Source organism: Trichormus sp. NMC-1 (assembly GCF_001858025.1).
Lineage (GTDB): Bacteria > Cyanobacteriota > Cyanobacteriia > Cyanobacteriales > Nostocaceae > Anabaena.
In genome coordinates this window covers 1-43,485 of the sequence record NZ_LZQD01000010.1, presented here as the reverse complement: position 1 = coordinate 43,485, position 43,485 = coordinate 1, and the positions used below count along the sequence as shown (strand labels likewise).

38 protein-coding genes and 3 pseudogenes are annotated in these 43,485 nt (G+C 39.3%); 19 read left to right on the top strand and 22 right to left on the bottom strand.

Translation table 11 applies throughout. The features are described 5' to 3' along the window. Both A9Y75_RS27940 and A9Y75_RS23105 read left to right on the top strand, forming a co-directional pair. Nucleotides 1–649, top strand: a 649-nt coding sequence (locus A9Y75_RS27940; protein ID WP_177176279.1) for a M10 family metallopeptidase C-terminal domain-containing protein, incomplete at its 5' end; no start/stop codon positions are given. 8 nt (nucleotides 650–657) lie between these two features. Further along, nucleotides 658–3,708, top strand: coding sequence for a Calx-beta domain-containing protein (locus tag A9Y75_RS23105; protein WP_236721502.1), 3,051 nt, complete (start codon nucleotides 658–660; stop codon nucleotides 3,706–3,708). Between the two features lie 45 nt (nucleotides 3,709–3,753). Here the strand turns inward: A9Y75_RS23105 and A9Y75_RS23100 are convergent, their stop codons facing one another. Then, nucleotides 3,754–4,299, bottom strand: a complete 546-nt coding sequence (locus tag A9Y75_RS23100) for a PadR family transcriptional regulator (RefSeq protein ID WP_071191882.1) — start codon at nucleotides 4,297–4,299, stop codon at nucleotides 3,754–3,756. Nucleotides 4,300–4,444: 145 nt separating this feature from the next. Here A9Y75_RS23100 and A9Y75_RS23095 point away from each other — a divergent pair, with 145 nt between their 5' ends. The 7 genes and pseudogenes from A9Y75_RS23095 to argJ all read left to right on the top strand — a co-directional run bounded on the left by A9Y75_RS23095 (nucleotide 4,445) and on the right by argJ (nucleotide 12,848). Beyond that, nucleotides 4,445–5,635, top strand: a complete 1,191-nt coding sequence (locus A9Y75_RS23095) for an ABC exporter membrane fusion protein (protein ID WP_071191881.1) — start codon at nucleotides 4,445–4,447, stop codon at nucleotides 5,633–5,635. A 325-nt stretch (nucleotides 5,636–5,960) separates the two neighbouring features. Then, nucleotides 5,961–6,176: pseudogene (locus A9Y75_RS27935) on the top strand (ABC transporter); the annotation flags it as partial. 267 nt (nucleotides 6,177–6,443) lie between these two features. Beyond that, complete coding sequence (devC, locus tag A9Y75_RS23090; RefSeq protein WP_071191880.1) at nucleotides 6,444–7,607, top strand: ABC transporter permease DevC; 1,164 nt, start codon at nucleotides 6,444–6,446, stop codon at nucleotides 7,605–7,607. A 73-nt stretch (nucleotides 7,608–7,680) separates the two neighbouring features. Further along, the gene (locus tag A9Y75_RS23085; RefSeq protein ID WP_071191879.1) at nucleotides 7,681–8,361 is read left to right on the top strand and encodes a DevA family ABC transporter ATP-binding protein; all 681 of its coding nucleotides are present in this window, start codon (nucleotides 7,681–7,683) and stop codon (nucleotides 8,359–8,361) included. Between the two features lie 86 nt (nucleotides 8,362–8,447). Beyond that, entirely contained in the window at nucleotides 8,448–8,915 is a 468-nt protein-coding gene (locus tag A9Y75_RS23080) for a DUF29 domain-containing protein (protein WP_071191878.1), read from the top strand. Between the two features lie 110 nt (nucleotides 8,916–9,025). Then, on the top strand, nucleotides 9,026–10,501 hold the full coding sequence (gatB, locus tag A9Y75_RS23075) for an Asp-tRNA(Asn)/Glu-tRNA(Gln) amidotransferase subunit GatB (protein ID WP_071191877.1): 1,476 nt from the start codon (nucleotides 9,026–9,028) through the stop codon (nucleotides 10,499–10,501). A 1,084-nt stretch (nucleotides 10,502–11,585) separates the two neighbouring features. After that, the gene (gene argJ / locus A9Y75_RS23070) at nucleotides 11,586–12,848 is read left to right on the top strand and encodes a bifunctional ornithine acetyltransferase/N-acetylglutamate synthase (RefSeq protein WP_071191876.1); all 1,263 of its coding nucleotides are present in this window, start codon (nucleotides 11,586–11,588) and stop codon (nucleotides 12,846–12,848) included. A 120-nt stretch (nucleotides 12,849–12,968) separates the two neighbouring features. On the opposite strand, the gene A9Y75_RS23065 is transcribed toward argJ, so the two are convergent. Continuing rightward, nucleotides 12,969–13,592 (bottom strand): class I SAM-dependent methyltransferase, encoded by a 624-nt coding sequence (locus A9Y75_RS23065; protein WP_071191875.1) that lies wholly within the window; start codon nucleotides 13,590–13,592, stop codon nucleotides 12,969–12,971. 93 nt (nucleotides 13,593–13,685) lie between these two features. Here A9Y75_RS23065 and hemH point away from each other — a divergent pair, with 93 nt between their 5' ends. Then, entirely contained in the window at nucleotides 13,686–14,849 is a 1,164-nt protein-coding gene (hemH, locus tag A9Y75_RS23060; RefSeq protein ID WP_071191874.1) for a ferrochelatase, read from the top strand. Between the two features lie 130 nt (nucleotides 14,850–14,979). Here the strand turns inward: hemH and A9Y75_RS23055 are convergent, their stop codons facing one another. From A9Y75_RS23055 to A9Y75_RS23040, 4 genes are all read right to left on the bottom strand, one after another. Further along, nucleotides 14,980–15,525, bottom strand: coding sequence for a DUF4126 domain-containing protein (locus tag A9Y75_RS23055; protein WP_071191873.1), 546 nt, complete (start codon nucleotides 15,523–15,525; stop codon nucleotides 14,980–14,982). Nucleotides 15,526–15,643: 118 nt separating this feature from the next. Further along, nucleotides 15,644–17,287, bottom strand: coding sequence for an acetolactate synthase large subunit (locus tag A9Y75_RS23050; protein ID WP_071191872.1), 1,644 nt, complete (start codon nucleotides 17,285–17,287; stop codon nucleotides 15,644–15,646). A 109-nt stretch (nucleotides 17,288–17,396) separates the two neighbouring features. Beyond that, nucleotides 17,397–18,764, bottom strand: a complete 1,368-nt coding sequence (locus tag A9Y75_RS23045) for an NAD-dependent succinate-semialdehyde dehydrogenase (RefSeq protein WP_071191871.1) — start codon at nucleotides 18,762–18,764, stop codon at nucleotides 17,397–17,399. Between the two features lie 360 nt (nucleotides 18,765–19,124). Continuing rightward, a complete protein-coding gene (locus A9Y75_RS23040; protein WP_071191870.1) occupies nucleotides 19,125–20,741 on the bottom strand; it encodes an adenylate/guanylate cyclase domain-containing protein in 1,617 nt (538 codons plus the stop codon). 588 nt (nucleotides 20,742–21,329) lie between these two features. On the opposite strand from A9Y75_RS23040, the gene A9Y75_RS23035 reads away from it, so the two are divergent. Then, nucleotides 21,330–22,838 carry a VanZ family protein gene (locus A9Y75_RS23035; RefSeq protein ID WP_071191869.1) on the top strand — a complete coding sequence of 503 codons (1,509 nt, stop codon included), beginning with the start codon at nucleotides 21,330–21,332 and terminating at the stop codon, nucleotides 22,836–22,838. Here the strand turns inward: A9Y75_RS23035 and ylqF are convergent. The 6 genes from ylqF to A9Y75_RS29890 all read right to left on the bottom strand — a co-directional run bounded on the left by ylqF (nucleotide 22,835) and on the right by A9Y75_RS29890 (nucleotide 27,143). Continuing rightward, nucleotides 22,835–23,719, bottom strand: coding sequence for a ribosome biogenesis GTPase YlqF (ylqF, locus tag A9Y75_RS23030; RefSeq protein WP_071191868.1), 885 nt, complete (start codon nucleotides 23,717–23,719; stop codon nucleotides 22,835–22,837). The two genes, A9Y75_RS23035 and ylqF, sit on opposite strands and share 4 nt — an antisense overlap. Nucleotides 23,720–23,778: 59 nt before the next feature. Next, nucleotides 23,779–24,144: a VOC family protein gene (locus A9Y75_RS23025; protein WP_071191867.1), complete on the bottom strand. Its 366-nt coding sequence runs from the start codon at nucleotides 24,142–24,144 to the stop codon at nucleotides 23,779–23,781. Nucleotides 24,145–24,198: 54 nt separating this feature from the next. Further along, the gene (locus A9Y75_RS28815; protein ID WP_071191866.1) at nucleotides 24,199–24,993 is read right to left on the bottom strand and encodes a hypothetical protein; all 795 of its coding nucleotides are present in this window, start codon (nucleotides 24,991–24,993) and stop codon (nucleotides 24,199–24,201) included. 10 nt (nucleotides 24,994–25,003) lie between these two features. Next, nucleotides 25,004–25,738, bottom strand: coding sequence for a Uma2 family endonuclease (locus A9Y75_RS23015; RefSeq protein WP_083389719.1), 735 nt, complete (start codon nucleotides 25,736–25,738; stop codon nucleotides 25,004–25,006). Between the two features lie 80 nt (nucleotides 25,739–25,818). Further along, nucleotides 25,819–26,625: an ADP-ribosylglycohydrolase family protein gene (locus A9Y75_RS23010; RefSeq protein WP_071191865.1), complete on the bottom strand. Its 807-nt coding sequence runs from the start codon at nucleotides 26,623–26,625 to the stop codon at nucleotides 25,819–25,821. A gap of 128 nt (nucleotides 26,626–26,753) precedes the next feature. Further along, nucleotides 26,754–27,143, bottom strand: coding sequence for an AMP-binding protein (locus A9Y75_RS29890; protein WP_071191864.1), 390 nt, complete (start codon nucleotides 27,141–27,143; stop codon nucleotides 26,754–26,756). A 294-nt stretch (nucleotides 27,144–27,437) separates the two neighbouring features. On the opposite strand from A9Y75_RS29890, the gene A9Y75_RS23000 reads away from it, so the two are divergent. From A9Y75_RS23000 to A9Y75_RS22990, 4 genes are all read left to right on the top strand, one after another. Then, on the top strand, nucleotides 27,438–27,788 hold the full coding sequence (locus A9Y75_RS23000; protein ID WP_071191863.1) for a hypothetical protein: 351 nt from the start codon (nucleotides 27,438–27,440) through the stop codon (nucleotides 27,786–27,788). Then, nucleotides 27,789–27,917: a hypothetical protein gene (locus A9Y75_RS30295; protein ID WP_269086330.1), complete on the top strand. Its 129-nt coding sequence runs from the start codon at nucleotides 27,789–27,791 to the stop codon at nucleotides 27,915–27,917. A gap of 243 nt (nucleotides 27,918–28,160) precedes the next feature. Further along, complete coding sequence (locus A9Y75_RS22995; RefSeq protein ID WP_071191862.1) at nucleotides 28,161–28,397, top strand: hypothetical protein; 237 nt, start codon at nucleotides 28,161–28,163, stop codon at nucleotides 28,395–28,397. Nucleotides 28,398–28,457: 60 nt separating this feature from the next. Next, a complete protein-coding gene (locus A9Y75_RS22990) occupies nucleotides 28,458–28,721 on the top strand; it encodes a hypothetical protein (protein WP_177176278.1) in 264 nt (87 codons plus the stop codon). Between the two features lie 198 nt (nucleotides 28,722–28,919). On the opposite strand, the pseudogene A9Y75_RS22985 reads toward A9Y75_RS22990, so the two are convergent. After that, a pseudogene (locus A9Y75_RS22985) lies at nucleotides 28,920–29,147 on the bottom strand (PUA domain-containing protein); the annotation flags it as partial. Between the two features lie 288 nt (nucleotides 29,148–29,435). On the opposite strand from A9Y75_RS22985, the gene A9Y75_RS22980 reads away from it, so the two are divergent. Both A9Y75_RS22980 and lysS read left to right on the top strand, forming a co-directional pair. Continuing rightward, entirely contained in the window at nucleotides 29,436–30,308 is an 873-nt protein-coding gene (locus A9Y75_RS22980) for an MBL fold metallo-hydrolase (protein WP_071191860.1), read from the top strand. Nucleotides 30,309–30,348: 40 nt separating this feature from the next. Beyond that, nucleotides 30,349–31,917: a lysine--tRNA ligase gene (gene lysS / locus A9Y75_RS22975; RefSeq protein WP_071191859.1), complete on the top strand. Its 1,569-nt coding sequence runs from the start codon at nucleotides 30,349–30,351 to the stop codon at nucleotides 31,915–31,917. 208 nt (nucleotides 31,918–32,125) lie between these two features. Here the strand turns inward: lysS and proB are convergent, their stop codons facing one another. From proB to A9Y75_RS22935, 8 genes and pseudogenes are all read right to left on the bottom strand, one after another. Further along, the gene (gene proB, locus A9Y75_RS22970; RefSeq protein WP_071191858.1) at nucleotides 32,126–33,235 is read right to left on the bottom strand and encodes a glutamate 5-kinase; all 1,110 of its coding nucleotides are present in this window, start codon (nucleotides 33,233–33,235) and stop codon (nucleotides 32,126–32,128) included. Between the two features lie 257 nt (nucleotides 33,236–33,492). Continuing rightward, nucleotides 33,493–34,032, bottom strand: a complete 540-nt coding sequence (locus A9Y75_RS22965; protein WP_071191857.1) for a YqeG family HAD IIIA-type phosphatase — start codon at nucleotides 34,030–34,032, stop codon at nucleotides 33,493–33,495. A gap of 341 nt (nucleotides 34,033–34,373) precedes the next feature. Further along, nucleotides 34,374–34,916 (bottom strand): annotated as a pseudogene (locus tag A9Y75_RS22960) (M48 family metalloprotease); the annotation flags it as partial. Nucleotides 34,917–35,154: 238 nt separating this feature from the next. Then, nucleotides 35,155–35,727: a DUF3727 domain-containing protein gene (locus tag A9Y75_RS22955; RefSeq protein ID WP_071191855.1), complete on the bottom strand. Its 573-nt coding sequence runs from the start codon at nucleotides 35,725–35,727 to the stop codon at nucleotides 35,155–35,157. 130 nt (nucleotides 35,728–35,857) lie between these two features. Further along, nucleotides 35,858–36,358, bottom strand: coding sequence for a Holliday junction resolvase RuvX (ruvX, locus tag A9Y75_RS22950; RefSeq protein ID WP_071191854.1), 501 nt, complete (start codon nucleotides 36,356–36,358; stop codon nucleotides 35,858–35,860). After that, nucleotides 36,336–37,568 carry a GNAT family N-acetyltransferase gene (locus A9Y75_RS22945; protein WP_071191853.1) on the bottom strand — a complete coding sequence of 411 codons (1,233 nt, stop codon included), beginning with the start codon at nucleotides 37,566–37,568 and terminating at the stop codon, nucleotides 36,336–36,338. The genes ruvX and A9Y75_RS22945 overlap by 23 nt, the downstream gene beginning before the upstream one ends. 234 nt (nucleotides 37,569–37,802) lie before the next feature. Then, nucleotides 37,803–38,003, bottom strand: coding sequence for a hypothetical protein (locus A9Y75_RS22940; protein WP_071191852.1), 201 nt, complete (start codon nucleotides 38,001–38,003; stop codon nucleotides 37,803–37,805). Between the two features lie 330 nt (nucleotides 38,004–38,333). Then, nucleotides 38,334–38,912: a hypothetical protein gene (locus tag A9Y75_RS22935; RefSeq protein WP_071191851.1), complete on the bottom strand. Its 579-nt coding sequence runs from the start codon at nucleotides 38,910–38,912 to the stop codon at nucleotides 38,334–38,336. A gap of 412 nt (nucleotides 38,913–39,324) precedes the next feature. On the opposite strand from A9Y75_RS22935, the gene phnD reads away from it, so the two are divergent. Together phnD and A9Y75_RS22925 are read left to right on the top strand one after the other, a co-directional pair. Next, nucleotides 39,325–40,206 carry a phosphate/phosphite/phosphonate ABC transporter substrate-binding protein gene (gene phnD, locus A9Y75_RS22930; RefSeq protein ID WP_071191850.1) on the top strand — a complete coding sequence of 294 codons (882 nt, stop codon included), beginning with the start codon at nucleotides 39,325–39,327 and terminating at the stop codon, nucleotides 40,204–40,206. An 11-nt stretch (nucleotides 40,207–40,217) separates the two neighbouring features. Then, nucleotides 40,218–42,068 (top strand): ATP-binding protein, encoded by a 1,851-nt coding sequence (locus A9Y75_RS22925; RefSeq protein WP_071191849.1) that lies wholly within the window; start codon nucleotides 40,218–40,220, stop codon nucleotides 42,066–42,068. Nucleotides 42,069–42,092: 24 nt separating this feature from the next. On the opposite strand, the gene A9Y75_RS22920 is transcribed toward A9Y75_RS22925, so the two are convergent. Further along, entirely contained in the window at nucleotides 42,093–42,974 is an 882-nt protein-coding gene (locus tag A9Y75_RS22920) for a 4-hydroxybenzoate solanesyltransferase (RefSeq protein ID WP_071191848.1), read from the bottom strand. Between the last annotated feature and the right edge of the window lie 511 nt (nucleotides 42,975–43,485).

Here is a 43,485-nt window from a genome sequence, read left to right as displayed (position 1 = left end):
AGATAGGGTTGTAGAAACAGCAACAGGTGGTATTGATACTCTTGACTTTACTGATACTACTGCTGCTGTCAAAGTAAATCTTGGTACAACTACTACACAGACTGTCAGTAGTAATCTTAAACTCGTTCTTTCTGCGAATAATGTCATCGAAAACGCCACAGGTGGTAATGGTAATGACCGTCTGACAGGTAATTCATTAAATAACCTGCTTGTTGGTGGTGCTGGAAATGACCTACTGCAAGGTTTAGCAGGAAACGATACTCTCTGGGGAGGTAATGGTGATGATATTCTCACAGGAGGAGTTGGTAATGATCAATACCTGTTCCAAAGTAATGGAGTTTTTAATGCTAATTTAGGTGTTGATTACATTACCGATTTTACAGTGGGACAAGACAAGATTGCTTTGAGTAAAGCTACATTCAATGCTATTACTAATGCGGTCGGACAAGCGTTAACCAATTTTGCGGTGGTTGCAAATGATGGGTTAGTAGATGCTAGTGCTGCCCGTATTGTTTATAGTCAAGAAACTGGCAGTATTTTCTATAACCAAAATGCTAATGTTTTGAATGCAGCGGCAGTGTTTGAGTTTGCTTATTTAAGTAATCCTGATATCACTCTCAGTAGCAGTGATTTTGTTTTGATTGCTTAGTGCTTTCTTTGCATAATATAAAACTACAAGGTGGTGGAGATAACGACCGTTTATTTGGTGAACAGGGAGATGATAGATTCCTGGGAGGATCAGGTTCTGATACCTTTTATGGTGGAACAGGACTAGATACATTTGTCTTTGAATATTTTAATGGTTCTCTTTCTGCCCAAGACCTAGATGTAGTCACTGATTTTGTCCAAGGACAAGACAAAATTGACCTCAGATCTGTTGGTATTGCTGACTATCAGACACTCTCGTATCTCATCAGTGATGATTCTTTAAGTAATGCCGTCATTGCTGCCCGCTATAGAAACTTTTCTAATTCCATTGGTTATAGATTGAGAATCAATGGCTTGAGTAGCAGTCAACTAGCAGCCACAGATTTTATTTTCAGCACATCTGTTGTTAATGACAATTTCACAGGAACTAACAGAAGTGATGATTTGTTTGGTGGTTTGGGTAATGATACTCTACAAGGTGGTGGAGATAACGACCGTTTATTTGGTGAACAGGGAGATGATAGATTCCTGGGAGGAACAGGTTCTGATACCTTCTATGGTGGCACAGGACTAGATACATTTGTCTTTGAATATTTTAATGGTTCTAGTTCTGCCCAAGAGCTAGATGTAGTCACGGATTTTGTGAAGGGACAAGACAAAATTGACCTCAGATCTGTTGGTATTGCTGACTATCAAACACTCTCATATCTCATCAGTAATGATTCTCTAGGTAATGCCGTCATTGCTGCTCGCTATGACAACTTTTCTAATCCCATTTATGGTTATAGATTGAGAATCAATGGCTTGAGTAGCAGTCAACTAGCAGCCACAGATTTTATTTTCAGCACATCTGTTGTTAATGACAATTTCACAGGAACTAACAGAAGTGATGATTTGTTTGGTGGTTTGGGTAATGATACTCTACAAGGTGGTGGAGATAACGACCGTTTATTTGGTGAACAGGGAGATGATAGGTTAGTCGGTGGTGTTGGTAATGACAGCCTTTATGGTGGTGTTGGAAGTGATACTGCTGTTTATTCAGGTACTCGTTCCCAATATCAAATTACCAGTAATGCAGGAGTATTCACAATTACCGATTCAGTAGCTAATCGTGATGGCATAGATACGTTGTATGGTGTCGAAAAAGTACAATTTTCTGATCAAATCATCACTATTGGTGATGTAGCTTTACCCAGCATTACCCTAGCTGTATCTCCTGCCAGCGTCACCGAAGATGGAACCGCCAATCTAGTTTACACTTTCACTCGCACCGGCAGTACCACCAATGCCTTAACCGTTAACTATGGCATCACCGGTACAGCTAACAGTAGCGACTATACTGGTGCAACACCTGGAACAGGAAAAACCATCATCTTTGCAGCTGGTTCGAGTACCGCAACTCTAATAATAGACCCCACCGCAGATACCACTGTTGAAGCTAATGAAACCGTGGCTTTAACTCTAGCTACAGGTACAGGTTACACCGTTGGTACAACTGCTGCGGTGACGGGAACTATTACTAATGATGATGTGGCTTTACCCAATATTACCCTAGCTGTATCTCCTGCCAGCGTCACGGAAGATGGAACCGCCAACCTAGTTTACACCTTCACTCGCACCGGCAGTACCACCAATGCCTTAACCGTTAACTATGGCATCACCGGTACAGCTAACAGTAGCGACTATACTGGTGCAACACCTGGAACAGGAAAAACCATCATCTTTGCAGCTGGTTCGAGTACCGCAACTCTAACAATAGACCCCACCGCAGATACCACAGTTGAAGCTAATGAAACCGTGGCTTTAACTTTAGCTACAGGTACAGGTTACACCGTTGGTACAACTGCTGCGGTGACGGGAACTATTACTAATGATGATGTTTCATCATCTATAACTATTAATCTCAGTGCTGACCAGACGATAGTCGAAGGTCAAACAAATCCTCAAAACGTCACTTATACCGTTACTCTTTCCAACACCAGCACCCAAACCATTACGGTGAACTATGCAACTAGTAATGGTACTGCTACAGCAGGTTCAGACTATACCAGCAAAACAGGAACTTTGACCTTTAACCCAGGGGTAACAACTCAATCCATCATTATTCCCATTGTCAATGATGCCATTAATGAGGCTAATGAAACCTTTACTGTGACGCTGACATCTCCCACCAATGCCAGTTTAGGAACTAAAGCCAGCGCCATTACAACCATTACTGATACTCTGAATGCCTCCACTACCACTACTTTAGCCGCAGGTGTGGAAAATCTGACTTTAACAGGAACATCGGCTATTAATGGTACTGGGAACGCCAACGATAACGTCCTCAGAGGTAATAGTGCTAATAACACTCTTACAGGTGGAAATGGTAATGATACATACTCTTTTGTCGCCAATTCTGCTTTAGCAACAGATAGGGTTGTAGAAACAGCAACAGGTGGTATTGATACTCTTGACTTTACTGATACTACTGCTGCTGTCAAAGTAAATCTTGGTACAACTACTACACAGACTGTCAGTAGTAATCTTAAACTCGTTCTTTCTGCGAATAATGTCATCGAAAACGCCACAGGTGGTAATGGTAATGACCGTCTGACAGGTAATTCATTAAATAACCTGCTTGTTGGTGGTGCTGGAAATGACCTACTGCAAGGTTTAGCAGGAAACGATACTCTCTGGGGAGGTAATGGTGATGATATTCTCACAGGAGGAGTTGGTAATGATCAATACCTGTTCCAAAGTAATGGAGTTTTTAATGCTAATTTAGGTGTTGATTACATTACCGATTTTACAGTGGGACAAGACAAGATTGCTTTGAGTAAAGCTACATTCAATGCTATTACTAATGCGGTCGGACAAGCGTTAACCAATTTTGCGGTGGTTGCAAATGATGGGTTAGTAGATGCTAGTGCTGCCCGTATTGTTTATAGTCAAGAAACTGGCAGTATTTTCTATAACCAAAATGCTAATGTTTTGAATGCAGCGGCAGTGTTTGAGTTTGCTTATTTAAGTAATCCTGATATCACTCTCAGTAGCAGTGATTTTGTTTTGATTGCTTAGTGCTTTCTTTGCATAATATAAAAGGTGGGCATTGCCCACCCTACATTATATTTGGGGTGAATCTTTGAGCATTTCTAATGCTTCATTACACCAATCTATCCATTCTAATTCGTAGCGAATACCTGCTTTTAACACTAAATATCTTAACTTTTGTGGGTAAGTTAATGCTTCTTTTTCTGGACAATTTTTTTGCTCAATTTCTCGATATTTAGACAATTTTTCTAGATGTAATCGGCGACGATGTTCTACATCTTCGATGAGAATGTCAACGGGTACTAAACTACCAGAAAATATTTTTACTAATATATCTTCTCTAATCACATCAGGTTCACTGGGTTTTTTCATCCACTCCACTAAATGTTGCTTTCCTAGTTCTGTGATTGAATATATTTTCTTATCTAAACGACCTTCACGAGGAATGATTTCGGAAACAATGAAACCTTGTGTTTCGAGTTTGCCTAATTCCCTGTAAATTTGCTGCTGAGAAGCGTGCCAAAAATAACCCACTGATTCGCTAAAAACCTTGGAAAGGTCATAACCGCTGTGAGGTGCTTCGATTAAACAAGTCAAAATCCCGTGCGACAAACCCATAAATAAAAAATTACTTGGCTACTTGACAGATATTTATTTAAGGTTACACTAGAGCTTGTATACAACAAGTTTAATAAAACTATTATAGCTAAATAATTGTATACAGCAAGTTTATCTGCTGAAACTCAGGTAGTTACATACATCTATGCAAAATCTTGACCCAAACCAAGCAAGAATTTCTAAGTTTTCAACTCCGCTAATTGCAACGGTGCTTGTTTTAGCTTTGACAAGTGTTGCAGGGTCGTTATACTTTTTATCTAGTGACAATCCTCCTGAAAAAGCTACCTTAGCGGCTGATAAACGCCCTGTAATCAAGGCAATTACGGCTTTAGGACGAATCGAACCCCAAGGGGAAGTGATTCAATTATCGGTGTCTCAGATGGCTGGTAGTAACCGGGTAGCACAACTTTTAGTTAAAGAAGGCGATCGCATTCAAAAAGGACAAATAATTGCTATTCTGGATAGTAGCGATCGCAGACTGGCTGCACTCAACCAAGCCAAGCAACAGGTGAAAGTAGCAGAATCGCGTTTAGCACAAGTAAAAGCTGGTGCAAAACAGGGAGAAATTGAAGCACAAAAAGCCACAATTACCGAATTAGAAGCACTATTGCGTCAAGAAAGTGCAGCTAGAGTCGCAACGGTGAAACGCTTAGAAGCCGAAGTTAAAAATGCCGAACTTGAATATCAGCGTTATCAATCTTTGCAATCTGAAGGTGCAGTTTCCGCTTCTATTCGTGATACTAAAAAGTTGACTTTAGAAACAGCACAAGCGAGTTTGCGGGAAGCCATTGCAAATCAGTCCCAGACATCAGAAACTTTGAGAGAAAAACTCAAACAAGCCACAGCAACTTTAAACAGAATTGCCGAAATTCGTCCTACTGATTTACAAGCTGCAATTGCCGAAATTGAAAGTAAAAAAGCATCAGTAAAAGAAGCAGAGGCAGATTTAAATTTAACTTATGTGCGTTCTCCTAAAGATGGACAAATTCTAAAAATTCATTCTTGGACAGGTGAAGTAGTTACCGATAAAGGTATTGCTGAAATCGGTGAAACTAATCAAATGTATGTAGTTGCAGAAGTTTATGAAAATGATATTAATAAAGTTAAATTAGGACAAGATGCTACTATTAATCAACTGAATTTACCTGGAACACTAAAAGGAAAGGTTGATTATATTGGCTTACTAATAGCTAAAAAAGATGTCCTCAACACCGATCCTGCGGCTGATATTGATGCACGAGTTGTAGAAGTAAAAATTCGTCTTAATCCTGAATCTAGTCAGCGAGTTACTGGTTTGACTAATTCTAAAGTTAAAGTTGCGATTGACTTAATTTAACACATATCTTGCACCAAGCCCTAACGAATAGAATTCGTGGCTACACAAACTAAGTCCGCCTGCGCGGACTCACGGAAAATCAGTGGTTTCAAACCCGCGTAGGCGGGTTTTGTCTGTCTAGCCGCGACTTCCAGTCGCCAGGTGCAAGATGTGAGTTAAAGTACTTGTATTTGCGGTTATTTTTCTCAATTTTATCTTGAATACTAATATTTTATTTGTGTAGTCTCCGCTAGAGTACATAAATTTATTTTTTTATCTCACGCAGAGACGCAGAGAACGCAGAGAGAAGAAAAAAGATTTTTATAAATGATTTAGGATTGCTTTTATGTGGAAAAGGAAAATACCTCTTGCGTGGTTACAACTATCACGAGAAAAAGCCAGAATGGGAGTAGCTATTGCTGGAATTGCTTTTGCAGATGTTTTGATGTTTTTGCAACTGGGAATTCGTGAAGCTTTATTTGATGGTGCGGTACAATTACATAATAGTTTAGAAGGGGAAATTGTACTCGTAAGTTCTCGTTATAAAGCTTTAATTTCTCTTGATCAATTTTAAATTGTCAAATCGCTAGTTTCAAACCCGCGTAGGCGGGTTTTGTCTGTCTAGCCGCGACTTCCAGTCGCCAGGTGCAAGATGTGAGTTAAAGTACTTGTATTTGCGGTTATTTTTCTCAATTTTATCTTGAATACTAATATTTTATTTGTGTAGTCTCCGCTAGAGTACATAAATTTATTTTTTTATCTCACGCAGAGACGCAGAGAACGCAGAGAGAAGAAAAAAGATTTTTATAAATGATTTAGGATTGCTTTTATGTGGAAAAGGAAAATACCTCTTGCGTGGTTACAACTATCACGAGAAAAAGCCAGAATGGGAGTAGCTATTGCTGGAATTGCTTTTGCAGATGTTTTGATGTTTTTGCAACTGGGAATTCGTGAAGCTTTATTTGATGGTGCGGTACAATTACATAATAGTTTAGAAGGGGAAATTGTACTCGTAAGTTCTCGTTATAAAGCTTTAATTTCTCTTGATCAATTTTCTCAAAGAAGATTATATCAAGCATTAGGTTTTACCGGAGTGCAATCAGTTAGTCCGATTTATTTAGATTCTATTCCCTGGAAAAATCCTGATAATCAACAGACTTGGAGAATTTTCGCTATCGGTTTTAATCCAGAAGAAAAAGTCGTTAATTTAACTGGTGTACAAGACAACTTAAACTACCTGAAAGAACCAGATACAGTTTTATTTGATCGTAGTTCCCGTAAAGAATTTGGGACTATTGTTTCTCACTTTGAAAATAATAATGGAGTCACGACAGAATTAAACAACCGTCAAATTAATGTTGTTGGTTTATTCAGGTTAGGAACTTCATTTGGTGTGAATGGTAATATTATCACTAGTGATGTGAACTTTCTGCGTTTATTCGCTAACAAAAGACGAAAAAAAGGATTAATAGATTTTGGATTAATCAAGCTAGAACCTGGTGCAGATGTAAATTGGGTAATTGCAAATTTAAAAGCTAATTTACCAAATGATGTCCAAGTTCTTTCCAAACAGGAATTCGTAGCTAAAGAAAAAAGCTTTTGGAATACTAGCACACCTGTAGGATTTACATTTACATTAGGTGCAATAATTGGCTTTGTAGTTGGTGCGGTAATTGTTTATCAAATTCTTTATAGTGATGTTTCTGATCATTTACCAGAATATGCAACTTTAAAAGCAATAGGTTTTAAAAATAACTATTTACTTGTTATTGTCTTTCAAGAAGCTTTAATTTTAGCAGCTATCGGTTTTATTCCTGGGTTTGCAATTTCTCAAGGTTTATATCTGATGACTCGTCAAGCAACATTATTACCGATAATAATGACTGTAGATAGAGCCATATTTATCTTCATTCTCACAACTTTGATGTGTTCAATTTCGGCTTTAATAGCGATGCAAAAATTACAATCTGCTGATCCTGCTGATGTTTTTTGAAGTAGTCAGCTAAAAGGAAAACATCTGTGTTTATCTGCGTTTATCTGTGTTCAATTACTAAACCCTAACTAACATGAATACTTTACCTGCAATTTCTATTTCTAATGTTAATCACTATTATGGTGAAGGTGCATTAAAAAAACAAATTCTCTTTGATATTAATCTGGAAATACAACCAGGAGAAATTGTAATTATGACTGGGCCTTCTGGTTCAGGAAAAACTACTTTACTTACTTTAATTGGTAGTTTGCGTTCTTTACAATCAGGAAGTCTAAAAATATTAGGTAAAGAAATTTATGGTGCTAGTAAAGATGCAATGATACAGGTGCGTCGAAATATCGGTTATATTTTTCAAGCACATAACCTTTTGGGTTTTCTAAATGCTCAACAAAATGTACAAATGCCTTTTGAAAATGATCATACTATTTCCTTTCGAGAAGCACAAGCAAAATCCGCAGCAATGTTAACAACTGTGGGTTTAGGTGAAAGACTAAATTATTATCCTGATAATCTTTCAGGAGGACAAAAACAACGAGTAGCTATTGCGCGTGCTTTGGTACATCATCCTAAGTTAGTGTTAGCAGATGAACCGACAGCAGCTTTAGATAGTAAATCTGGTAGAGATGTAGTTAATTTAATGCAGCAATTAGCAAAAGAACAAGGTTGTACTATTTTGTTAGTTACTCATGATAACCGGATTTTAGATATTGCAGATAGAATTGTAAAAATGGAAGATGGATATTTGGTAATCTAGGGGTTTAGCATTGAGAGAATATTTAAAACTTATGAGCTAAAATATTAAATATAAAGACATAAGTAGTCAATAAGCGAATCTGAAAGATGTCTAACACGCTATACGATCACGATTTGCAATTATGGATTGAGCAAACGATTCAGCAGTTACAAAATCATGAATTTGGATCGCTAGATATTGAGCATTTGATTGAGGAACTAGTAGATTTGGGTAAATCAGAGAAGAATGCGCTCAGAAGCAATCTCAAAATCTTGTTAGCTCACTTACTCAAGTTAAAGATTCAGCATAATGTACCAGATTCAATGAAAGCAAGTTGGTACAGTTCGGTTGTGGAACATCGTCAGCGAGTTCTCGACAATCTGACAGATACCCCCTCTCTCAAAAGTTTCTTGATAGAAGCGGTGGAAAAAGCCTATCCCGATGCTCGTAAACTAGCAATTAAGGAAGGTAAACTTGCTAAATTTGGGGTTCGTGTACCAGAAGAGAGCGAGTATCCTATGGTTTGTCCTTTTTCGATTGAACAAATTCTGGATGAGGATTTCTATGGAGTATAGTGTTGCTGAATTAAAGTATAAAATGATTTTCCCACAAAGGCGAGATAACGCGGTTAAAGAACAAAACGGCTAAAATAGTAACCTAAACAAAAATCAGCAAAAATGATAATATGACCACAGCCACACCCGTAAAAACTGAATACGAAGCAATTATCGGTTTAGAAACCCATTGTCAACTCAGCACCAACACCAAAATTTTCTCCAACAGTTCCACCGCATTTGGTGCTGAACCCAATACCAACATTGACCCGGTGTGTATGGGTTTACCAGGAGTTTTGCCCGTACTTAACGCCAAAGTTCTAGAATACGCTGTCAAAACTGGTTTGGCGCTAAATTGTCAAATCGCTAGATATAGCAAATTTGACCGTAAACAGTATTTTTATCCTGACTTACCCAAAAACTATCAAATTTCTCAATATGACTTACCCATAGCCGAACACGGTTGGATAGAAATTGAATTAGTAGATGATGCTGGAAACCCAACCCGCAAACGCATTGGTATTACCCGCTTACACATGGAAGAAGATGCGGGAAAACTCGTACACGCAGGAAGTGAAAGACTTTCCGGTTCTACATATTCTCTGGTAGACTATAACCGCGCAGGTGTACCATTGGTAGAAATCGTCTCGGAACCTGATTTGCGTTCTGGACAAGAAGCTGCTGAATATGCCTCTGAACTACGCCGGATTGTGCGCTATCTTGGTGTCAGTGATGGAAATATGCAAGAAGGTTCTCTGCGTTGCGATGTGAATATTTCTGTTCGTCCTGTGGGAAGAAAGGAATTTGGGACGAAGGTAGAAATCAAGAACATGAACTCCTTTAGCGCTATCCAAAAGGCGATAGACTATGAAATTGAACGCCAAATCGCTGCCAATGAATCAGGAGAAAAGATTGTTCAAGAAACGCGCTTGTGGGAAGAAGGTTCACAACGCACAATTAGTATGCGGATTAAAGAAGGTTCTAGCGATTATCGTTATTTCCCAGAACCAGATTTAGCACCAATTCAAGTGAGTGAGCAACAATTAGCAACTTGGTTGAGTGAATTACCGGAACTACCCGCGCAAAAACGCCATCATTATGAAAATGAGTTGGGACTTTCGGCTTATGATGCACGAGTCTTGACAGAAGATAGTTCGGTAGCTGATTATTTTGAAAGTGCGATCAAATCTGGTGCAAATCCTAAATCTGCGGCTAACTGGATTACCCAAGATATCGCTGCTTACCTCAACAAACAAAAACTCACCATTGCAGAAATTGCTTTAACTCCCGCTCACCTTGCAGATGTGATCACTCGCATTGAAACTGGTAAAATTAGCAACGCTCAAGCTAAGGAAAAACTCACGGATTTATTGAGTGGTGTTTCTCCAGAAAAAGCTTTTGCTGGTCAGGAGTTAATTAGTGATCCTACTATACTAGAACCCATCATTGATCAAGTTCTCGCCGAAAATCCCCAACAGCTAGAAAAGTATCGTGGTGGTAACACTAACCTCAAAGGTTTCTTTGTGGGACAAGTGCTGAAAAAGACCGGTAAACGTGCTGAACCAAAACTGACTAATGAATTGGTGGAAAAGAAACTTAATGCTTAATTACAGGTTCACTTCAGCAGTGATCATTAAGTTGTTTCCCCGATATGGTAGGAGTCAGGAGTCAGGAGTCAGGAGTCAGGAGTCAGGAGTCAGGAGTAAAACCCTCTTGTAGTGGGAATTTCATTATCAATTGATGTCCTAACCACCCTGTCCACGGCTATAATTCAGACAATATCCGTTTAAACGCCAATCATCAGCAATCGCACACCAATATAGAGACGTTGCACACAATGTCTCTATAGCAAAGGTAATTTATTTGGTTATTTCATCCCATATTTTGGCAAAAAATTGAAAAAATGGGTAATACCCCTCATCCCTTAAGTGATATACTCTGCTGAATAGATGCACCCTGATGATTTGGAGAGCTACCTAAGTGGCTCTCTTTCTTTTTGAAAATCTACTGCTTTGTGAATTCAGAAATCACGGGTAAGTGAATTGGGAAAAAAGTCGCAATTGTGTTGCTTTGATAAAGTCTGCAAAATATAGTTGACAAAACATCACTTAAAAGAGTAATGTTTGCAGCCCAAAATGAAAATAATTGGCAGAATTTTTTATAAAATTTCTCAAAAAGGGGCTTCACCCCACACACTAAAAATGTTATAGTGTGATAAGTAGATGCACCCTGATGATTTGGAGAGCTATTCAATTGGCTCTCTTTTTTAATCTTTATCCTTAACTTCAGTATTAGTAAGTAAGGCAAGTTAGTCTAATAGTTGTCTAGGATTTGAAAATATAGTTATTGTTACTTAAGTAGGTGGGCGTTAAAAATTGTCGTTGGGGCAAGGGAACAGGGAACAGGGAACAGGGAACAGGAAGAGAGTTTTGGGCGATTTTACTTTTCTTCACACATTTTGGTTATCTCACGTCCACCTACTTACCAATAACTCAATCCATTTTATGATTGCGAATGTGATAATGTCACTATTAATACTGCCAAAAAGCATAAAGATAATTATCGGCTGGTGCAAGATTGCCATCACCAGATAAACTCACAATAAAGGATAAATACGGGATAGCTGACGAGAGCCGCAAGCGGTAAAAGTCGAAACAATCTCCCAAACTATAGAATATGTGAGGAAAAATGATGGAAGACTGGCAGGAAATTACTGGTGGAGTCACAGCAGCTAGAGGGTATCGAGCAGCGGGAATTACCGCCGGACTAAAACCTTCAGGATTGCCGGATTTAGCATTAATATTGTCAGATGTGGATGCGATCGCTGCCGGTGTATTCACAACTAGCCACGTTAAAGCCGCTTGTGTGGACTATTGCCGTCAACGTTTACAAGCCAAACATAGCGCCAGAGCTATACTCTGCAACGCTGGACAAGCCAACGCCGCCACAGGTAGCCAAGGAGTCAAAGATACCCTAGAAAGTGCAGATTTATTAGCCAAAGAATTGGGTATTTCCCCGGAAGCGATTTTACTAGCTTCTACAGGCGTAATTGGTCAAAGGATTAAAATGGATATACTGCGAAGTGGTATACCTAAAGTAGTTGCTGCACTTTCAGAAACAGGCTCAGATGCGGCTGCTGGAGCAATTATCACCACAGATTTAGTCAAAAAATCAATTGCTTTAGAAACAACTATCGGCGATGCCTCCGGCGGGCTACGCCAACGCCCCGTCAGAATTGGCGGCATTGCCAAAGGTTCTGGTATGATACATCCCAACATGGCCACCATGCTGGCATTTGTCACCTGTGATGCGGCTGTTTCATCTAGCCTTTGGCAACAAATGTTAACAAGAGCCGCAGATAGAAGTTTCAATTCTATTACCGTTGATGGTGATACCAGCACCAATGATAGCTTAATAGCTTTAGCCAATGGTCAATCTCGCACCCCAGCAATTACAGAAATGGGACCAGAAGCCGAGAAATTAGAAGCCATGCTAACAGCAGTATGCCAGCATTTAGCCAAAGCGATCGCTCGTGACGGTGAAGGTGCAACTTGCTTAGTAGAAGTACAAGTCAGCGGTGCCAACGATGAAACAGCAGCCAGACAAATCGCCAAAACCATTGCTGGCTCTTCTTTAGTTAAATCTGCAATCTTTGGACGTGATCCCAATTGGGGACGTATCGCCGGCGCTGCTGGACGTGCTGGAGTACCTTTTGAGCAAGATAATTTGCAAATTAAATTAGGCGATTTCTTACTTTTTGAAAATGGTCAACCTTTACCGTTTGATAAAGCAGCCGCAAGTGCATATTTGAAACAAGCAGCAGCAGGTGCTTATCTTCAAAAGGATACAGTATTAATTTCCGTCAGCGTCGGTAATGGTCATGGCACAGGTAAAGCTTGGGGTTGTGATTTGAGTTATGACTATGTGAAAATTAACGCAGAATATACGACTTAGTTTTAGTTTAGATCCCTGATTTCTTGAAGAAGTCGGGGATCTGGGAAGTATTCAATTTAATTGAAATTTTTGCAATAATACAAACTGCTCATTTAAAAAACCTCCGCGTTGAAAACCCCTCTATTTCTTTCCCTGTATCACCTGTAAACTACCACCCGCATACAAACTTGGTTCACCCACCTCAAACCCATACTCTCTTAACAAACCAGGTAAATCAGTCTTTAATAACTCCCAAGCTGTTTCCGTTTCAAACAACCAGAAAAACACCGACAACCCAGGCCAGAATATGGGATTTGTCGGTGGGTGAAAATCTACCAATGTGAATACGCCCCCCGGCTTCAACACCCGATAAACCTGTTGAATGATTTTTCTTAATTGTTCAGGGTGCATCTCATGTAACGCCGCGCTGGTATGCACCACATCAAATAAATTATCTGCAAAAGGCATATCTTCCGCAAAAGCTTCTACATAAGTAGCATTAGGCACATTCTTACAAGCACGTTGTAAAGATAACGGCGAAGCATCCAGCCCTGTGACATTTTGTGATGAGTTCACCAAAAATTGCGTGGCTTGACCACTGCCACAACATAAGTCTAGAATTTGAGTATCTGAGTCAAGTGTTAAGCCTTGCAACGGTAATTGCCGGAAACGCGCTTCACCACCCACACTCAAGGCTGCTAAACGTGATATTCCATCGTATAGCCACTGATAACGATAACTCAAGTCTCTTAAAATAGTTGCCATTGCATCTTTCCTGCTGATAAAGCTTTATATTTAATAAAGATATATTGTTAACATTAGTAAAAAAACTGTAAGGATTGGGGGAAAGTAACTGCTATGGGTCGTGTAGGCGTATTATTACTCAATCTCGGTGGACCCGATAAATTAGAAGATGTCGGTCCCTTTTTATATAACCTGTTTTCTGATCCTGAAATTATTCGCCTACCCTTTCGCTGGATGCAAAAGCCTCTAGCTTGGCTGATTGCTACCAGGCGAACTAAGACATCTCAGGCTAATTATAAGTACATCGGTGGTGGTTCTCCATTGCGGCGGATTACCGAAGAACAAGGGGAAGCACTGAAAGCGCAACTCGGTAATTTGGGCAAAGAAGCCAATATTTATGTAGGAATGCGTTATTGGCATCCTTACACAGAAGAAGCGATCGCACAACTAACCCAAGACAACATCGACAAACTGGTGATTCTGCCACTTTATCCCCAATTTTCTATCAGTACGAGCGGTTCTAGCTTTCGACTGTTAGAACAATTGTGGCAACAAAACCCCAAACTTCAGCGCCTTGAATACACCGTCATTCCTTCCTGGTACAAACAACCAGGCTACCTGCAAGCAATGGCGGAACTAATCAAGGAGCAACTTAATCAATTTCCCCATCCTGATGGAGTGCATATCTTCTTTAGCGCTCATGGCGTTCCTAAAAGTTACGTCGAAGAAGCAGGTGATCCCTATCAGCAAGAAATTGAGGAATGCACCCAGCTGATTATGCAAACTCTCAATCGTCCCAATCCTCATGTCTTAGCTTACCAAAGTCGCGTCGGCCCCGTAGAATGGCTACAACCATATACTGAAGACGCACTCAAAGAACTAGGCGCACAAGGAGTGAAGGATTTGGTAGTTGTACCGATTAGTTTTGTTTCCGAACATATCGAAACACTGCAAGAAATTGATATTGAATATCGAGAAATAGCTGAAGAAGCAGGAATTCACAACTTCCGTCGCGCCGCTGCTCCCAATACCCATCCAGTATTTATTCAAGCACTAGCAGACTTGGTGATTGATTCGCTCACAAAACCTAACCTCAAGCTCTCACAAGTCACCCAAATGAAAAAAAAGGTGAAAATGTATCCCCAAGAGCGTTGGGAGTGGGGACTGACTACTAGCGCCGAAGTCTGGAATGGACGAATTGCCATGCTAGGTTTCATCGCCTTGATTATCGAGTTAATCACCGGTCAAGGCTTGCTGCATCTCATCGGACTTTTATGATTTGATCTGAGAGGAAAGTTTTATTTTCCTCCCTCTTTCTCCGTATCCCCGCGTCACCGCGTCACCGTGTCCCCGCGTCCCTCTTTCTCCGCGTCACCGCGTCTCCTTTTCCTGAATTCTGCTGTATCACTCATAAACTACGCTTCTGCCAATACCACTGATACCAGTTTTTAGAACTACGAATTGCCAGCCAGAGGAGGATAAGAGCAATTAATCCTCCTTTTCGGGGATCATCAACGGCACAAACCACCAGTACAACACACAAGCTATCTTGAAGAAAAACTGCCCACAATGGTAAGCCACGCAAGCGATAAAACCAACCGGATAGAACTAGTTGCAGTACCAAAGCCAATAAACCCCCGATTAAGGCAATTAACCAGCTGGGAGTTGCTGTGGCCGAAGCCACGGCTAACCCCATAATTGCTCCTACAAACGGAGACAAAAATAACTGAACCTGTTGTATAATCCTTTGCCCAATTAGCTTTTTGGAAGCAAATAACTCAAAAAATGACCAACTGCTGAGTAGCCCGATCAAAATATGGGGTGAAATGTTGGATAAAATTGGTACTTGAGACCAGAGGGTACTACCCTGTAATAGCCCAATTATTAGCAAGGGCGTACCTACTCTCATTCCGGCGGATGCTGAAGCAGACAGTGTGGCAAGGATTTCAATCATCTGTATATCCCTAGCATTAATGAATCAGTAAAGGGGCTTGATTAATATTTGCTCTTCCTAAAAATAGGTTGCCCACAAAACTGACAAAAATTAGCATCGCTATCGTCTCTAAAAAATTTTACAGTTCACAATGTAAGTCACCAGCTTTTTGGGTAAAGCGACGATTTTCCCGATAATCTACCCGACAATCTATCACCGCAGGCACATCTTGAATTAAGGCTTCTTTGAGTACAGGAATTAAATCCGCAGCAGATTCCACTCGATAACCTTTTAAACCCATACTTTCAGCAAATTTGACAAAATCAGGATTACCAAAATGCACAAAAGAAGAGTTACCTTTACCAAATTGATTTTCTTGTTTCCACTCAATCAAACCATAGCCACCATCATTAAAGATTAATGTGACAAAGGGTGTACCTACACGTAAAGCTGTTTCTAATTCCTGACAATTCATCATAAAACCACCATCACCAGTGGCCGCCACAACTTTGCGTTCAGGATTCACAAGTTTTGCAGCTAAAGCGCCAGGAATTGCGATTCCCATCGCTGCAAAACCATTAGAAATAATACAAGTATTAGGACTATGGCAATGATAATGTCTGGCAATCCACATTTTATGTGCGCCTACATCAGAAATCACAATATCATCAGGCCCCATTACTTGCCGTAAATCATAAATTAATTTTTGCGGTTTAATAGGAAAGCCATCATCATGGGCATATTCTTCGTAATCAGCGCGAATATTAGAACGTAAGCTGATAGCGTAGGGGTTAGGTTTACCTTGTCTATCTGCTAATTTTAAGAGTTCATTCAATGAATCAGAAATATCTCCCACTACTTCTACTTTGGGAATATAACTACTATCAATTTCTGAAGAAGTAGCCGCAATATGTATAATCGGAATATTGCCAGCAGGATTCCATTTTTTGGGAGAAAATTCAATTAAATCATAGCCAATAGCTATAACTAAATCTGTATTATCAAAGCCGCAGGTAATAAAATCTCGTTGTTGTAATCCCACTGACCACAAAGCTAAAGGATGAGTATAGGGAATTACTCCTTTACCCATAAAAGTATTAGCAACGGGAATATTCATTTGGGTAGCAAATTGCGTGACAGCATCACTAGCTTGGGCGCGAATTGCTCCATTTCCAACTAAAATGATAGGATTAACTGCCTGGGAAATTGCGGCAGCCGCAGCGCGAATACTCGTAAAAGAAGCATAGGTTTTTTCGCTATTATCTTTATGTAAGGGTTTGCCTTCTACAGACATAGCTGCAATATTTTCGGGTAGATCAATATGAACTGCACCGGGTTTTTCAGTTTGCGATAGCTTGAATGCCTTTCGCACAACTTCTGGTGTAATACTCGGTCGCACAATCTGCTTATTCCACTTAGTTACAGGTGCAAACATTGCCACCAAATCTAAATATTGATGGGATTCAATGTGCATTCTATCTGTTCCCACCTGCCCTGTAATTGCCACTAAAGGCGCACCATCAAGGTTAGCATCTGCCACCCCAGTCATTAAATTAGTTGCCCCTGGACCCAGAGTAGAAAGACATACTCCTGCTTTTCCAGTTAACCTACCATAAACATCAGCCATGAAAGCTGCACCCTGTTCATGACGAGTAGTAATAAATTGAATCGATGAATTTTTTAAAGCTTCTAGAACGTGTAAATTTTCTTCACCAGGAAGTCCAAAAACATATTGCACTCCTTCGTTTTCTAAACACTGTACTAACAATTCTGCGGTATTCATTTTATTTCCTCAAAACTAATAATTAAGATGAGCCAGATGGGGATAATAACTAATTATCTCTTCCCTGTCACCTGTCACCTGTCACCTGTCACCTGTCACCTATTCTCTATTACCTAATCCAAACTGTCTTAACATTCACAAATTCGTGTATGCCTTGAATACTTAATTCTCGGCCATATCCAGAACGCTTAATCCCACCAAATGGTAATCGAGGATCAGATTTAACCATGCTATTAATAAATACTGCACCAGCTTCAATTTCTTGTATTAGGCGATTTTTTTCTTCTTCATTTGTAGTCCAAGCACTTGCACCCAAACCAAAGGGTATGTCATTAGCTAATTTAATCGCAGCATCAATATCCCGAACCCGGAATAATAAAGCCACGGGGCCAAAGAATTCTTCCTTGGCAATTTGTGAGTCTACAGGAATATCTATGATAATTGTGGGCGGATAAAAGTTCCCCGGACTATGTGTTAAAGGAGATCCACCTGTGAGGATTTTTCCACCACTTTTTACGGCTGTGTTTACCTGTTGGTGTAAATCCTGGAGAATATCAGGAGTTGCTAGGGGACCTAAATCTGTATCTGGTTCCATAGGATCGCCAACTTTTAGAGATTGGAATTTATCTAACAGCAGTTTTTCAAATTTATCTGCAATTGTTTCCTCTACAATAAAACGTTTAGCGGCAATACAAGATTGTCCATTATTTAACATTCGCGCTGTCACTGCATTGGTAACTGCTGCTTCTAAATCTGCACTTTCTAAAACAATAAATGGGTCACTGCCCCCCAATTCTAAGACAGTTTTTTTAATTTGTTTAGCAGCAGCAGAGGCAAGAGAAGCACCAGCGGGTTCACTGCCTGTTAATGTAGCAGCTTTCACCCGTTCATCAGCCATTAAATCAGCAACTTTGGCAGCACCGATTAACAGAGTTTGAAACACACCTACGGGAAAACCAGCCCGACTGAGAATGTTTTCGATTGCCAAAGCACACTGCGGCACATTGGAAGCGTGTTTGAGTAAACCAACATTTCCTGCCATCAATGTCGGTGCCACAAAGCGGAAAACTTGCCAGAAAGGGAAATTCCAGGGCATGATGGCGAGAATTGCACCCAAAGGCTGATAACGGACAAAACTATGATTAGCATCGGTTTTGATGGTGACATCAGCTAGGAAACCTGGTGCATATTCGGCATAATAGCGACAGACGAGGGCGCATTTTTCCACTTCAGCTATAGCAGCTTTGAAGGGTTTGCCCATTTCTAAGGTCATCAATTGGGCAAAATCTGCCTTTTCTTGTTCTAAAATGGTTGCTGCTTGTTGCAACCACTGCGATCGCTCACAGAAACTGGTCTTACGGTAGTTCTCAAATGCCTGTTGTGCCAAATCTAATTTGGCAGCAATTTCTCCATCATTAAGCGGCTCAAAGGTTTTGATAGTTTCCCCAGTGCTGGGATTAATGGTGGCGATAGCCATGACCTGACCTCCCCTTAAACAATAGTTTGAGATAGCTTCCTAGTGTTACACAGATTAATCACGGAAGCTACCACCAAATTTTAGTCTTTTCAATTTAGAAATAGTTGCTGAATATTACAACCTGGCCACTAAACTTAAAACAAGCTATACATCTAATTAGATAATACCACTGAAATAAGCTAATGCCGCAGGGCGGAATTTAAAAGTTTAAAATTTAAAAGTTTAAAATTTAAAAGTTTAAAAAGCTTAAAAAAGCATATTACATAAGCTATTGAGCAATTTTCAATGGTCTGTAATTTCTGCTGTGCGGCACTATCAATAATTCATTAATAGCTAAAAAAAACAACCAAGTAATAACAATTAATTCATTTTTGTCTGATAAATTTTAATAAATCTATCAATACCTTTAAAACGATAGTCTCCCATGTCTCTAAACTCTGAGCGTTGTGAAAGTTGTTGATAAGTAACTTCACTAATTACACATTCACCGGGAGAACATATTGGTTCCATCCGAGCCGCCAGATTAATTGTTGCTCCTAATGCCGTATAGTCTACTCTTTGAGAACTGCCAACATCACCTACAACAGCTTTACCACTGTTAATAGCAATGCGTAATTGTAAAGGTTGCTGCCAAAATTGATTAGCATTAAGACGTTGGAGACGAGAGAGCATTCCCTTCGCAGCACTAACAGCGCTATCTGCATGACTTAGTTGTGGTTCTGGAGCGCCAAAAAATGCCATTATACAATCGCCAATATACTTATCTAAAGTGCCACCATAAGCAAATACTTCTTGTAACATTTCCTCAAATAAAATGTTTAATAATCCAGCAATTTCTTTAGGTGTGAGCCGTTCGGAAATTTCTGTAAAGCCTACCAAATCAGCAAACAAAATACTAATTTCACTTTCCGTAGGAGCCAAACGTCCATCGGTAAATTCTTTCACTGCTATTAACTGCTGGACAACTGCCGGAGAATGATAACGTTCTAATCGGTGACGAATTCCCTCTTCAGTTCTCAGTTTTTCTGTTAATAACCAACGTTGAACACTAGAAGCAACAATATTTGCTAAAGCCGAAAAAAAGCTAAGTTCTTCCGCACCTTCGCTTGGGCATGGGGAAGAAGAAAGATGAGCATCACCATACAGAACACCAACAACTTTATTTTCATTCCATAAAGGTACTGCTATGGCACTACGAATACCTTTCATTAAAATACTTTGTTCACTAGAAAACCTGTGATCAGAATGGGTATCCGCACTTTGAATAGCTACCTTATCTGCAAATGCCTTTTGACAAATACTGCGACTAATCCAACTGCCATCAGTAGGCAAATATTGCTGTTGGGAAATGGTTTTAGTCGCAGAATTAACTAACTTCAAAGTACCAGAACTATCAATATCAACTAATAATCCCAATCTTTCAATGCCATCAATATAACGAAAAACTAGTTTTTGTACCTGAGCAAAAATTTCTTCAATCGATGCTGCCGCACAGAGATTTTTAGCTATATCTACCAAATCTTTGAGGCGGGCAATAGTTTTATCTTTATTCTTGCTACCATGAATGTCACTAGCTTCTATCCATTGTTGTTGCAGTTCTTTGACATTTCTCAGAATTGTTATTTGCTGACTATTCGTTTCTTCAGTTGGTACATACTGAGGCGGTAAATTTGACAATGAATTTGATAAAATTACTGACAAGCTGACATTGCCCAAATAAATAACGTCGCGGTTATACAACTCTTGAGCAGACATAACAGGAATTCCATTTACTTGGGTTCCGTTTTTGCTACCCATATCCTCAATTATCCACACACCATTAGAGGTTTTCCTAATTCGGGCGTGTTGGCGAGAAACTCCTCCAAAAGGTAAACACAAGTTACATTCCGACAAACGACCGATAGTAAATACTTCTTGAGCTACTAAAACCGAAGTTTTGGTATCCCCCTGAGTGAGGAGTAATGTGAGTTCAGTCATAAGTGTAATACATTTATACTGGAAGTTAGTAAGCATCAAGGCTAATCTTTCTCAGGATTTAGGCATTAGATACCAAACATTCGGTTCTTCAACACCAGATTTTGGGGATAAACCATGTTTGTTTGCGTAATTCCTCACCTTACCTTTTCTTTATGATACTGTTAATGGCATTATGACAACTTCCTATGTAGTATATATTACTAAAAAATTTACTTCAGAGAGACAAAATCATTCTTAGTACAGCGCGGCGTAAGTATAACAACTATAACCCTAGTGGGAAGCAAGCTACAAAATTTCTGAAAAACCTTCCTCATAAACTTTATAAACTTTTTTGATTTTTAATTATGCAAAAGCTGTTGTATATCGGGCGACAGTAAAACTGAATTTGAGATTATATAATTCTTATACTCGGCTTAATTAATACTAATTTACCAAAATAATGTTACGGAAAAATAATCACAAACAAGCACCTGAATTTATTTATAGAAATTATAATTATAATTTTGAATTGGTAATTTCTTGTAAAATTTGATATATTCAAACTAGGAAATACAGATTAACTCTGAGTTTTTTAATCATCAGAAATTTATGAATAGACATCAACATCTTTCTCTCAAAGCTACAGGAATTAAATTATATCTAGTGAATGTGGTATTTGTATTGGTTAATATTCTGGTTATAGCCATAGCTACACTTTATCCATTCAATTTTTCATTGCCTAATAGTTTGTCTGAATTTGATTTTTTTTCCAATTTTAACAATGCCAGTTCTTTTCAGGATCAGGTAAACAATGTTTTATTATTTATGCCTTTAGGTTTCTATTTGGCAAATTTGTTGCATAAACTTAAAATAAAAGTAGGATTACAAATTATTCTTGTTTTCCTGATTAGTGCTGGCTTATCTTCGACAGTTGAAGTTTTGCAGATATTTCTACCTTCAAGAACTCCTACTCCAGCCGATATTTTTAATAATACTTTTGGGGGGTTTTTGGGTTTTTTAGGCTTTTGTTTCTGGAATATTCAAAGCTTGAATAACATAGTTACACAAATTGAAGCAAGTCGTTCAAAACCCTCAAATAAAAAAATTACAGGATTTATTTTGGCTTATGTATCTGTCATTTTAAGTACTTCTATTTTTTGGCAAAGCACGACAAATTTAAGTAATTGGGATTTAAATTATCCACTTTTACTTGGTAATGAAAGTACAGGTAATAGACCTTGGCAAGGATATATTTCTGAAGTTTATATTACTGATAGAGCGATCACAACCGAACAAGCCCAAACAGGGTTAAATGATGCTAATTTTTTTAAAAGTTTTGGTAATTCTCTCCTAGCCAATTATCAATTAAACAGTAAATGTTGTGAACAAAAACAGACTGTAAATTTACCACAACTATTATGGCAAGGAAAGCCAACAAATATAGGAGAAAGTAAAGGCGTTTTTTTGAGTTCTAGCCAATGGTTACAAACAGCCAAACCGGTGAAAAATCTCAGTCAAAGAATCAGCAAAAAATCTGAATTTACACTGAGTACTACTATTGCCACTGACAATCTTCAACAAACAGGCCCCGCGCGGATTATCTCAATTTCCGGTAATTCTTTGCGGCGTAATTTAACACTTTCACAGCAGGGAAATTTTCTGGATTTGAGGTTAAGAACACCAATTACTGGGGAAAATGGCTCGGATTTGCAACTGATGATTCCCAATGTTTTTATAGATAATAAATTTCACCAAATTATTATCACATATTATAAATCAACGATTAAAGTCTATATAGACAAAGTACAACGTTATTACTCTTTTAATTTATTGGAATTAATTCCCTTTCATCAAAAAATATTTTATTATGCGCTGATTTTTATTCCTTTAGGTGCAGGTTTAGCTCTCCTTAGTCTTTTTGCCAAAAATAGGGTGATATTCTCTAAGCTATTAGTTCCTAGTGGCATTTTATTACCTTCCATCATATTAGAAGCTATTTTGATTAGGGAAAGTGATAAAAGCCTGAGTTGGAAAAATCTCTTACTAGGAATATTATTTACAGCAGGGACAATGTTGATTTTTAGAATGAAAGTCGCTTACTTAAAAAGAAGAAGTTAAATGTGTGGTGGAGTTTCTAAAGGGATATTACCTAAAAGACCTTTGCGAAAATCGGTGATTAGTGTTCTAGCAGCGCGTTCCACATCTCCTTTGTAGCGATGTTCTGCTAAGACTTGCAAATATGCTTCACCTGTATGGATAATAGAATCAACTTCATAGCGTGAAAGTAAGGGGTGTGGTGGTAATAAATGAGGATGAGTTTCTTGGAGTTGATTGACTATATCTACAAACGCTGCGGCTATGAGTTGATTATCATAAGAAGCTTCACCAATATCGTCACAAATCGCTAATTTAACTGCTGCAAGTTGATTTTCCATTCTTGAGGGAATGACACCGGGAGCATCTAGCAATTGTAACTGATCGGAAATTCGCACCCAACGCAATTGACGAGTGACACCGGGACGCGCTGCACTTTCGACAACTCGCTTTCCTATCAGTCGGTTGATTAATGCGGATTTACCGACATTGGGAAAACCAATAACTACAGCACGGACAGGACGGGATAACATCCCCCGATCTTTTCTGCGTTGATTAAGTTCTATTCCTGCGGCTTGTGCGGCTTTGGTTATGGCTGTGATACCTTGACCGTGTTGAGCATTAGTAAAATAGGGGACTTGTTCCTGGCTTCTAAACCAATCTATCCAGAGCGATCGCACTTGTGGCAAAATCATATCCAATCTGTTAATCACCAACACCCGTGGTTTAGTTCCCACCCATTCATCCATTTGGGGATGGTTTGTTGCTAAAGGAATACGCGCATCTCTAACTTCTAAAATCACATCTACCCGCTTTAGCTGTTCCTTGAGATTTTTTTCAGCTTTGGCAATGTGACCGGGATACCATTGAATGAGATTTAATTTGTAATTTTGAGTTATTGACATTGGTAATTCTTTTGTTGTTAGTTGTCAGTTGTCAGTTATTTTTTACTAATGACTCATGACTAATGGGATTGATGTAAAATTAAGCGGTTCCCGTCTGGGTCGTAGGCGTAAATTTCTCGTCCGTGGGAAGCTGTAGAAATCTCTCCTGGTGGAGAATAACCTAAAGATTGTAAGTGAGTTATAGCATTTTCCAAATTACTCACTTCTAAACACAAACTTAGCGGACTTTTGGCATTAGTGGCAAATTCTGATTCAGAATTTTTGTGCGGTTTAAAAATACCTAAGCTGAGGCTAGAAATTTCAAACTCAGCATAGACACTGGAAATGAGGTTTTTTGGTTTTTGTTCCAGTACCTGAGTATAGAAATTCACCAAACTATCAAAATTAACAGTCGCAATTGTGATAAGTGCGTGAGTGTATTGCATATTTAGGGCTTGCTGTTCGCGTGGCGTAGCCACAAAAGTTGTCGGTGAGGACTCTTAATAGGGAATAGGACTCCTGACTCCTGACTCCTGACTCCTGACTCCTGACTCCTGACTCCTGACTCCTGACTCCTGACTCCTGACTCCTGACTCCTGACTCCTGACTCCTGACTCCTGACTCCTGACTCCTGACTCCTGACTCCTGACTCCTGACTCCTGACTCCTGACTCCTGACTCCTGACTCCTGACTCCTGACTCCTGACTCCTGACTCCTGACTCCTGACTCCTGACTCCTGACTCCTGACTCCTGACTCCTGACTCCTGACTCCTGACTCCTGACTCCTGACTCCTGACTCCTGACTCCTGACTCCTGACTCCTGACTCCTGACTCCTGACTCCTGACTCCTGACTCCTGACTCCTGACTCCTGACTCCTGACTCCTGACTCCTGACTCCTGACTCCTGACTCCTGACTCCTGACTCCTGACTCCTGACTCCTGACTCCTGACTCCTGACTCCTGACTCCTGACTCCTGACTCCTGACTCCTGACTCCTGACTCCTGACTCCTGACTCCTGACTCCTGACTCCTGACTCCTGACTCCTGACTCCTGACTCCTGACTCCTGACTCCTGACTCCTGACTCCTGACTCCTGACTCCTGACTCCTGACTCCTGACTCCTGACTCCTGACTCCTGACTCCTGACTCCTGACTCCTGACTCCTGACTCCTGACTCCTGACTCCTGACTCCTGACTCCTGACTCCTGACTCCTGACTCCTGACTCCTGACTTCTTACAATTTTGTTAATTTTGCTGAGGTAGTTAACTTGTAAGGGCGGGATTTTCCCACCCACTCTTTCCTAATTAAATAGTATCTGGGTCAATTCCCAATTCTCTTAGTTTGGCTCCTAGACGTTCAGCTTTTTGTTTTTCTTGTTCAGCAAATTCTTCAGGTGTCAGAATTATTAATCCTTCCGCTGTAAAATAACGCAATTTATTTTCATGAATACCTAAATATAAACTTAGCTGCTGACTCCATAACCAACCTTGGGAGTTAATTTCTATAGGTTGATAAGTACCACCAACTAAAATAAACCCAGCAAATTCTAAATTACTGGGGTCAAACCAAAAATATTCAGGAGTGCGAAATATATCTTGGTAAATTTGTTTTTTAAGACCCCGATCAACTGATGCTGTTAAATCTGAAATCAGTTCTACAATAATATGGGGATATCTACCATCTTCTTGCCAAACAACCCAATTTTTGCGAGGTCGTCTTTCAGCATTTCGCACCACAAAAAAATCTGGCCCACGAAAGTCTTCTGATTTGTGTTGACGTGGACTATAGTAAATAGTCGAATTACCAGAAGCATAAAAATCATTGCGGTTTCCCCACCACAATTCTAAGCATTGGATAAGCAGAATTATCTGGCGCAAATGTGAATCACTTTCCAATGGTGGCTCATGACTATATAAATCTCCAGTTGGAAATATTACTTCTCTGGGGAGTTCAAAATCTAATGGTGGTTCATGACTATATAAATCACCAGTTGGAAATATTACATCTTTTGGGAGTTCAAAATTTTGGGAGATGGACATAGTAGCAAGGTTTTAGATAATACAATTTTAGCGTATCCGCAGAATTTACAGATTATGAAAACCGTATCCATTCTGCTATCTTAAGCATAGTATTGAGACATGAATTTGTCAGTAACATTCCAAAGATTATCATCTAATTTAGTGAATATCCATTCGGCGATATCTTCTGGAACACCGCCATAAAATGCCTCAGCAATACCACCTGTAATACTAGCAATAGTGTCACTATCCCCACCAATAGAAATAGCATTACGAATAGCATCTTCAAAATCAGTTGATTCTAAAAAAGCAATAATGGCTTGGGGAACAGAACCTTGACAAGAAACATCAAATTTATAATTTGGTCTAATTTCGTCTATGGTTTGCTCTAAATTATAACCAAAAGTATTTTGGATATAGGATTTAATGGCAGTTTTATCATTCCCTGTACGTGCTAAAAAAATAGATGCTGCTGTTGCTTGTGCGCCTTTGATTCCTTCAGAATGGTTGTGGGTGACTTCCGCACTGTGTCTGGCTTCTTCTAACACGATATCGAGATTATCAAACGCAGATGCTACAGGACTAACGCGCATGGCAGAACCATTACCCCAACTATTGTAGGGTTCGATGCTACTAGAATTTGCCCACAGCATAAAATTACCGCCATAACCAGCATCAGGATATTCATGGTAATAAGATTGGAAGGTTTGAATATATTGGAATTTGTCAATATATTTAGTATTGTCGGGAAATGTATCTGCATTGAGAATTACTTCTGCAACCGCAACAGTTAATACTGTATCATCTGTGAAATGACATCTATCGTTAAAAAGTGGGAAATCCTTAGTTTGAATATTGTAAAATTCATAAATAGAACCAATGATATCACCTGCAATTGCACCTAACATACTTACCTCCAAGCTCTAATCAAGCTCTAATATTTAAGCCAACTTTTCTCAACTGACAACGGCGTTATAGTCTGACACATCTACCAAATAAATCTTACTCTCTGGTGTGGGTAAATTGCCAACTATGATTAAGCACCTTGAATTTTTCTGTCATAGCCTACCCATTCTTGATCTCGAAAAATATATTTTTGGATCTTACCCGTACTAGTTTTAGGAAGAGTAGTAAATTCTATAGCTGTTGGACATTTAAAAGCAGCTATATGACTACGACAAAATCGGATTAATTCTTTTTCAGTGACTTGCATATCTGTGTTGAAGGAAAAAAATGCTACACGTTCCCCTGTTTCCATTCCCCCATGACGTAAAGCTGAGGCTAGACAATTGATACGGGCTGCAAATTGGCTATAGGTAAAATGTTGCTGTCCATAGATAATAGCTACGTCACGGTAAACTTTGGCGTTGCGTTCAATAAAGGTGAGGGGTGTGAGAATGCGGTGATAAACTGCGGCAGAATTCATGGTTATTGTTGATAGTCAATAAGTCAAGAGTATTTGATTATACTATCATTATTTCTTTTAAACTTAGTGATAAATTTTTGCCTAAGACATCTCCGATTAAATTGATACTAATATTTCTTGCTTTACCCATAGGATAAACCTGTATTTTACACAATTCAAAATGGCTAATCTAGGATCTGCAATTGTCAACCTTACTTTTTATAGACACTTAACTCAACCAAAGGAAGAAGTTAAACGAACAAATTTTTTTTAAGGTTTAGATATTTGTGAAATACCTACGAGGAAATTTATCCAATGCAGGCAATTAAAAGAGTGTTTAATCAACTATACCGACAGATTTCCCTACTCATACTGGCTGGTTTAATTTGGCTAATGGGTTTACCAATGCTCTCCGTTCATGCAGATGGTTATTATTCAGAAAAAACTCATAAAATAGAAATGACTAAGCCGTTTTATTCTACAAAACAACGGAGAATAGCAACAAATGAGCCTTTTAAACCTTATTACTCGACTCAAGAGCGGCATAAACAAAAAGTCTACACAACACCAGTGACGGAAGAAGGCTATATCGAAAGTGGTAAACGAGCCGGTGAAGTAATTCCTAAAGATTTGGGAACTGGAAGTAGACAGAAAAATCCGATCTAAATGCTCAAACTTGCTGGCAAACAATTGGGTCATGAACCACTTAAAAGGAGTTTCGGTGCGAAGGATGATGAACGAAGTCAAATCGAACAAGAACAAACTCGGAATAAAGCAGCTAGAGGATATTCTTAGTAAGTAGTAAATTGCCCTCTGGCTAAAAGTCAGAGGCTATACAAACTTAGTCTATGTATGCAAATTAATACATATTTACTCAGTAAAATACTCAAAAGCATTGGTTTCGCTTATAGCCAAGAAAGCTAACCACTACGCATCTAATTACTGGATTTGTGTCGATTTATCAAGCCTGAAACAAAAACTCAGCCAGAATTGAAAAAGTATGAGAATATAAAGAAAAGATTAAATAAATTAAACCTCATGATAACTACTAAATTGATGCGACAACTCTGGGCTGTAATCGAATCAACCCAAGTCAGCACCTTACTCCACTTTGATGATGCCGCATTAGTACAATTGCTCCTTCAGCAATTAACAGCCAAGCAAGGTCTGGATATGCAGACAGATAATAGTATTAATACTTATATTGAATCCAAGCTGCCCCTAATTCGTGATACTGCTGAAGGGCGACTATCTCTTGGGCAAGGTCATCAGTAGCATGATAAATTGAATGATTACTCATAGTCGAATAGGTTCTCAAAATTAAATCAGTACGAAATGATAAATCACTGGCTAAGTATTGCCCTGGTAGCTTATCTAATGGGAGCGGCGATTGAAGGGGTTAGTACAGTCAGTCAGCTTTCTAATTCAGTGTCAGAGCTAAATCAAGATACAGAAGACAATTCCTCAGAATCTGGTACTTCACATCATCAGAGTTGGCGAGTTTTTGCCGCTATCGCCTCAATAAGTATTTGTGGATCTTTCTGCTGGCCTTGTCGCTTATTCCACCGTTCAATTAAAGCGTATTTTGAAGACTTTTGATGGTTAGGTTGTGATGATAAATAGTGGCACTTCCACAACCATTAAATCCAAATAATGTCTAAACTGGCTTTGAAAGCAGTAAACACATTGCTAATTCAGAATTTAGACTTCTGATATTCTTCAGGAATAATATCTCCTCCATAAAAACTCCGCGAACCTCTGCGTTAACCTCCGCGTTCCTCTGCGTTAAAAACACTCCTAAATCAACACCAAATTATCCCGGTGAATCACAGTTTCCGCACCCGCATAACCCAAAATTCCCGCAATATCTCGTGAATGACAACCACGAATTTTTTGCAAATCTTCGCTGTTATAATTCACCAATCCTCTCGCAATTTCGTTACCATTGCGATCGCACAACTGCACTGTTTCCTGACTCTCAAACTCCCCTTCTACAACCTTAATTCCCGCAGCTAACAAAGATTGAATAAAAGAAAAGTTAGTAGTAAGGGCTTTAGCCCTATCAAACCTAGCAAGAGAGCGATAAATCGCTCACTACGACCAAAATTTTATCTGACATTTAATTCTGTCTACCTGACTTGAAAATAAAACCCCACCCCTAACCCCTCCCCGCTGTTTCGAGGAGGGGAATAAGAAGTTTTTTTCATGTGTTCTGTCTGGTGTACGCAGTTCATGATGGCTACTTCATCAAATTAATAGTTAAACTTTGCTAAATTAGAGATATAAAACTTCTCTCTCAGCAGAGGTTTGAATATGGCTCATTTAAACCAACGTCGTCCCCAAAATATTAACGGCGATTTTTACGTCGATAGTACCTGCATTGATTGTGATACCTGTCGTTGGATGACTCCCGAAATATTTCATCGTGTAGATGAACAATCAGCAGTTTACCATCAACCAACAAACGAAACCGAAAGATTAGCCGCACTTCAAGCATTGTTAGCTTGTCCTACCAGTTCCATTGGTACAGTTGAAAAACCCAAAGATATCAAACTTGCTCAACAAAGTTTCCCCATTTTAGTTGCTGAAAATATTTACCATTGCGGCTATCATTCAGAAAACTCCTATGGTGCTGCTAGTTATTTAATTCAACTTCCTGAAGGTAACATTTTAGTAGATTCTCCTCGCTTCACCCCACCTTTAGTTAAGCGTCTTGAAGAGTTCGGTAAGATTAGTTATATGTACCTGACTCATAGAGATGATATTGCAGACCATCAAAAATTTGCTGACCATTTTCACTGTCAACGTATCCTCCATGAAGATGAGATTTCTTCAGGTACAGAGAATGTGGAAATTAAGCTTACTGGTTCAGAACCATTTCCATTAACCCCAGATTTCTTAATTATCCCCGTTCCTGGACACACCAAAGGACACACAGTTTTACTTTATCAAAACAAATTTCTTTTTTCTGGCGACCATCTCGCATGGTCTGACGACTTACATCAGTTGATAGCATTTCATCATGTTTGCTGGTATTCCTGGCCAGAACAGATAAAATCAATGGCTAAATTGGCTGATTACTCCTTTGAGTGGGTATTACCAGGACATGGTAGACGCTTTCATGCTGACACCCAAACAATGCACCAACAAATGCACAAGTGTTTAGAGTTGATGAAAACCTTGTAGGAGTTAGAATATAAGGCATCGTCAAAAATATAGATGTCAAATGTTCTGGGCTGATAAAATCGCTGCTGATGCACAAGGCTACCAGGTAGTTAATGATTCCAAAACTCCCTCCGGTAGGGTACACGTAGGTTCATTACGGGGTGTGGTTATCCATGACGTTATTTACCGTGCCTTGAAACACGCAGGTAAGCCCGTGAAGTTCTTGTACGGTGTGGATGATTATGACGCGCTGGATACGGTTCCTAAATATTTAGATCAGGAAAAATTTGCTCCTTATCTGGGTTTTCCTCTGTGTAATGTGCCTTCTCCAGAAGATACCGCTAGTGATTACGCTAAATATTTCATTGGTGAATTTTTTCAAGTTTTTGAGTATCTAGGAATTAAACCAGAAACTTATTTTTTGCGTGATTTATATCGCACTGGAAAACTCAATTCTTACATCGATACTTTCCTCAAAAATGCTCACTTGGTCAGAGAAGCTTATAAAGAGGTAAGTAAAGCAGACCGACCTAATAATTGGTATCCTTTTCAAGTTATTTGTGAAAACTGCGGCAAAATCGCCACAACTGTAACTACCGATTACAACGGTTCAGAAGTTTTTTACACTTGTAAACCAGATGCAACTGATTATGTAAAAGGTTGCGGTCATTCTGGCTGGGTTTCTCCTTTTGATGGTAATGGTAAATTACCTTGGAAAGTGGAATGGGTTGCTAAGTGGGATGTATTGGGTGTAACTATCGAAATGGCAGGTAAAGACCACTCCCAAAAAGGTGGTTCTAGAGATGTTGCTAATTCTATAAGTCGCAAGGTTTTACAAAAGCAACCTCCTTTCCATTCTCCCTATGAATTTATTCTTGTGAATGGCACAAAAATGAGTTCTTCTAAGGGAGTTGGTTCGAGTGCAAAGGAAATCGCTGCTTTACTTCCTCCTGAGTTACTGCGCTTTTTGATGTTGCGGACTCAGCCAAGATCAGTAATCAATTTTGCGCCGAATTATGAAACCATCACTCGTCTATTCAGAGACTACGATACTTTAATCAACAAGTATCCCAATTACTCTGAATTAACTGAAGAATTAATGCCGTTATTTTACGCGCAATTAGGTGATGAAATTCAATCTTTCCAACCTTTTGATTTTAGTACGTTGATTTCACTTTTGCAAGTTCCGCGTTTGAATATTCAAGAAGAGGTAAAACAACGTAGTCAACAGCCTTTAACTGAGTATGATCAGCAAATTGTTAATCAAAGAATTGCTGCTGCTCAATTGTGGTTACAAGACTATGCAGATGAAGAAGAAAAGTTAGTTCTCTATTTGGAACAAGTCCCAGAAAAAGCAAATGAGTTGACTGAAGAACAAGTCGCTTATTTGCAGAAATTGGTAGAGAATTTGCAGAATATTTCTAATTGGGAAGCTGAAGAATTGCAAACTTTGATTTTCTCAACTACTAAAGAATTGCAAATTCAACAAGCAAATGCTTTTAAGGCTTTGTACTTATCTTTTCTCAATAAAGAACGGGGACCAAAAGCCGGTGGTTTGTTATCTTATTTAGAGAAGTCGTTTGTAATTTCCAGGTTGCAAGACGTTGTGACTTTGAATCAGTCTAAATAACGCATCGTTACATTCCTTGTTCCCTGTCGGAGACAGGGAATACATTTGATGAGGCTCTGCCTCTATACAGATTACCAGAAGGCAGAGCCTTCTTGATTGCATTCCCAGGTAGAACCTGGGAACGAGGAAACGAGGAATAATATCTCCTCCATAAAAACTCCGCGAACCTCTGCGTTAACCTCCGCGTTCCTCTGCGTTAAAAACACTCCTAAATCAACACCAAATTATCCCGGTGAATCACAGTTTCCGCACCCGCATAACCCAAAATTCCCGCAATATCTCGTGAATGACAACCACGAATTTTTTGCAAATCTTCGCTGTTATAATTCACCAATCCTCTCGCAATTTCGTTACCATTGCGATCGCACAACTGCACTGTTTCCTGACTCTCAAACTCCCCTTCTACAACCTTAATTCCCGCAGCTAACAAAGATTTTCCCGCTTGCAAAATGGCATTTACTGCACCATCATCTAAATATAATTTACCCGTCGGCACTAAACCATAAGCAATCCACCGCTTTCTCGCTGAAGTTGGTTCTGGTTGCGGTTCAAAATGCGTACCTATAGCTTCCCCTTGAATAATTTTCTCAATGTTGCGCGGAAACCGACCTTGAGTAATTACAGTTCTCACACCAGCTGCGATCGCAATTCTAGCAGCCGAAATCTTTGTTACCATCCCCCCAGTTCCCCACTGTGAACCCTGTCCCCCGGTTTGGATTTGTAATTCTGCCAATTCTTTCATATTACTAATTAAAGAAATGGGACGGGCATCTGGTACAGTCCGAGGATCTGCTGAATATAATTTATCAACATCTGTCAGCAAAAATAACCAGTCCGCTTCAACCAAGCTGGCTACTAAAGCCGAAAGAGTATCATTATCACCAAATTTTAATTCCTCAACAGCTACTGTATCATTTTCATTCACTACCGGAATTACTTCCAGTCCTAACAGTTCCCGAAAAGTATTATAGGCATTGAGATACCGACTACGTTGTACCAAATCTGCTCTAGTCAATAATACCTGAGCTATAGGTTGATTTAATGTACTAAATAAGTCATCATATATACGCATGAGGCGACCTTGCCCAACTGCTGCTACAGCTTGTTTGAGAGCTATGGCTTTCGGACGTTCTGTTAAACCCAGCCGCGCACAACCTACCCCTACTGCACCAGAGGACACTAAAATTACGCGATGCCCTTGGTATCTTAAATTGCACAGAGTTTCCGTCAAAGTCGCAATGGTGGAAAGGGCTAATTGTCCTGTTTCTGGTTGAGTGAGGCTAGAAGTGCCTATTTTAACAACTATTGTTTTGGTCATTGGTCATGTCAGTTATATGTAAATACTAGATCCCCGACTTCTTTAAGAAGTCGGGGATCTGATAACTCACTACTAAAAATTGTACAGCGCCAATCCCTCTATAGTGAAGGCTGACGCTGTACGGGTTTATATTTATCTATTATCTGCTAGGGCCTTTTTTGGCTGACCCTGATGTTATTAGAATATATAATCTCTGATTTTTGAGCAGAAGCAAGAAAGCTTAATCATTTTTTTAGATTTAGTTTGCTGATGATTTATCAATCTTTGTGAATTTTTGTGTGTTTAGGTGTAATGGAGGCTCCTAATATTTCTGATACCCAAACTTCAAAGTTACGGATAGGATGAGAACGGAGAATGGTATCAGAATGGACAATTGGTTCCACCAAAATGGTGAACATCCCTAGACGATTACCTGCGATCACATCAGTAAACAAGCGATCGCCTACCATACCCACTTCATGTACAGGTAAACTCATTCCTCGTAATGCCGCCCTGATTTTGCGCCGTGAGGGTTTAGCCGCACCCAAGTAGTAAGGTAAGTTAAGGGAGCGAGCAATACTACCAATTCGTCCTTCGCTCAGGTTATTACTGACTAAGTACAGTGCAGTGCAAGTCCGGATTTCTTCTACCCACTGTTGCAGTTCTGGGGAAGCCTCCTTAACTTTAATCGGGACTAAAGTGTCATCCACATCCAACACCAGCCCTTTCAGCCCATATTTTTGGATGGTATTTGGTGTCAGGTTCAAGACTGAACCTTGTAAAATCAAGTCAGGCTGTAAGAGATTGTTCCAAGTCATAATAATTCGTAATTCTTAGTTCGTAATTAAGTAGAAAAACGTAAATAAACATAACTATGCTGACATCTTACACTAATACCTACAACCGCTAGAAAATTGATTCCCTGGTGGGTGAGTAAACTAATTGGAAATAGTGCAACATATAACAGTGTAAAAAAATATCAACAAAGCTAAAACCTGCTTTATTTTTCGTAAGTATTCAGGATAGAGAATACAGAAGACGCTACGCAGACCTGCGGTTCAGGAGAATAAAGGCTTTTTTAGTCAACTTTGATGATTTTGATAAAATTTCACCTCTCTCTATTCTTCATTTCATAAGCATTCTGACTTTCTTCATTTCATTTGAGTAAAGCCCGAATTAGCCCATTGGGATTACCTGTAATTTCAGCGGCGTGGCGATCGCTATAATCCAGCCGAAACCGGGAGTTAAGCAAGGCTGTACCGGTCAGTAAACACCAAATTCCATAGCACACACAACTTAAGCCTGTAGCTGTCCAGCGCCAGATCGGTTGTTGGCCGTTGTTTCCCCATGCTGAGGCTCGCTGATATAATTCGTAAAACGGCAATGTCACCAGTAGCACCAAGGACATGACAAAAAAGTCCCATCTATGAATCTGTCCTAGTCCCAAGGCGTAAATAGTGGCTATTTCATCATCCCCTAGTTGGTTTAACAAACCTTGACTCACGACTATCCGGGCTGTACGCGGTAGATTACCATAGGTCAACATTATTGGTGCGGCTATTGGTAAAATCCGCAATTTAACAAGAGGGCAGTGTCGCTGTTGATAAGTACGTTGGATAACGCGGACTGCTTCACGACTGTGAGTGTGTAAGACTTCTTTGGATAACTGTTGTTGACCATAAAATGCTGCCAGTAGCCAATCTCTCCTGACTCCTGACTCCTGACTCCTGACTCCTGAATTCTTACTATTTTTCTTTTTCTATTATTAACAAACAAAGTTACTCTATTCTGTAATTACGAGTTCTAAATCATGGGATTTTTTGATTAATAAATTTCCACTGCCAATCAACGTAATCGAGTCAGATTGGCAATGGAAAAATTTCAACTTCACAATTGAGAAATGCTATTTCTAACTATTAGTGTTTAATTTTAAATTCGGATTATTCAACTTGATTAAACAGATGCTCTTCCAATAACGGTTGAACTTTCCGAAACTCTTCAGGAGATAGCAATTCAGGCTTACCTGTATCCGTTATCCGGGCAAAAAATAGCAGGGGATCGAGAGGTGTATAAATTGCATATTCCTGATCTTCATGGTAGAAACTGGCGAGTAACTGTAGTTGCTCTGGTTCTAAATCTGCTTCGTCATCTTCAATTTCTAAAGTGAAGAGTTCTGATTCTTCGACTGGTGGTAACTCACCAGCCACCGTCAAAGCATAAGCAGTATTTTTGACGATCAGATTCTGTTCAGCTAGAACTGCTTGAGCGGTAGGAAAAACCTTGTTAATCGTAGCATCATCTTCTACCAAGATAGCTTCTTCTTCTTCACCTTCATCTTGCCAAGCGAAGATTTCTATGGGTGAGTCTACTGGCAAAAGTAAAACATATTCTTGCTCATCTACAGATATCGAATGCTCAATATAACATTCGAGCGATCGCCCGTCGTCATCTGTCAGAGTGATAGAACCTAGGTTAGACTGGTCATTTTCGTCAGAAAATTTAGAGGAAGACATAGCCGCATTATGTAAATTTATCAATACCCGCAACTGAGGAAATCATTGAAATATCTTCATGATAGCCAATGTCAACCAAAAAGCTGGATATATAGTTGAGTAATAGTTTTCAGAATACCATTTAAAGGTATCAATCCTCAGTAAATGCTACTGATCTATTGGAGGTGCTGCGCCTGTTATCTAGCCATTGTTGCAGAATCAAAGCAGCAGCTTTGCGATCAATTAGAGCCTTATGACGCGATGGCGAGCGATTTTCCGCAATCAGCATTTGTTCTGCTTGATAAGAAGTTAATCGCTCATCCATATATTCCACAGGCAAATTGAGCGCTTGAGCCAGTCTAGTGGCAAATTTTTGGACATGACGAGCCTGAAAACCCAAAGAGCCATCCATTGAATATGGTAGACCAACAACCAGAACTTGCACTTGGCGCTCATTCACTATTTGTTGTATTTGCTCTACATCCTCTTTAAAAGACCTGCGCTCAATGGTAGTGAGACCTGTGGCAATTAAACCTGTACCATCACAACCAGCCACACCAACACGCTTGCTACCGACATCTAAACCTAAAGCTGAGATCAAAGACTTTGATTGCTGCTGAACTATCACGCTAATTCGTCTCCTGCTGTGCATCTGTTGACTCAGATAAGCCAGATGCATCCATATTCAAGTTCTGGTTACCAAAAGAAACAATTTCTGATTTAGTTGGCACCGGTCTGTCAGATTTAGGCTGTGGCTGTTTTGGTATCCATGACATCCCCCCTGGGATAGGTTTGCGTGCTGGTTGCAGTCCTTGCAGCACTTCCGGCCACTGAATACCTTCCAAGGAGACAAATTTTGATTCCCGCAACTTATGCCAAACTGAGCGCGACATAATTAGGGTATGTTCTATGCGTTTAGCCCCAATACGCTCTAAATATTCCTCACGCTCTGGCTGATAATCTGAGGAAGCTAGTTGCAGACCTTGCTCAGGAAAATCTTGGGTAATGCGGGATAATTGAGACAACAATTCTGGATACAACCAAGTATAAGCCGGGTGAACAGTCAAAGTTGCGACGTGGGGATTTTCACCCTTCCGGTCAAGTTGTACCTGAAAATGACCAATAGCTGCTTTGCGCTGAGGTTCAAATACATAACCGCTCACGACTTCGGTTTTAGTCAGCCACTGTTTGACAGCATCTGAGAGAACGCCGAACAAACTAGTTTTGAAGTCATGGGTATGGCGGTCAAACACCTGACGTACCAAAGGCGGCATTGATGCTGTATCTAATTGATATAGCAAAGGGGCATCGGCATTACTAACTGGTAATAGGTTCGGTAGATCAGGTTCAGCTTGTGCCAATTCAACCAACAACTCTGGGCTAATTTCCCAGTATGTCATTTCCGCTAGTCGCTGAAATCCATTTTGTCGATAGAGCGCTAGAGCTTCTAGATCATTAACATTAACTTCCAATAGCCAGGTGCGAGCTTCTAAAATTGACTCAAAGCAGTGGCGCAAAAGCTGTGAGCCTACGCCTTGCTTGTCAACAGCACGGTCTAACATTACCCTGTCAATTCGCCAAGTGCTGCGGGTACGGTTAAACGGTGAAACTTGAATCATCCCCAGAAGAATTCGCCCTTGTTCTGCCACATAGCCACAGAAACGGTACTGGAATGGGTTGGGAAACCAACTCAAAAACTTGAGTAACCCAAACCAGTGGCGCAGCCATTGCATGGTAAAAAATGCTCCCTTGGGAGAGTGGGCTGCGAATGAATCTTGAGTTAGGCGTTCAATGCCGTCCAGATCCCGGTATTGGACTGGTCGAATGACAACGCTGAGGTTTCGAGAAAGTAGTGAATTCATTTTGATTCAAGCCGCCATTTAGCCTTTACTAGTTGCGATTGGTGAGGTAATGCTGCAATAATCTTAACGGCTTTCCGCTCCTAGCTATTGCTCCAAAAGAGTGATTTTCTTAACTTAATACTTAAAAAAAGCATAAAAAGCAGAAATTGTGAGTACACCTTTGTGTGGACACCACAACATCTGCTCCTATTTTATGGTACTTTCGGTTAAAATTCTGTATAATTTTTACTGATTCTATAAACCTTGTCGAGAAGCCAGCTTTTCAAAGTTAGCTTGGGTTTGATGCAGTAATTGTTGGCGGCTATCTTCTACTGTCTGTTTGAGGTTTGGAACCAAGTTGCGAGCTTGCAGAGTCATGTGCATCTGTAGATGAGCAACGTATTCACTGAAATCTTGGTTGTCTACAGATGCGCCTGTTAGTAAGTTTGATTCCATTGCCACGGTGTTCTCCTTTGATAAATCTTGTACAAATTTATAACATGATCAAAACTTATCATGTCGTTGCGTCTAGCTTGTTAATTTGCAATGAAGTGTAACGGTTGTTTACATACAGTAGTTGAGCAGTTAGGGTGGTGACACTAAATAATCTCATCCCTTCTTAGGGACTTCCAAATAAAAAAAGCCCCAATTTGTATTAACCCACCATTATCCCCTAAATTTATGGTGGGTTACGGACTACCGTCCTAACCCACCCTACGATTTTTGGGTATACCGCAGGCTTTAGTCGTAGAGTGTCGTAAATTCTATTACCCATTAGGAATTGGATTACCACTTCTCTACCCAGTAGACAATTTCTGAGGTGGAACTATCAATTGCTACTCCGTAACTATTACCATGATTCCATTTGAAACCAGGTTTACCTTGATCTTGTGCCTTTAAGACAAATATTTCATAAGTCTGGGGAAAGGCTTCAGTTGCAGAATCACTCGTATAAAAAAAAGTTGTTGGTAAGCCATTAGGTTTATTGCTATGCTCATTTGTATCACCTCCACGATATTCACGCACAGCACTTTTACTGTATTGTGAAAGTAATTTTTGAATCTTTTCAGAAGGTTTTTTTAAACGAACTTGCAAAAAGCTACTTCCCTGAAAAGAGCCGGGAGAATAAGCCATTCGTACAGTTTTACTATCAGTAGGTATCTCTGTAGGAAAGTGTTTGATTAGCTCAATATCAGACCACTTATGATTGCGAATTTCTTGATAGCGTGATGTATCTGTCACTATCTGGGCTGTTTCCGAATTACTGGTGGCTTTTGTGAGGAGAAAACTGCTGGCAACTACACTCACACTACCAACGGAAAACAAACTTATTGTAGCGATTTTAGCAAGAAGAGATTGCTGCATTTAGTTGGGTGAATCTAGCTTGTAGATTAATATTCCAACTAATAAAACTATAGTCCTGATAATTTTGAATCTAGCCCCAGAGATATTACCCAGAGATATTAAATTAATTCGTAATAATAACCTTATTTTAACCTCGTCTCTTGGTAAAATAAGTTATGATGTGGATGTCATTATACCAAATAACACCATTCCTGAGCAAAAATCAAAATATCAGTCTTAATCAAGAAAAATTTGCCTGAAAACAGCTCAAAAGCTTACCATTAACAAGCATTAAGTACCACTGCAAAATTAATTATAATTATACAATTTGCCAAAAAATCAAAATCTCTGTATTCCTTCACTGTTGCCTATTTCCTATTGCCTCCCCTAAGAGGATAATTTATTTTGCACGACTACTTATTTGATTTAATGTATGAAACGCCGTCAATTGCTGTGGTACTCTCTACTATTCGTTGTTGGTTGTGCATCTGAAGTGAATACCGCAGATCAGTTAGCAATCACAGCACCCAAAAAATTAAGACTTGCAGTTACAGATGTGACTGGAATTGAAGATTTACAGCGTGATTTTGGTGCATTCCGTATTGCTTTAGGGGAAGTATTAGGTATACCTATTGAATTTTTTCCTGTTGATAATCCCACAGCAGCTGCACCTGCGATGTTATCAGGACAGGTGGATATGGTGCTTGCGGGGCCTTCAGAATACTTGGTTTTAAATGCTAGGGCAAAAGCTATTCCTGTAATTGCGATCAGGAGAATTAACTACCATTCTATTATTGTTGTGCGTGCAAATAGTAAAATTAAATCACTAGCTCAATTGAAAGGCAAAACAATTGCCATGCGAAAAATTGGCTCAACCTCTGGTCATATTTTTCCTACCAAGTTACTGATAGATGCTGGATTAGATCCCAATACGGACTTAAAAATTGTCATGTTAAATGATCAGGGAGTGGTAGCCTTAAAGAAGCAAGAGGTAGATGCCTGGGCAACTGCATCTGATAGATACCAAAATATTCTGGCTGAGGAAGGCTTATCTGAGCAAGATTTTTCTATAATTGTTAAAGGACCGCTGCTGCCTAAAGATATTTTTGTGCTTAGTAACCAGATGGCAGCTAACTTTGTAGAAAAAGTGCGATCGCGGATGATGAAGAATCAGGATAAACTAATTCAAAGTCTCTTGGTTGCTCAAGCTAACCAGAAATATAAAGGAGCGCAACTAGTTACAGCAAATGACGCTGACTATGATATAGTCCGTGAAGTTTATGGAAAACTTGGACAGGAAAATTTCCTACAATAGTTGCTCAATGAATGATAAATCTTGCCAAGAGAAGGATTAAACCTATTTTTCTATGGTTCGGTTGCTTAAGCAATAACTGGAATATAGCCAAAAAAATTAGTTATGGTTATAGTGTCACAATTGGCATTGCTGCTATTGGGACAATTAGTGGGTCGGTAATTGCAAATCACTATGAAGCATCTGCCCAAAATCAATTATTCTTATCTTATCAACAACAATCTCTTTTAAAAGATTTAGAAAATGCAGTAGTCACGGTAAGATTACATCCACAAAGATTAGCTACCGTATTAAATAATTCTATTTGGTTGGAATTTGAAAAAAACAAATTTCTGGAAGATGTTACTCATGTTAATCAGCAATTATTAAACCTACCAAAATTCATTCAGTCTAATCCCGATAATTTGGCAGTAGATAACCAAGAGTTAACAAATTTAGTAAATAAATATAGAAAAAATACAGATTTATACACTCAGATAATTAAAGATTTTTGGCCGCAAATATCATCAAATAATATATTAATAGAAAATGCTAATTCTTCCCAGAAAAAGCTAATATCATTACTTAATCAAAAGGAATATATTGATCTCAATGTTAAATTTGAGAGACTATCAGATGAGCTAATTATCATTATCAGACGGGCTGATATACAAAGAGAACAGGCAAATGTTAGTTTTAGAAATGCCAAAAAGCTGCGATTACAAATTATTTTAGGAAGTATATTGCTTTCTTCAATAATGGCAGCAGCACTGGCATTTTATACTACTATGTTAATTACCCGTCCTCTCAAAGAAGTTACTCAAACCGCTAGAAAAATCACCGAAGGATCTAATTTTAAACTTAGGGCTAATGTTAAGAGCAATGATGAAGTAGGGACATTAGCAACATCTTTAAATCGATTAGTTGAATGGGTGGGAGATTATACCCAGCAAATAGAATTAGCTCGAAAAAATTTAGAACAAAGAGTAGAAGAACGAACTCAGCAACTTCAAGAAGCACAACGAACTTTAGAACAAAGGGTAGAAGAACGAACGCAGCAACTTCAACAAACACTGCAAGAATTAAAAGATACTCAAGGGCAATTAATTCAAACAGAAAAAATGTCTTCTCTTGGGGAAATGGTAGCAGGGATAGCTCATGAAATTAACAACCCTGTTAACTTTATTTCTGGCAATATTCAATGTGCTGAAACTTATCTACAAGATTTAGTTGATTTATTAAATTTATATCAACAAGAGTACCCGCATGAAAATTGGATAATTGAGGAAAAAATTGCCGATATTGATTTAGAATTTCTCAGTGAAGATTTGCCGAAACTGTTTTTTTCGATCAAAGTAGGCGCTCAACGTATTCGAGAAATTGTGTTGTCATTGCGTAATTTCTCCCGATTAGATGAAGCGGAAATGAAAGATGTGAATATTCATGAAGGAATTGATAATACTTTATTAATTTTAAATCATCGACTTAATAAAGAAATTCAGGTGATTAAAAACTATGGAGATTTACCTTTAATTGATTGTTATCCAGCCCAACTTAATCAGGTATTTATGAATATCATAAGTAATGGAATAGATGCATTACTAGAATGTAAAAATAAAGATGAGAAACAAATATTTATAGATACATTAAAGCTAGATAAGAATTATATCAAAGTAGTAATTAGAGATAATGGTCCGGGAATTTTACCAGAAATTATCAATAAGCTATTTGATCCTTTTTTCACTACTAAACCAGTAGGTAAAGGTACTGGCTTAGGGTTGAGCATTTGTTATCAGATCATTGAAAAACACCAGGGTAAAATAGAAGTTATTTCGGCAGTTGCACAAGGGACAGAGTTTGTAATTACTTTGCCGATCAAACACTGAAATTGGTAATTGGTAATAGGTAGTTTACAAAGAACCACTAATCATGCCTGCTAATATTAAGAAACCAATCCAGACATTTTGACGAAACATTTCACCATAAGCAGGGTGAGGTAGTTCTGGGTTTCGCAAGCGCAAAGATTGCCAAATCCAAGCCAGAGTAGCAATTATTAAAGTAATCCAGAAAGCAACATGGAGATGAACTAAAACACCAACTTCAGCGAGGAGAATGATAGTTCCAACGAAGAAAATCGCAATCGCTGTAGGGGCGTATTTACCAAAAAAGAGGGCGCTAGAATTAATCCCAATCCGTTGATCATCTTCGCGATCGCTCATAGCGTAAACTGTATCAAATCCCAAAGTCCAAAGTAAAGTAGCGCCCCAAAGAAGCCAAGTTGGTGTAGAAATGCTTTGTGTGACTGCACTCCAGCTAATCAAAACCGCAAAACCCCAAGCGATGGAAAGTACTAGTTGCGGTACAGGAAACACCCGCTTTGCCCCTGGATAAAGTAAAATTACAGGTACTGCTGCCACAGACAACCAGAAGCTCAAGGGGTTAAGATAAAAAGCGAGAACTGCTGCACAGGCTAAGGCAATTATCCCGACAACTATACCAACTTTAACGGAAAGGGCGCGAGAGGCAAGAGGGCGATCGCGTGTTCTCTCTACTTGCGGATCTATATCCCGATCCCATAAATCATTAACTACACAGCCAGCGGCACTAGTGGCAAGAGTACCTAATATAATCACACCCACTAGGGGTAAAGGTGGTTTACCAGCAGCTGCCAAAAACACAGCCCACAGTGCAGGAATCATCAAAATTAACCTACCTTCTGGTTTATGCCACCGCAATAGCCGGATAATTACAAGTAATAATGGTTCTTGGTTGCTCTCTGGTGTATTTAGCATATTTGATCAATTCACATATCTTCACGTTTCTAGAATATCGTTATTTGATAATTGTAAACACAACAACTCAAGTTGCCGCCTTGCATACAAATCTACTGACTTGAAAATAAGACCCCACCCCTAACCCCTCCCCGCTGTTTCGTGGAGGGGAATAAGAAGTTTTTCCTGTGTCCTGGTGTACGCAGTTCATGATGGCTACTTAAATTGTGATTCAGAGGGAACAGGGAAAACTCATGTTTAAAAACATGAGATTGAAATAATGACACTGTTTTTTTTCGTGCCACTCTCCTTCAAAAAACATCCTTTTTTTTGACTGAGCTTTAAACTCAGAACTAAAGTTTCTTATCTGTTCCCTATTCCCTGTTCCCTGTTCCCTGTTCCCTGTTCCCTTATTTTGTAATGAGACTAGACAATTAACCTGATAAGTCTATAGATTGCAGTAACAAGTATTGAGTGCGGCTTTAATTGACACACCTGCACTGACTAGTACCGCAGGGCGGAATTAAAAATT

Coding starts and splice junctions, on each gene's coding strand:
- A9Y75_RS23100 (WP_071191882.1), bottom strand. CDS start 4,299: ATGGGTTTGTCGCACGGGATTTTGACTTGTTTAATCGAAGCACCTCAC.
- A9Y75_RS23095 (WP_071191881.1), top strand. CDS start 4,445: ATGCAAAATCTTGACCCAAACCAAGCAAGAATTTCTAAGTTTTCAACT.
- devC (WP_071191880.1), top strand. CDS start 6,444: ATGTGGAAAAGGAAAATACCTCTTGCGTGGTTACAACTATCACGAGAA.
- A9Y75_RS23085 (WP_071191879.1), top strand. CDS start 7,681: ATGAATACTTTACCTGCAATTTCTATTTCTAATGTTAATCACTATTAT.
- A9Y75_RS23080 (WP_071191878.1), top strand. CDS start 8,448: ATGTCTAACACGCTATACGATCACGATTTGCAATTATGGATTGAGCAA.
- gatB (WP_071191877.1), top strand. CDS start 9,026: ATGACCACAGCCACACCCGTAAAAACTGAATACGAAGCAATTATCGGT.
- argJ (WP_071191876.1), top strand. CDS start 11,586: ATGGAAGACTGGCAGGAAATTACTGGTGGAGTCACAGCAGCTAGAGGG.
- A9Y75_RS23065 (WP_071191875.1), bottom strand. CDS start 13,592: ATGGCAACTATTTTAAGAGACTTGAGTTATCGTTATCAGTGGCTATAC.
- hemH (WP_071191874.1), top strand. CDS start 13,686: ATGGGTCGTGTAGGCGTATTATTACTCAATCTCGGTGGACCCGATAAA.
- A9Y75_RS23055 (WP_071191873.1), bottom strand. CDS start 15,525: ATGATTGAAATCCTTGCCACACTGTCTGCTTCAGCATCCGCCGGAATG.
- A9Y75_RS23050 (WP_071191872.1), bottom strand. CDS start 17,287: ATGAATACCGCAGAATTGTTAGTACAGTGTTTAGAAAACGAAGGAGTG.
- A9Y75_RS23045 (WP_071191871.1), bottom strand. CDS start 18,764: ATGGCTATCGCCACCATTAATCCCAGCACTGGGGAAACTATCAAAACC.
- A9Y75_RS23040 (WP_071191870.1), bottom strand. CDS start 20,741: ATGACTGAACTCACATTACTCCTCACTCAGGGGGATACCAAAACTTCG.
- A9Y75_RS23035 (WP_071191869.1), top strand. CDS start 21,330: ATGAATAGACATCAACATCTTTCTCTCAAAGCTACAGGAATTAAATTA.
- ylqF (WP_071191868.1), bottom strand. CDS start 23,719: ATGTCAATAACTCAAAATTACAAATTAAATCTCATTCAATGGTATCCC.
- A9Y75_RS23025 (WP_071191867.1), bottom strand. CDS start 24,144: ATGCAATACACTCACGCACTTATCACAATTGCGACTGTTAATTTTGAT.
- A9Y75_RS23015 (WP_083389719.1), bottom strand. CDS start 25,738: ATGTCCATCTCCCAAAATTTTGAACTCCCAAAAGATGTAATATTTCCA.
- A9Y75_RS23010 (WP_071191865.1), bottom strand. CDS start 26,625: ATGTTAGGTGCAATTGCAGGTGATATCATTGGTTCTATTTATGAATTT.
- A9Y75_RS29890 (WP_071191864.1), bottom strand. CDS start 27,143: ATGAATTCTGCCGCAGTTTATCACCGCATTCTCACACCCCTCACCTTT.
- A9Y75_RS23000 (WP_071191863.1), top strand. CDS start 27,438: ATGCAGGCAATTAAAAGAGTGTTTAATCAACTATACCGACAGATTTCC.
- A9Y75_RS30295 (WP_269086330.1), top strand. CDS start 27,789: ATGCTCAAACTTGCTGGCAAACAATTGGGTCATGAACCACTTAAAAGG.
- A9Y75_RS22995 (WP_071191862.1), top strand. CDS start 28,161: ATGATAACTACTAAATTGATGCGACAACTCTGGGCTGTAATCGAATCA.
- A9Y75_RS22990 (WP_177176278.1), top strand. CDS start 28,458: ATGATAAATCACTGGCTAAGTATTGCCCTGGTAGCTTATCTAATGGGA.
- A9Y75_RS22980 (WP_071191860.1), top strand. CDS start 29,436: ATGGCTCATTTAAACCAACGTCGTCCCCAAAATATTAACGGCGATTTT.
- lysS (WP_071191859.1), top strand. CDS start 30,349: ATGTTCTGGGCTGATAAAATCGCTGCTGATGCACAAGGCTACCAGGTA.
- proB (WP_071191858.1), bottom strand. CDS start 33,235: ATGACCAAAACAATAGTTGTTAAAATAGGCACTTCTAGCCTCACTCAA.
- A9Y75_RS22965 (WP_071191857.1), bottom strand. CDS start 34,032: ATGACTTGGAACAATCTCTTACAGCCTGACTTGATTTTACAAGGTTCA.
- A9Y75_RS22955 (WP_071191855.1), bottom strand. CDS start 35,727: ATGTCTTCCTCTAAATTTTCTGACGAAAATGACCAGTCTAACCTAGGT.
- ruvX (WP_071191854.1), bottom strand. CDS start 36,358: ATGCACAGCAGGAGACGAATTAGCGTGATAGTTCAGCAGCAATCAAAG.
- A9Y75_RS22945 (WP_071191853.1), bottom strand. CDS start 37,568: ATGAATTCACTACTTTCTCGAAACCTCAGCGTTGTCATTCGACCAGTC.
- A9Y75_RS22940 (WP_071191852.1), bottom strand. CDS start 38,003: ATGGAATCAAACTTACTAACAGGCGCATCTGTAGACAACCAAGATTTC.
- A9Y75_RS22935 (WP_071191851.1), bottom strand. CDS start 38,912: ATGCAGCAATCTCTTCTTGCTAAAATCGCTACAATAAGTTTGTTTTCC.
- phnD (WP_071191850.1), top strand. CDS start 39,325: ATGAAACGCCGTCAATTGCTGTGGTACTCTCTACTATTCGTTGTTGGT.
- A9Y75_RS22925 (WP_071191849.1), top strand. CDS start 40,218: ATGATAAATCTTGCCAAGAGAAGGATTAAACCTATTTTTCTATGGTTC.
- A9Y75_RS22920 (WP_071191848.1), bottom strand. CDS start 42,974: ATGCTAAATACACCAGAGAGCAACCAAGAACCATTATTACTTGTAATT.